This is a genomic window from Stenotrophomonas sp. SMYL20 (genome assembly GCF_036320045.1).
Taxonomy (GTDB): domain Bacteria; phylum Pseudomonadota; class Gammaproteobacteria; order Xanthomonadales; family Xanthomonadaceae; genus Stenotrophomonas; species Stenotrophomonas maltophilia_A.
In genome coordinates this window covers 138,949-196,388 of record NZ_JAWIRT010000002.1, presented here as the reverse complement: position 1 = coordinate 196,388, position 57,440 = coordinate 138,949, and the positions used below count along the sequence as shown (strand labels likewise).

The following is a 57,440-nucleotide window of genomic DNA, read 5'->3' as shown; positions in this document are numbered from 1 at the left end:
AGGAACAGGATGCGGCGCAGCAGCGCGTCGGCGTGCTGGGTTTCCTCTTCCATCTCGTGGTTCAGGCGTTCGTACAGCGCGAACAGGCCCTGGTCCTCGTAGCGGCGGGAATGGATGAAGTACTGGTCGCGGGCAGCGAGTTCGCCGCGCAGCAGTTCCTTCAGGCAGGCGATGACGTCCGGGTTGCCTTTCATGGGGGGCTCCTGTGAATCGATGTGGCATAGGGTGCCGCATTTCAAAATACGGTGATCTAATCGGAATCAGTCGCAGTTGCGCCTGCGGCTACAATCGGCCCACGAGTTCGGAAAGGACGTGCGATGCGACGTACATGGCGTTGGGTGCTGGGTGTGTTGGTCGCCATCGTGCTGGTCACCGCACTGGCCCTGTGGCTCCTGCTGCGCGGCAGCCTGGCCGACCTGGACGGCGAGCATGCGCTGCCGGGCCTGGCCAAGCCGGTCACCATCGAGCGCGATGCGCTGGGGGTGGTAACCATCACTGCCGGCAGCCAGGCCGACGCGATGCGCGCACTCGGCCATGTGCATGCGCAGGAACGCTATTTCGAGATGGACCTGATGCGCCGCAGTGCCGCCGGCGAGCTGTCGGCATTGTTCGGGCCGAAGGCCATTGAAGCTGACAAGCGCATGCGCGTGCACCGCCTGCGCGCCCGCACCGAGGCGCATCTGGATACCGCGCTGGGCGACAACGGCGCGGTCGTGCGCGCCTATGTGGATGGCGTCAACGAAGGCCTGACCGATCTCTCCGTGCGGCCGTGGGCCTACCTGCTGCTGCGGCAGTCACCGCAACCGTGGCAGGCCAGCGACAGCGTGCTGGCCGGGCTGGCCATGTACGCCGACCTGCAGGACCCGAACAACCAGACCGAGCTTGCCCTCAGCCGCATCCGTGCGGTGGTGCCGCCGGCGCTGTACGCGCTGATTGCCCACGACGGCACCGAATGGGATGCACCGCTGTTTGGCGAAGCCACCGGCAATGCGATTCTGCCCGATGCCAGCCAGCTCGATCTGCGCACATTGAAGGGAAAGCCGGGCACCGAGCAGGAGGAGGCGGACGTCATCGGCAGCAACAACTTCGCGGTGGCCGGCGCACTCACCGCGGACGGCCGCGCCATCGTCGCCGACGACATGCACCTGGGCCTGCGTGCGCCGGGGCTGTGGTTCCGGGTGCGCCTGCGCTATCCGGACCCGCAGGCCGCCGGCGGCCAGGTCGACGTCACTGGCTTCTCGCTCCCTGGCCTGCCGGCGGTGATCGTCGGCAGCAACGGCCACGTCGCCTGGGGCTTCACCAACAGCTACATCGACACGGCGGACTACCGCACGGAACCGGCCAACGCCACGGTGACCGTGCACGAAGAACGCATTGCGGTGGCCGGCCAGGCCGACGTGCTGTTCCCGGTACGCGAAACCGCCTGGGGGCCGATCCTGCACACCCATGCCGATGGCAGTGGCGATGCCCTGCGCTGGGTCGCACACCTGCCCGGCGCCGTACGCCTGGATTTCGCTGATCTGGCCCGCGCCGGTGACCTGGACGGTGCACTGCACTTCGCCGACCGCGCCGGCATTCCCGCGCAGAACCTGGTGGTCGGCGACCGCAGCGGCCGCATTGCCTGGCGGCTGATCGGCGCCCGCCCTGACCGCGGCCCCGACTGTGCGCCGGCCGGCTTCACGGCCGCCAGCAACCAGGACTGCGCACCGTGGCCGATCCGCAGCGATGCCTCGCCTGCATTGATCGATCCCCCCAACCATCGCCTGTGGACCGCCAACGGACGCGTCCTCGACGGCGAGGCACTGGCCAGCGTCGGCAACGGTGGCTATGACCTCGGCGCGCGTGCGCAGCAGATCCGCGACCTGCTCGCCATCCAGGACCGCTTCGACGAACACGACCTGCTGGCGATCCAGCTCGATGATCGCGCCGTGTTTCTGCAGCGCTGGTGGGCGTTGCTGCATGACGTCATCGAACCCAGTGACGACCCTGCACTGAAGCGCTTGAAGGCGGTCAGCCATCAATGGGGCGGCCGGGCCTCGGCCGGCTCGGTCAGCTACCGGGTGGTGCGCGCGTTCCGCACGCAGGTGATGGATACCCTGTCCGAAGCACTGCTGGCACCGGCCAACGCACAGCTGGGCGATGACTATCTGGACCCGCGCCTGGCACAACTGGAAGGCGTGGCCTGGCCGATGCTGCAGCAGCGCCCCGCCAACCTGCTGCCACCGGCCTACGACAGCTGGGACGCGCTGCTGCTTGATGCCGCACGCCGCACCGAGAGCGAGCTGGCCAAGCAGGGCCCACTGGCCCAGCGCACCTGGGGAGAGCGCAACACCGCGGCGCTCTGCCATCCCATCGCGCGTGCATTGCCGGATATCGCCAAGCGCTGGCTGTGCATGCCCGCCGATCCCCTGCCCGGTGACCGTGACATGCCGCGTGTGCAGACGCCGAACTTCGGCGCCTCCGAACGCATGGTGGTTTCGCCCGGCCACGAGGCCGACGGCATCGTGCACATGCCCGGCGGCCAGAGCGGGCACCCGCTGTCGCCGTACTGGGGCGCCGGCCACGAAGACTGGGTGCATGGGCGGCCGACACCGTTCCTGCCCGGCAAAGCGCAGCACACGATGACGCTGGTACCGGCGCGGTAGCGGTCGTGCCGGCCGCTGGCCGGCACGACCGTCCAGCGCTCAGCCCCGGCGCCGCTCGATCAGGTTCAGTAGCGGCCCGGTCATCGCCGTGGTCACCAACGCCATGATCACCAGCACCGCGAACAGCCGATCGCCGAGCAGGCCCAGCTCGTAGCCCAGGTTGAGCACGATCAGCTCCATCAGGCCACGGGTGTTCATCAGCGCCCCCAACCGCCACGCTTCGCGCGTGGGCATGCCCGCACTGCGCGCGGCACTGAAGGTACCCAGCAGCTTGCCCGTCGTGGCCACAGCGATCACCACCACGCACAACACGATATCGCTGGCCTGCAGCGCATCGGCGCGCATGCGCAGGCCGGTCATGGCGAAGAACAACGGCAGCAGCAGGGTCACCGCGAACGGTTCGACGCGGGCCATCAACAGGTCGCGCAGCTGCGCGTTGGACGATACCGCGACGCCCGCAGCGAATGCACCGAACAACGCGTGGATGCCCAGCATCTCGGTGACCAGCGCACTCGCCAGTGACAGCAGCAGGATACCCAGCAACCAACGTCCCTCACGGCCCGGCGCGATCTGCTGGCGGGCAAACCACGGCTTCACCAGCCCCAGCATCAGCGCCACGAACACGACCACGCACAGCAGGTTGAGGCTGGCCGGCAACCAGCCGCTGGCCTGGGCGGCGGCGACGATCAAGGCCAGCAGGCACCAGGCGGTGGCATCGCCCAATGCCGCGCAGGCGATCGCGGTCTGGCCCAATGGCGTCTGTGTGATCCCACGATCGGCAAGGATGCGCAGCAACACGGGGAACGCGGTGATGCTCATGGAGATGCCGACGAACAATGCGAATGCAGTAAAGCCCACACCCTGCGGACCGTGCTGCGGATACAGCCAGATCGCCAGCGCCACGCCGAGCACGAACGGCACTGCAATACCGGCATGGCTGACCGTGAAGGCGAAGCGCCGGCGACCACGCAGCGCCGCCAGGTCCAGCTCGGCACCGGCTACCAGCAGGAACATCAGCACGCCCAGCTGGCTGAGCATGCCCAGCGGACCCAGCGAGCTGGCCGGGAACAACGCACCATGCAGCTGCGGCAGCAGGCTGCCGAGCACCAGCGGCCCCATCATCAGGCCAGCGGCCATCTCACCGATCACCGCCGGTTGTCCAAAGCGCTTGAGCAGCGCACCCGCGCCCTTGGCCACCAGCAGCAGCACCAGCAGCTGCAGCAGGAACAAGCCCAGCGGTGAGGCAAGGTGCTGCGCCCAGCTGCCTTCGGCGGCGGTGGCGCGGGCAACCGCCTCGGGCGCCGCCGGCCCGGCATACCGCGCCAGCAGTACGCCAGCCAGCAACGGCACCCCGGCCCAGGCCAGATAACGCCATCCCCATTTCCTGGGCGGCACGTCGCCGCCTGCCTGTACGTCCATGAACATTCCCCAATGCGCAGGGGGCGATCATACAAAAAGGGGACGGAGGGGATTAAGTCGTTAGTGGCACAAACGACTTAATCCCCTCCGTCCCCTTTTTGAGGGCTTAGGCCAGTGCCTGTTCGTGCACCCCGGCGATCGCGCGGCCCGAGGGGTCCGCCGCCGCGGCGAAGCTGGCATCCCAGGCAATGGCGGCCGGCGACGAACAGGCGATCGACTTGCCGCCCGGCACGGTCTCGGCCGCCGCACGGCTGGGGAAGAACTGCTCGAACAGGTGGCGGTAGTAGTACGCCTCCTTGGTCTGTGGCGGGTTGTGCGGGAAGCGCTTGTCGGCCGCCGCCAGTACACGGTCGCTCACCTGTGCTTCGGCATGCGCCTTCAGCCCGTCGATCCAGCCGTAGCCAACGCCATCGCTGAACTGTTCCTTCTGCCGCCACAGGATGCTGTCCGGCAGGTAGCCGTCGAACGCCTCGCGCAGCACCGCCTTTTCGATGCGACGCCCGCCAAAGCCGGCGCCGACCATCTTGTGCGCGGCATCGAAGCGCATCGCCACATCAAGGAACTCACGATCGAGGAACGGCACGCGCGGCTCCACGCCCCAGGCCATCATCGACTTGTTGGCGCGCAGGCAGTCGTAGTTGTGCAGCGCGTCCAGCTTGCGCACCAGCTCGTCGTGGAATTCACGTGCATCCGGCGCCTTGTGGAAGTACAGGTAGCCACCAAAAATCTCATCGCTTCCCTCGCCGGACAGCACCATTTTCACGCCCATCGCCTTGATCCGCCGTGCCAGCAGGAACATCGGCGTCGAGGCGCGGATGGTGGTGACGTCGTAGGTTTCGATGTGGCGGATCACTTCCGGCAGTGCGTCGAGGCCTTCCTCGAAGGTGTATTCGAAGCCGTGATGCACGGTGCCGAGTGCCTCGGCAGCGATCGCCGCGGCCGCCAGATCGGGCGAGCCCTTCAAGCCGATCGCGAACGAATGCAGGCGCGGCCACCAGGCTTCGGTCTGCCCGCCATCCTCGATGCGGCGGCGCGCATAGCGCGCGGCCACCGCCGCCACCAGCGACGAGTCCAGGCCACCGGACAGCAGCACCCCATACGGCACGTCGCTCATCAGCTGGCGCTCCACCGCATGCTCGAAGGCCTGGCGCAGTTCGGCCAGGTCGGCCTGGCGGCCCTGCACGTCGGCGTAGTCGCGCCACGGCTGCTGGTAATAGCGCACCAGCTCACCGCTGGCACTGTCGAAGTAGTGACCCGGCGGGAACTGTGCGACGTCGGCACAGGTATCGACCAGCGCCTTCATTTCCGAGGCCACCCGCAGGCGCCCCTGGGCATCGTGGCCCCAGTACAGCGGCACCACGCCCACCGGGTCACGCGCCACCAGCACGCGCCCGCTGTCGCGGTCCCACAGCGCGAAGGCGAAGATGCCGTTGAGCTGTTCCAGCCACTGCGCCGGCGAACTGCCCTGGCGATACAGCGCGTTGATCACCTCGCAGTCCGAGCCGGTCTGGAAGTCGTAGGCGGTGGTCAGCGCCGCCTTCAATGCCTGGTGGTTGTAGATCTCGCCGTTCACCGCGAGCGCCAGCTGGCCATCGGCCGACAGCAGCGGCTGCGAACCACCGGCCGGGTCGACGATGGCCAGCCGCTCATGGACCAGCAGCGCACCTTCGTCGAGGTACACGCCGCTCCAGTCCGGGCCACGGTGGCGCTGGCGCTGCGACAGTTCCAGCGCATGGCGGCGCAGGGCGGGAAGATCGTCACCGGCCTGCAGGCCGAAGATTCCGAAGATCGAACACATGGGAGAGCTCCTGTTGGGGGATTTCACGGGTGGGAGGGTGTTCGACCGGCCATCCAGGCCCGGGTGGGGCTGCGCCCGGGCACAAAAAAACCCGCATCGGCTGATGCGGGTTTTCTGGTGTCCGGGCGTGTGTTGCTGTCTATCTACCCAGGGCGCAGTCCCGCATCGGCCGCGCACGATTATTCGCGCGCAGATTATTGCGGTTGTTGTTATTGACGGCGGTGGCCAGGCGGATCGACATGGCATCGACCCTACCCCGGTTTCCGGCACGGCGCAACCGTTGCGTTGGCAACCACTCCCCGGCGCGCATAATGGCCCGCCGTGAAACGTGTAATGGAAATGCAACACCGCACTGGACGCAACGCGGCGCTGGCCGCCCTGCTCTGCCTGGGCCTGGCCGCCTGCCAGACCCTGCCTCCGCCCTCCACGCTGCCGCTGGCGCAGCAGCAGGCACTGGAGCAACGCGGCACCGACGGCAGCTTCGACGGAGCCTGGGACACCGCGCAGACCTTCGAACGTTTCAACGATCCGCGCGCCGTTACCTACTACGAGCGTGCTGCCGCGATCACGCCCTGGACCTTCCACAACACCAAAGCGGAAGAAGCACTGGGCCGGATCTGGATCTCCGGCAGGCTGCAGCATGCCGACAGCCCCCACATCAACCCTGCACCTGTCCTGCGCGCGTCCTGGCGACGTGGCGAACGCGCCTATCTGGCGGCTGCCAACCACGGCAATCCCTATGCGTTCTACGGGCTCGCCAAGGCCTACCGCCAGCGAGGCGACGCGCAGCAGGCGCTGCGCTGGGACCTGCGCGGAATGATCTACGAGCGCTACCCGAGTTCGTCGTCGCGACTGCCGGATGCGGTGGCCGCACAGGGTGACACCGTGCATCCGCTGGTGGCGCAGATCCAGCGTCGTGCCGAGCACGGCGACGCCGAAGCGCAGGTCGACCTGGGCGCGCTGCTGGAGAAAGGCATGGGACTGCCGCGCGATCCGGCGCGTGCGCTGCAGCTGTACCAGCGCGCCGGTGAGAAGGGCAATGTGTTCGGCCAGTACTTCGCCGGTCTGCTGCTGGGCCGCAGTGCGCCGGGTGTGGAGAAAGACACCGACGCGGCGGCGCGCTGGTTCGCCAGAGCCGAGGCGCATCACTTCTACATGGCCGCGCCAAGTTACTGGAAGAAAGCGGTCGAGCCGCCGTTCTTCATCTTTTCCGAGTAGAGAAGCGGCCCCGGCGGGAGGCGTGCCGACCAACGGTCGGCACCCACCCTCGCGGGATTCATTCCGTCATGGGGTTCCCACCAGCAGCCGTTCCACCAGGCGCTGGTACAGCCCCGGCAACGCTTCCAGATCGTCCACGCGTACGTTCTCATCCACCTGGTGGATGCTGGCGTTGACCGGCCCCACTTCGATGCACTGCGCACCCAGTGGCGCGATGAAGCGTGCATCTGACGTGCCGCCGCCGGTGCTTTCTTCCGGCGCACGGCCGATGTGCTCGGCCAGCACCGCACGCGCGGTGGCGCGCAGCGTGCCTTCCGGGGTGTAGAACGGCTCGCCGCTGCGGTGCCACTTCAGCGTGTACTGCAGGCCATGGCGGTCCAGCAATGCGGTGATCTCCGCCTCCAGCTTCGGTGCATCCCAGTGCGGGTTGTAGCGGATGTTGAAATCCACCTCCAGCTCGCCGGGAATCACGTTGTTGGCACCGGTGCCGGCATGGATGTTGGAGACCTGCAGGCTGGTCGGCGGGAAACTCTCGTAGCCGTCATCCCAGCGCCGCGCGCTCAGTTCGGCCAGGGCCGGAGCAGCCTGGTGAATCGGGTTGCGCGCCTTATCCGGGTACGCCACGTGGCCCTGTACGCCCTGCACGCGCAGCTTGGCCGACAGGCTGCCACGACGCCCCACGCGCAGCAGGTCACCCAGGATCGCGGTCGACGACGGTTCACCGGTAATGCACCAGTCGATGCGTTGGCCGCGCTCGGCGAACAGCCGTGCAACGTGACGCACACCATCGATGGCATCGCCTTCCTCGTCGCTGGTCAGCAGTACCGCCAGCGTGCCAGGGTGATCGGGATGTGCGGCGACGAACTGCTCGGCGGCGACCACGAACGCCGCCACGCTGCCCTTCATGTCGGCGGCGCCACGGCCGTACAGCACGCCGTCACGGATCTGCGGCGTGAACGGGTCGCTGGCCCAGGCCTCGCGCGGGCCCGTCGGCACCACGTCGGTATGGCCCAGCAGCACCAGCACCGGCGCGCCCTGGCCATGGGTCGCCCACAGGTTGTCGACCTCGCCCAGGCGCAGGTGATCGCACTGGAACCCGGCCTGCTTCAGGCGTGCCGCCAGCAGTGTCTGGCAGCCAGCATCATCCGGCGTCACCGAGGGTCGTGCGATCAGTTCGCAGGTCAGGTCGAGGACCGCACTCATGCGTCACCCACGCCGAAGCGGGCCTTGAAACCGTTGTCGCTGAAGCCCTGGCTGACCGTGCCATCGGCCGTGACCACCAGCGGACGCTTGATCAGCTGCGGGTATTCACGCAGCAGCAGCTTCCATTCGGCCTCGGAGTCGGCGGCCTTGCGGTTGTCCGGCAACTGCCGCCAGGTGGTTGACGACTTGTTCACCATCGCGGCCAGGCCCCCCAGCTGCCCAGCCCACGCCAGCAGTGTTTCCGGGCTCGGCTTGTTCTCGCGGTAATCGACGAAGGTGTAAGGCACGCCGAAGCGGTCCAGCCACTTGGTCGCCTTCTTGCAGGTATCGCAGTTCTTCAAACCGTAGACAGTGGTGCTCATGGCCATCTGTGATGCTGGAAAACAGAGGGCCAGAATCTCACAACAGGCGCTCGGACACGACCCGGAACGGCACCCGTGGCAGCCGGAAGGCCAGCCCTTCCTGCAGCGCCAAGTCCATCGCCTGCAGCCGCGGACACTGCTGCTCACCGATCAGGCGCAGGGGCTGCAGGCTGTCGATCTCCACCGGCAGCGCGATGCGGGTGCTGGCCCAGCGGCCGTCGCAGGTACGGGCGATGGCCTCGTCCTGGCAGGTGAGGAAACGCAGCAGGGCCTGGTGGCCGTCCAAGGCCGCCGACCACGCCGCCGCATCCTCCCAGCCTGCAGCGGCCTGCCACTGCAGGTGCAACCTCGGCGCACTGCCCTGCCCGCCTTCGATCAGGGTGTGCCCATCGCCATCGGTGCGCACCACATGCTCGAAGCGTGTGGACAGATGCGGCTGCATGGCATCGCTGAAAACGCGCGCGCCGGCGACGAAGGCCAGCTGGTCCATCACGTTGCGATCAAACAGCACCACCGGCGTCCCGTCCGGATCGTCGTCACGACGCAGGTACCAGCGCCAGTTGCTCTGCCGTGGCGACGGCATCAGGGAACGCAGCGTCCCGATCAACGCCGGCCCGAAGTGGCCGTGACGGTAGCTGAGGATGGTGTAAGGCGTACGTCCGGCATGGACCACGTAATGATGGCCCGGTGGCGGCGTTGGTGCGTGGCACACGTCGACCCACCAGCTCACGTAGACCACGTCGCGCACGTCACTGACCAGCGCCGGCATCGGCCAGCGCCGCGACAGTGCGCGGCGCAGCCCGGTCCAGCGCGGGGCGTGCAGCAGGCGCGGCAGCATCCGCCCGACCAGGGTGTCGGACGGATGCCGGTAGATCGCGGACTGCGCCAGATCCTCCGGCGCAGTCACCTTCAGTCGGCCAGGCCGCGCAGCAGGTCGTTGACGCTGGTCTTGCTGCGGGTCTTGGCATCAACCTGCTTGACGATCACCGCGCAGTACAGCGAATGGGTACCGTCCTTGCTCGGCAGCGAGCCGGACACCACCACGCTGTACGGCGGGATGTAACCGTAGGTGATTTCGCCGGTGGCACGGTTGTAGATGCGGGTGCTCTGGCTGAGGAACACGCCCATGCCGATCACGCTGTGGTGGCCGACCACCACGCCTTCCACCACTTCCGAGCGCGCACCGATGAAGCAGTGGTCCTCGATGATGGTCGGGCTGGCCTGCAGCGGTTCCAGCACGCCACCGATACCGGCGCCGCCGGACAGATGGCAGTGCTGGCCGATCTGCGCGCAGGAGCCGACGGTGGCCCAGGTATCGACCATGGTGCCTTCGCCGACGTAGGCGCCGATGTTGGTGAAGCTCGGCATCAGCACCACGTCCTTGCCGAAGTAGGTGCCGCGGCGGGCGATCGCGCCCGGCACCACGCGCACGCCACCACGGCGGAACTTCGCCTCGTCATAGCCGGCGAAGCGCGATTCGACCTTGTCCCAGAACGGCGCCGGACGGGCGTCGACCACGGCCATGTCATTGACACGGAAGTACAACAGCACGGCCTTCTTCAGCCACTCGTTGACCTTCCAGCCACCCTGACCGTCCGGCTCGGCAACACGGAACTCACCGCTCTCCAGGCCGTCAATCACGCGGTTGACCAGCGGCTTGGTCGAGCCTTCCAGCTCGTGCAGGGTCAAGGTAGCGCGGCGCTCGAAGGCACTCTCGATGCCGAACTTCAGCTCTTCCACGCCCGGGGCCGACGGCTTGCGCAGCGACTTGCGGGCAATGGTTTCGGCGCGAACCGCTTCGGCACTCTTGGCCGGCGCCGGCTTCTTCACAGCACGCTTCACCGCAGCCGCTTTCTTCGCCGGGGCCGTCACCGCAGCGGCCTTCTTCGGCGCTGGGGTCTTCTTCGCGGCCGGTGCGGCAGCAGCAGGTTTCCGGGCCGCTGCGCTCTTGGGGGTCGCGGCGGTCTTCTTGGCGGGCTTGGTGGCCATCAGGCGGGGTCTCCGGCGTTTCGATCAGGGTCCAGGCAGGCCAGCATCGCGTCATGCAGCTGCTGCCGGGCAGGTTCAGTCAGGGGGAGGTCGTGCTCGTCACTGATCACGAAGGTGTCTTCGGCGCGTTCGCCGAACGTGGCAATGCGCGCATCATGCACGCGCAGGCCCTGATTGCGCAGCACGAACGCCACATCGGCCAGCAGGCCGGGGCGGTCGGGGGCGACCAGGGCGAAACGGGTTGCGCCCGGCTCATCGCGGAATTCGATGCGCGGGGCGAAGCGGAAGTGCCGCAGCTGCCGTGGCACCACCCGGCGTGACGGCCGCAGGCGCGACAGGTCACCACTGAGTGCGTCGCGCAGCGCCGCTTCCAGGTTGGCACTGCTGCCATCGGCGAAGGTATCGGCCGGGTTCACTTCGAAGGTATCGAAGATGGTATCGGCCGGACCGTCCAGCACGCGTGCGCGGTGGATGCCGTAGCCCTTGCGGTCCAGCGTCATCACGATCGCGGCGAACAGGCCGTCGCGGTCCGGCGAATGCACGAAGACTTCCAGCGCGGGATCGTCGACACTGATCCGGCGTACCTTCACCAGCGCCTGGCCCTGCTTCACCGGCACCAGCGCGGCAGCCTGCCAGGCCAGCTGCTCCGGGCGCAGGCGGATGAAGCCTTCGTCGGGCATCACCGCGAACTGGCGATCGATGGTGGCATCGTCGTAACCCCGCTCGCGCACCAGCGCGCGCACGCTGTCACGCGCTTCGGCCACGCGCTCGGCCGCCGGCACCGGGTGTTCCAGCCCCTCGCGCAGCGCGCGCCGGGTGGCGAAGTACAGGTCGGCCAGCAGGCGGTCCTTCCAGGCGTTCCACAGCTTCGGGCTGGTGCCGGCGATATCGGCGCAGGTCAGCAGGTACAGGTAGTCCAGGCGGTCGCGGCTGCCGACCAGGGTGGCAAAGCGATGGATCACCTCCGGGTCGGCGATGTCCTGCTTCTGCGCGGTCACCGACATGCGCAGGTGCTGTTCGACCAGCCACGCCACCAGTTCGGTGTCGGACGTGCTCAGCGCATGCGCCTGGCAGAACGCGCGCGCGTCCACCGCGCCCAGTTCCGAATGGTCGCCGCCACGGCCCTTGGCGATGTCATGGAACAGGCCGGCCAGCAGCAGCAGCTCGGGCTTGCGCAGGCGCGGCCACACTTCGTGCGCGATCGAGAAGCGCTCGTCGGCACGGCTGCTGGCAAACAGGCCGATGTTGCGCAGGACCATCAGCGTGTGCTGGTCGACGGTGTAGACATGGAACAGGTCGAACTGCATGCGCCCGCTGACCTGGGCGAACGCGGGAATCCACTGGCCAAGCACGCCCAGCCGCGCCATGCGCGAGAGCGTATCGACCGGGCGCTGGCCGCGCAGCAGCGCCAGGAACTGCTCGCGTGCATCGGCATCAGCCTGGTCGTAGGCCGGCAGCAGTGGCAGCGCTTCGGCCAGCGCACGCGCGGTCAGCGAATGCAGGCCGCGCACCTGCGGATTGTTGGCCCAGCTGGCGAACAGCGCGAACACCTGGCCGATGTCGCCGCGCGGCCAGTCGGCTTCGTTGGCCGCCAGGTAACCACGGCGCAGGGAAAAACCCACGGTCAACGGCTCCGGCTGCGCCTCGCCGTCGAACTGCTCCTCGAAGCGCTGCAGCAGGCGGTCGCTGATCCGGCGCACCACCAGTGCAGCACGGTAGAACCCCTGCATCATCTTCTCGACACCGAGATTCTCGGCATCGTCTTCAAAGCCCAGGCGTGCCGCCAGGGTCTTCTGGTAATCAAAACGCAGGCGCTCTTCCGGGCGACGCGCGACCAGATGCAGGCCAAAGCGCAGCCGCGCCAGCACCGCACGTTCGCGCTTCAGCGCTGCGGCTTCGTCAGCGCCCAGATGGCCGAGCCCGACCAGCGCCTCCAGGTCACGCACACCGAACGCACGCAGTGCCATCCAGCCCAGCGTGTTGAGATCGCGCAGCCCACCGGGGCCATCCTTCAGATCCGGCTCCAGGTTGTCGGCGGTGTCGCCGAAGCGCTGGTGTCGGTTGCGCAGCTCTTCCAGCTTGGCCAGGAAGAAGGTGCGCGCCGGCCACAGTTCACGATCGTCGACGGCCTCGCGCAGCGCGCGGCGCGCCACATCATCGGCCAGGATCGGGCGCGCCTCGATCAGCGCGGTCAGCACGGTCTGGTCCGCTGCCGCCTCGCGGCACTGCGATGAAGAACGCACCGCATGGCTGACGGCCAATCCGCAGTCCCACAGCAGCGCGAACAGGCGCGCCAGTGCCGCCTCATGGGCCAGCTGTGCCGGCGGATCGCCGAACACCAGCAGGTCGATGTCCGAACGCGGGAACAGTTCACCGCGTCCGTACCCACCCACCGCGAACAGTGAAAGGCCACTGTCGGCCGGCAGGCAGCGCTGCCAGGCCAGGCGGATCAGATGGTCGGCAGCGCGCGCCCGCAGCGCCAGCAGGCGCTCGATGTTGTCGCCCTGGTCGAAGCGGCGGTACAGGCGCGCGTCGGCCTGCTGCAGCGCTTGGCGCGCGGCAGCAGCCCAGTCCGGGTCGTTGAGCGACGCGGCCGGCGTGTCCAGCAGCGAACTCGCCGGCAGCATCCTCAGGAGACCTGCGACTCGCCCGGCGACAGGGTCAGCACGTCCACGCCGGTCTCGGTGACCGCGATCATGTGCTCCCACTGTGCCGACAGCTTGCGGTCCTTGGTCACCACGGTCCAGCCATCCGGCAGCACCTTGTTGTAGCGGGTGCCCTCGTTGATCATCGGCTCGATGGTGAAGGTCATGCCAGGCTGCAGCACCAGGCCCTGGCCCGGGCGGCCGTAATGCACCACCTGCGGTTCATCGTGGTAGACCTTGCCGATGCCGTGGCCGCAGTACTCGCGCACCACGCTGAAACGCTCGCCTTCGGCATAGCTCTGGATGGCATGGCCAATGTCGCCCAGGGTCGCGCCCGGACGCACCGCGCGGATGCCGCGCCACATGGCTTCGTAGGTGGTTTCCACCAGGCGGCGGGCCATCACCGACGGGGTGCCGACGAAGTACATGCGGCTGGTGTCGCCGTGCCAGCCATCCTTGATGACGGTGACGTCGATGTTGATGATGTCGCCATCCTTGAGCACCTTCCCTTCGCTGGGGATGCCATGGCAGATGACGTTGTTGACCGAGGTGCACACGGTCTTCGGGAAGCCGCGGTAGCCGACGTTGGCCGGAACGGCGCCCTGCACGTTCACGATGTGGTCGTGGCAGATGCGGTCCAGTTCCTCGGTGGTGACACCGGGCTTGACGTGGGGGGTGACGATGTCGAGCACTTCGCTGGCCATGCGGCCGGCGATTCGCATCATCTCGATTTCCTGCGGGGTTTTCAGATTCACGCTCATGGCCCCCATTATCGCCGATCCGGCCGCAATCTGAACGAACGCCACCCAACTGGCGATCCGGGCCATGCACGGTTCCGGCAAGGAAAGTGAAAGCGTGATCGTCGCCACCCTTTCGCCTCACTGTTTATCACGGAATACAGACACTTACGCCACCTAAGCTGGGGTCACCGTCGCCGAAGCGGTGCCGAACGTGCCGCCTTCGCCTTGTTCAACGGACCTTCGGGTCAGGGAGGTTGTCCATGCGATCCGCGCTTCGTTCCCCGCTTGCCTGGGCCCTGGCCGGGGTCCTGCTGTCCGGCCCGGCCCTGGCCGCAGACACCACCACCTTCAATGTCACCCTGGTGGTGACCAAGGCCTGCACGATCACGGCTGCTGCCGCCACCAACGTTGACTTCGGCACGGCGGCCTCGACCACCGCGACCCCCACCCTGGGTCAGGGCACGGTGACCGCCCAGTGCTCGGCACTGACCCCGTACACGATTTCACTGAATGCGGGTGCCAATGCCAGCACCGCCAATGACGTCACCACTCGCCGGATGAAGAACACCAACGCCGCGGTGACCGCCAACAACTACGTCGGCTACCAGCTCTACCAGGACGCCGCGCACACCCTGGTCTGGGGTGCCACCTCCGGCACCAACACCCAGGCTGGCATCGGCACCGGCCTGGCCGTGCCCTACATCGTCTACGGCCAGATCCTGAACCTGAGCACCAACAACCCGGCGACCGGCAACTACCTGGATACGGTTACCGCCACGATCACCTATTGATGGAGCACGCCCGCATGGCCGGACCCCGCCCGTGGCGCGCCACCGGCGTGGCGCTGCTCGTCCTGAGCCTGGTATTCGCCGCCCCGGTCGAAGCCACCAGCCTGCAGGTCGCCCCGACCAGCCTGCAGCTGGAAGCGCGCCAGCGTGCCGGCGAGCTTTGGCTGACCAACAGTGGCACCTCGCCGGTGAAGCTGCAGGTTCGGGTGTTCCGCTGGGTGCAGCAGGACGGCCAGGAGCAACTGCTGCCCACCGATGAACTGGTGGTCACCCCGCCGATGCAGGAACTGGCTGCCGGGCAGCAGCAGCTGGTCCGGGTGATGCGTCCGGACAGGACGCCACCGCCGGCACAGCAGTACTACAGGCTGATTGTCGACGAGGTGCCCGACCTGGCCACCCGCGCCGACGGCATGCAGTTCGTGCTGCGCTATTCGATACCGGTGTTCGTGCAGCCCGCCGCCGGCAAGCTTGCGCCGCAGCTGCAGGCCCGCCTGGTGCAGTTGCCCGATGGCCGCAACGGCGTCGAGGTGGCCAACGCAGGCAACAGCTATGCGCAGATCGCCGATCTTGCGCTGGGCAGCCCCACGCGCCCACGCATCGTGCATCCCGGACTGCTGGGTTACGTGCTGCCCGGGCAGGTGATGCGCTGGCCGATCGAGCGCACGGCGATCGACCGCGACAACGACCAGATCACGGCCAAGCTCAATGGCGAGTCGGAACAGACGCCGCTGTCGCCCCCATCGGCTCGCTGAGGCGTTGATGGGCGCGCTGCTTGCTGCCCTGGCTCCTGCGGCGACCCAAGCCGCCGATGTGTCCGGTGCAGCGGCTACCGCCACCGCCGATGTATCAGGCATCTCCGCCGATGCGATGCTGCCACCGCCCACACCGTTGACCGCCAACCAGACGCTGTACCTGGACGTTTCGCTCAACAGCACCCCACGCGGACTGCTGCCTTTCATCGAGAACCGTGGCCGCCTGCAGGCCAGCCCCGACGTACTGCGCCAGCTCGGCTTCAACGCCCACGGCGATGCACCGGTGTACCTGGACCAGATCAGCGGCGCGGTGGTGCGCTATGACGCACGCCTGCAGACCCTGGCGCTGGACGTGCCACTGGACCAGCTGACCCTGCCAACCACCGTGCTCAGCCGCCCGCAGACACGCGCGCCCGCAGGCAGTGCCTCACCCGGACTGCTGCTCAACTACGACGTGTATGGCAGCCGGGTGGATACGCTGGGCAACCTCAGCCTGAGCTCCGAACTGCGCCTGTTCGGCGTCGGCAACGGCACCTTCGAAAACACCGCGGTCAGCAGGCGCTACCAGCAGCCTGGCGACCGTCGCTGGCGAGGGGAGAGCGTGCGCCTGGATACGCGCTGGAGCCTGGATTTCCCCGACCAGGCGATGACGCTGGAGGTCGGCGATTTCTACAGCGGCTTCGTCGACTGGACCCGTCCGGTGCGCCTGGGTGGCCTGCAGATCGGTCGCAACTACGGCCTGCAGCCCTATCGCGTGCTGACCCCCACGCCCAGTTTCCTCGGCCAGGCGGTGGTGCCGTCCACGGTCGAGCTGTACGTCGATGGCCTGCGCCAGTACAGCGGCCAGGTCCCGGTCGGCCCGTTCCAGCTGGCCGCACAGCCGGGGATCAGCGGCACCGGCAGCGCACAGGTGGTGGTGACCGATGCGTTCGGCCGCATGCAGACCCTGGATTTCAGCTTCTATGGCACCCAGCAACTGCTGGCCAAGGGCCTGTCGGACTGGTCGGTCGGTGTTGGCCAACTGCGCGAGGACTTCGGCCAACGCTCCTTCGCCTACGACGACCGCACCGTGGCCAGTGCCAGCTGGCGCGGTGGCATCAGTGACACGTTCACCGGCGAAGCGCATGCCGAAGGTGGTGGTGGCCTGGCCCAGGCCGGCATCGGCGGCTGGTGGCTGCTGGGTGGCGCGGGCGTGTTCAACGCCGCCTATGCGCACAGTGACTATCACGGCCTGCAGGGCGGGCAATGGGCACTGGGCTACAGCTGGAACAACCGCCGACTCAACGTCAATCTGCGCACCGTGCGCAGCCATGGTGATTACCGCGACCTGGGCGCACTGCAGGGCAACCTGCCACCCAGCATCAGCGAACAGGCCACGGTCGGCGCCGACCTGCTGCGGCTGGGCACGCTCAGCGCCAGCTACCTGCGCCTGCGCTACCCCGATGGCGAAGACAACCGCTACGCCAGCCTGTTCTGGTCGCGTACCTGGAGCCAGCGCTGGTCAGCCTACCTCTCGGTGAACCAGAACCTGGACCAGAGTGATGACCGCAGCATCTATCTGTCGGTGACGGCCAGCCTGGGCAACAACCGCCAGGCCAGCCTGTCCAGCCAGCGCAATGGCGACAGCCAGACGTGGGTGGCCGACGTCACCCAGCCGGTGCCCGGTGATGGCAGTGCAGGCGGCATCGGTTGGCGCGCGCAGGTGCGCCACGGCGAGGACGGCAGTGGCGGCCTGGCCGAAGTCGGCATCCTCAATGACGTCGGCCGCTACTCCTTCGGCGCCTCGCGCCAGGGCGGGCTCAACTATGCCTACGGCAGCGCCAGTGGCAGCCTGGTCTGGATGGGCGGGCACGCGTTCGCCACCCGCGAGGTCTCCGATGCATTCGCGGTGATCAGCACCAATGGTGTCGGTGGCGTGCCGGTGCGGCTGGAGAACCGCCTGATCGGCGTCACCGATGATCGTGGCCTGTTGCTGGTCAGCCCGCTGCTGTCCTGGCAGCGCAACCGGGTCTCGATCGACACCCTGGACCTGCCCGAGGACATGCGTGCCGACCGCATCGAGGACTGGGTGACGCCGCGCCAGCGCGCTGGGACCCACGTGACATTCCAGTTGCGCTCGCGGCCCTCTCTGAGCCTGACGCTGCAGAGCATGGACGGGCAGCCGCTGGAAGTGGGCAGCGAAGTGCAGTTGCCCGGCGGACGCCAGGCCACGGTGGGCTATGACGGCCTGCTGTATCTGGAAGACGTCGCTGCCGGCAGCGTGCTGTACATCACCACCAGCCGCGGCCAGTGCCGGGTGAAGGTACCCGAGCAGCCCAAGGTAGTGGCGTCCGGCGCCCGGCCGAAGCCGGCACCGCTGCCGTGCATCCCGGAGGTGGCGCCATGAGAGTGCTGCTGCTCGGCATGCTGCTGTTCGCCGGCCTGCTCGCGGCACTACCGGCCCAGGCGACAGCGGTCTGCACGGCAACCGCGAACCCGACCCTGCCGTTCGGCAACATCAACAGCAACGCTCCCGGCCCTACGGCGGCGACGCTGAACATCACGGTGACCTGCACCACCGCCGCACTGAGCCTGCTGGCCACCACCGGCGTCCGCGTCTGCGTGGGGATCGGCGCAGGCAGTGGCGGCGGCAGCAGCTCCACCTTCCGCACGATGTCCACTTCCACCAGCGACACCATGAATTTCCAGCTCTACAACAACGCCAGCTACGGCCAGGTCACCGGCCTGGTGCCACGCGGCACGCCGCCGGCGCAGGAACTGACCATGAGCTACAACGTGCCGCTGCTGACCGGCGGCAGCGGTGCGCAGTCCGTGCAGCTGTTCGCGCAGATCCCCGCCAACCAGATCCTCGCTTCGGGTGCTTACAGCAGCACCTTCAGTGGCGCCAACGTGGTGCTCACCTGGGCCTGGAATGAAGTCCTGCTCGGCAACGCCACCGTGCCGGCCGCCTGCAACGGCGGCGCAACCGGCACCAACAGCGCCAGTGCGGCCTTCAGCTTCACTGCCACTGCCAACGTGCTGCCGCAATGCGGCAGCTACGTCACCACCAACATGGACTTCGGCAACGTCACCGGCAGCATTCCCGCCAACATCGACCGGACCGCCACGCTCACGCTGACCTGCCTGAAGAACACCGCCTACCAGATCAGCCTCAACAACGGCCAGAACAACCCCGCCGCCTCCACCACCCGGCGCATGGCCACCACCATTGGCAGCGGCACCTACTACCTCCCCTATGAGCTGTACCGCGACGCCGCGCGCAGCCTGCGCTGGGGCAATACCCTCAATGTCGATACCGTTGGCGGCACCGGAAGTGGCAGCGCGCAGCAGCTGACCATCCATGGCCGGGTGCCGCCGGTCACCGGCCAACCCCCGGCCGGTACCTACAACGATCTGGTGCAGGTGACGATCACTTACTGACCTGTGTGCCGACCAACGGTCGGCATCCACCGGGATGGATTGGAATCGTCGGCACCCACCGGGGTGGGTTTGGAATCGTCGGCACCCACCGGGGTGGGTTTGGAATCGTCGGCACCCACCGGGGTGGGTTCCGGTAGATCCACGCCGTGCGTGGATGCGCGCATCCCTCCTGCGCCAGGACCAGTCGACTGGCAGTCGAGCCTACAGATTCGGCCGATCCGGCCGATACCGCGCAACGGGTCCTACAGTACGGTGGATGGCAGGTGGTTCGCGCACTTCTGATCGGGGCGATGCTGGTCGCCAGTACGCCCGCGTGGGCCGATCCCGGCAGCACCTCCCTGCAGATCCGGCTGACCGTGGTCGAGGGCTGCAGCGGTGATGCCGGCAACACCCGATGCGCGGCACCGCACCGGCGCAGCGACGCGCCCGAGCTTCCGCAACAGATCCGCGACCTCGCGCCGCCGGCCGACAGCGACGACGCGGCGCCTGCCGTGACCCTCATCTACTGATGCGCATCCTGCTGAGCCTGCTGGCACTGCTGCTGGCACTGCCCGCTGCGGCGCTGGACCTGGTGCCCACCACCCTGCAGCTGCCCGCCGAAGGGGGGCACGGCGAGCTGTGGCTGTACAACCCCGGGCCCGGCCGCTGGCAGGGCGAGGTTCGGATCCTGGCCTGGGAACAGCAGGTCGATGCGGAAAAGCTGCGGCCCAGCGACCAGATCCTGGCCAGCCCCGCCCGGCTCGACCTCCCTCCCGGCACCCGTCAACGCATCTGGCTGCTGCCTCGGGAGACGTCGCCCGTTGCCGTCGAGCAGGCCTACCGGGTGATCCTGAGCCCCAGCGGACCGGGCCTGCCACGCTACTCGCTGCCCTTGTTCCGGGGGCATGCGGCGCCCCTGGCGCGGCCGGACCTGCATGCCGGGATCGAGCCCGGCACGTCGCAGCCTCTTCTGCGACTGCGCAACGCAGGTACCGTACACGCGCGCCTGCACGATCTTGCGTTCGTCGCCGGCGATGGACGCCGCACCCTGCTGCTGCCGGGACTTGCCGGCTACCTGCTGGCGGGCCGGGAACGCCGCTGGGCCCTCCCCGTCCATGCCGACGGCTATGCCGGTGGCCATTTCCAGGCCCGGCTGCAGGACGGCCGCGTGGTCGCTCTGACCGCGCCGGACCCGGCAATTGCAGCGAGCGCTCCCAGCGGGCTATAATCGACCGGATTCCTGCCGCCTGCGTGCGCGGGAGACCGTCCACACCGGACGTCACCGGTGAATCCACACCTGCTGCCCCCATCCGTGCCGGGGTGCTCCGCAAGGAGTTCGGCCACGGAGGCAACAGGGAAGCCCAACCCCGGAACCATCCGCGCTTCCACGCGTCCCGCATACCTATCCCGCGGGCGGAATCGCCGGTTCCATATCAGGAGTATTGCAATGCCCCAGGTCACCATGCGTCAGATGCTGGAAGCCGGCGTCCACTTCGGCCACCAGACCCGCTACTGGAACCCGAAGATGGCTCCGTACATCTTCGGCGCCCGCGGCAAGATCCACATCATCAACCTGGAAAAGACCGTCCCGCTGTTCAACGATGCGATGAACTTCATCTCGTCGGTTGCCCAGAAGCGCGGCACCGTCCTGTTCCTGGGCACCAAGCGCAGCGCCCGCGAAACCATCAAGGAAGAAGCCGAGCGTTGTGGCATGCCGTTCATGAACCAGCGTTGGCTGGGCGGCACCCTGACCAACTTCCGTACCGTCAAGCAGTCGGTTGCCCGCCTGAAGGAACTGGAAGCCGGTGAAACCGACGGCACCTTCGAGAAGCTGGTCAAGCACGAAGTGCTGGGCCTGCGTCGCGAGCGCGACAAGCTGGAAGCCTCGCTGGGCGGCATCAAGGACATGAACCGTCTGCCGGACGCCATCTTCGTGATCGACATCGGCCACGAAGACATCGCGATCAAGGAAGCCAAGAAGCTGGGCATCCCGGTCATCGCCGTGGTCGACACCAACTACAACCCGGAACTGGTGGACTACGCCATCCCGGGCAACGACGACGCCATCCGCGCTGTGCAGCTGTACGCCCGCGCCGCTGCCGACGCCGTGCTGGAAGGCAAGGCTGCTGCGCCGCACGCTGCTTCGGTGCGTGAGGAAGAGTTCGCCGAAGCCGCTGCTGAAGGCGAAGAGAAGCCGGCCCGCCGCGCTCCGGCCAAGAAGGCTGCCAAGAAGGGCGACGACGCCCAGGCCTGATCCAGGCCCCGGGGTGGACGCCCGGCGTCCACCCTCCCTGCGCGCAGCCTTTGGCGCGTGACAGGACCGTGTCACACGGGCCGGCCACCATGCCGGCCCAACCCCTTTCTTTCGTGAGGTAATCCCGTGGAAATCACTGCTTCCCTGGTCAAGGAACTGCGCGAGCGCACCGGCGCCGGCATGATGGAATGCAAGAAGGCTCTCACCGAAGCCAACGGCGACATCAACGCTGCTGCTGAAGCCATGCGCAAGTCCGGCGCTGCCAAGGCCGACAAGAAGGCTGACCGCGTGGCCGCCGAAGGCCGTCTGGGCCTGGCCCAGGATGGCGGCAAGGCCGTGCTGGTCGAAGTCAACTCGGAAACCGACTTCGTCGCCAACGATGACAACTTCAAGTCCTTCGTCAATGCCGTCGCCGCTGCCGCCCTGGCATCGGGCGCCAACGATGTCGAAGCCGTGAAGGCTGCCAAGCTGGCCGATGGCCGCACCGTTGAAGAAGCCCGCGCCACCGCCGTGCAGACCCTGGGTGAAAACATCCAGATCCGTCGCATGGTGAAGGTTGATGGCAACAACACCATCGGCGCCTACGTCCACACCAACGGCAAGGTTGGCGTGCTGGTCGACCTGGTCGGCGGCGACGTCGAGCTGGCCCGTGGCCTGGCCATGCACGTGGCAGCCCTGAAGCCGCCGCACAACAAGGCTGCGGACGTCCCGGCCGAGTTCGTCGAGAAGGAAAAGGAAATCGAGCTGGCCAAGATGTCCGAAAAGGACAAGGCCAAGCCGGCCGAGATCCTGGAAAAGATCATCAGCGGCAAGATCAACAAGATCGTCAGCGACGTGACCCTGTACGGCCAGACCTACGTGCTGGGCGACACCACCGTCGAGCAGGTGGTCAAGGCCGCTGGCGCCGACGTGGCGGGCTTCAAGCTGCTGATCGTCGGCGAAGGCATCGAGAAGGTGGTGGAAGACTACGCCGCTGAAGTTGCCAAGGCGATGCAGGTCTGATTCCAGCCTTCCGGCTGTGAAGCGATCAGAAGGAGCCGCGGGAAACCGCGGCTCTTTTTTTATGTATGGGCCAAGGGATGAACCCATGCCCCATCGGCGGGTGCGCACCGTTGGTGCGCACAACCGGCACCTTTGCGTTGCGCGCGAATCAAGCCGATACTCGGCGCAGGGAATCCACAGTCACATAGCAGGAACGAAAATCGCGGACTGTGATGCATTCCTAGGTATTCTTGTCCCAATGGAATTGAACGACCCGACATGCCTCCCGAGCTGACAGCTGCCCTGGCGCTCTGCCGCAACCTGCCCTCGCCACCCGGTATTGCCCTGCGCATCATCGAGCTGGCCCAGGACCCGGAAGCGGACATCGCCACCGCCGCCGACATCATCGCCATCGACATGGCGCTGAGCGCTCGCATGCTGCGCATCGCCAATTCACCGCTGTACGCCAGCCGCCGCCGCATCGAGAACCTCGGCCAGGCGCTGACCATGCTCGGCCTGAATGCCACGATCAGCCTCGCCCTCGGCTTCACCGTCACCCAGGGCCTGACCGGTGGCGGCGGTGCCGACCACGACCTGCGCCAGCGCGCGTGGAAGCGCAGCATTCTCAGCGCCCTGGCCGCCAGCCAGCTGGGCCAGGCACGCGGCCTGCGCCGGCTGGAGGAACTGATGCTGGCCGGGCTGCTGCAGGACCTGGGCGTGCTGTGCCTGGCCCAGGCCGAATCGGAGCGCTACCTGCCACTGCTGCGCGAAGCCCGTGACAATACCGATCTGGTCGCACGCGAGCGCGAGGAACTGGGCTGCAGCCACGCCGATGTCGGCGCCTGGGTGGCCGAACAGTGGGGCCTGCCGCGCTACCTGGTGGAAAGCATCAGCCACAGCGAGGACGACGACGCTGCCGATTCGCCGTTCCAGGCCTGCGTGCAGCTGTCCGGCGCTGTTGCCGACATCTGGCTGGACGAAGACGCCGATGCCGCCCGCGAACGCGCTCTGCACCAGGTGCATGACCGGCTGGAGCTCGACAGCGCCCGTTTCGATCAGGTGCTGACCCGCATCAGCGATGCCCTTCCGGATATCGCCAGCCTGTTCGAGGCCGGCCTGAACTCGCCCTCGCGGGTCCGTGAGCTGATCGACCACGCGCAGGAACTGGCCACCCTGCGCAACCTGCGCGAGCTGCAGGATGCCGATCAGGCACGCCGCCGCGCCGACGAATTCGAGGCGCGGGCCAAGCGCTTGGCCGACCAGGCCCACCGCGACGCCCTGACCGGCGTGCTCAACCGCCGCCAGCTGGAGGCGGTGCTGGAACAGGAGTTCCTGCGCGCCGGGCGCCAGGGCTGGCCGCTGTCGGTGGCCTTCATCGACCTGGACGACTTCAAGAAAATCAATGATGCCCACGGCCACCTGACCGGCGACGAGGTGCTGCGCGCCTTTGCCGGCAAGCTGCAGGGCCAGCTGCGCAACAGCGACACCGTGGCCCGCTTCGGTGGCGAGGAATTCGTCGCGCTGCTGCCCAACACCAGTGAATCGGTGGCGCTGGACGTGATCCGGCGTGTGCTGGCCAACATCGTCGCCACGCCGATGGCCGAGCTGGAGGAAGGCCCGCTGTTCGTCACCTTCTCCGCCGGCGTGGCCACCCAGGGCGGCTACGAACGCTTTGCCGACGTGCAGGACCTGCTGCGCGCAGCCGACGATGTGCTGTACCGCTCGAAGAACCTGGGCCGCAACCGGGTGATCGCCCGCTCCCCCGGCGCCCTCGGCCACGACGAGCTTTCAGCCACCGCCGGCGCCGAGCTGGGCTGAACGGGACGCCCCGCGTGAGCGGGGCGGACGGCAGGATTTCGCGCCGCAGTGCACAAAACACTTTGGCCCAACGCCGCATGCGCGTAGAATCGCCCGCGATTTCCACGCACCCGAGGTCCCTATGTCCAAGCTCGCCTATCGCCGCATCCTTCTGAAACTGTCCGGGGAGGCGCTGATGGGAGATGAGGACTACGGCATCGACCCGAAGATCATCAATCGCCTGGCCCGTGAGGTCATCGAAGCCCAGCAGGCCGGTGCCGAAGTGGCGCTGGTGATCGGCGGCGGCAACATCTTCCGCGGCGCCGGCCTGGCCGCTGGCGGCATGGACCGGGTCACCGGCGACCAGATGGGCATGCTGGCCACGGTCATCAATGCCCTGGCCATGCAGGACGCTCTGGAAAAGCTGGGCGCCAAGGCCCGCGTGATGAGCGCGATCAAGATCAACGACGTGTGCGAGGACTACATCCGCCGCCGCGCCATCCGCCACCTGGAAAAGGGCCGCCTGGTGATTTTCGCCGCCGGCGTCGGCAGCCCGTTCTTCACCACCGACTCCGGCGCCGCGCTGCGTGCGATCGAGATCGGTGCCGACCTGCTGCTGAAGGCCACCAAGGTCGATGGCGTGTACGACAAGGACCCGAACAAGCACAGCGACGCGGTCCGCTTCGACAGCCTGAGCTACGACGAAGTGATCCGTCGCGGCCTGGAAGTGATGGATACCGCCGCCTTCGCACTGGCCCGCGACAGCGACCTGCCGATGCGCGTGTTCGACATGGGCCAGCCGGGCGAGCTGCTGAAGATCCTCAACGGCGCGAACATCGGCACCCTGGTCCAGGGCCGCGACCCGGCCTGAGCCTGAGTCCCAGGCGACAACCGGGCCGATTCAGGCCCGGCAGCGTCCCGTATTCGCCTATAATCGCCCGATTCCAGTTACACCCAGGACCGGGCGATGCTCAACGACATCAAGAACAACGCGCAGACGCGCATGGCCAAGAGCATCGACGCTCTGAAGCACACCCTCACCTCGATCCGCACCGGCCGCGCCACCCCGGCCCTGCTGGACCGCGTCACGGTCAGCGCCTATGGCAACGCCAGCACCCCGCTGAACCAGGTCGCGTCGATCTCCAACGCCGACGCCCACTCGCTGCTGGTCACGCCGTTCGACAAGAGCATGATCAAGGAGATCGAAAAGGGTCTCTACAACGCCGAGTTCACCCCGAATACCCTGGGCACCGCGATCCGCATCAACATGCCGCCGCCGACCGAAGAGCGCCGCAAGGAGCTGGCCAAGCAGGTGCAGAAGGAAGGCGAAGGCGCCAAGATCGCGATCCGCAACATCCGTCAGGACGCGAACAAGGAAATCGCCAAGCTGGTCAAGGACAAGGCGATCAGCGAAGACGAGAAGAAGCGTGGCGAAGACGACATCCAGAAGCTGACCGACGCCAACATCAAGGACGTCGACAAGGTCGTCGCCGACAAGGAAAAAGAACTGCTGTCGGTCTGAAGTCGATGCCTTCAGTCCCGCCTCCATTGCCGGCCGCCCTGCCCCGCCACATTGCCATCATCATGGATGGCAATGGACGCTGGGCACAGCAGCGCCGTCGTCCGCGCGTGATCGGCCACCGGGCCGGCGCGCGTGCGGTCAACCGCACCATCGAGCGCTGCCTTGAGCTGGGCATTCCGGCGCTGACCCTGTTCGCGTTTTCCAGCGAGAACTGGGGCCGGCCGCAGGAAGAAGTCGATGCGTTGATGAAGCTGTTCCTCGGCGCGCTCGACCGCGAAGTGGACGAGCTGCATCGGCGTGGCGTGCGCGTGCGCTTCATCGGCGAGCGCGAACGCTTCGGTGCCGGGCTGGTCAGCCGCATGCAGCTGGCCGAGCAGCGCACCGCAGACAACACCACCCTGACCCTGTCGATCGCCGCCAGCTACGGTGGCCGCCAGGACATCGCCCGTGCCGCGCGCGCGCTGGCCGCTGAAGTCGCCGCCGGCCGCCTGCTGCCCGAACAGATCGACGAATCGCTGCTGGGCAGCCAGGTCGCCCTGGCCGACCTGCCGCCACCGGACCTGTTCATCCGCACCGGTGGCGACACCCGCATCAGCAACTTCCTGCTGTGGCAGCTGGCGTACACCGAGCTGTGGTTCACCGAGGCACTGTGGCCAGACTTCGATCCCGCCCTGCTGCAGCAGGCGCTGGACGCCTACGGCAGCCGTGAGCGTCGTTTCGGCCTGACCAGCGCCCAGATCGCCGCACTGGCCACCGAGACTTCCAGCCCATGACCAAGACCCGAGTCCTTGCCGCGCTGATCATGGCGCCGGTCGCCATTGCCGCGATCCTGCTGCTGCCGACCCAATGGCTGGCAGCGGCGGCCGCTGCGGTGCTGCTGATCGGCCTGTGGGAGTGGCTGAAGCTGGCCGGCATCGAAGACACCCTGGCGCGCACCGTGCTGCTGGTACTGAACCTGCTGCTGATGGTGCTGCTGGTGTGGGCCGATGGCAGCACGCTGGTGCTGTTCCAGATCACCACATTGGCCGGTGTTGCCTGGTGGTTGGCGGCGCTGGTCTGGCTGCGCTTCTTCAATTTCGGCGCGCAGCCGTCGGCACCCTCGCGCATCGTGAAGATGCTGGCCGGTACGCTGGCCATCGTTCCGGCCTGGGCCGCGCTGGTGCTGATCCATGCCGGCGGCGATCCGCCGGGCAAGCAGGGCCACCTGTGGCTGCTGGCTGCGCTGGCACTGGTCTGGGCGGCCGATTCGGGCGCCTATTTCGCCGGCCGTCACTTCGGCAAGCACAAGCTGGCCCCGCGCATCAGCCCCAACAAGACCTGGGAAGGCCTGTTCGGCGGCCTGCTGGCCGGTGTCGCCGTGGCGGTCGGCCTGGGCTGGCTGGCCGGCATCGATACCGCACACCTGCCGGGCCTGCTGATCACTTCGGTGGTGGCGGTGTTCGCCTCGGTGCTGGGTGATCTGTTCGAAAGCCTGATCAAGCGCCACGCGGGCGCCAAGGACTCGGGCCACCTGATTCCGGGCCATGGTGGCGTACTCGACCGTGTCGACGGCGTCCTGGCTGCAGTGCCGGTGTTCGCACTCGGCAAGGAAATCTTCGGGTTCTGACCATGAATGCTGTCGCAGACCTGCGCCGGGTCGCCGTATTCGGCGCCACCGGCTCGATCGGTGCCTCCACGCTGGACGTGATCGCCCGCCACCCGCAGCGCTACCAGGCCACCGTGCTGGCCGCCGGTCGTCAGGTGCAGGCGTTGCTGGCACTGTGCCGCCAGCACCGGCCCGCGCACGCGGTGATCGCCGACGAATCGCTGTTCGCTGAGCTGCGCGATGGCCTGCGCGATGCCGGACTGGCCACCGAGGCGCATGCCGGCCATGCCGCGCTGGACCAGCTGGCCGCCAGCGATGCCTGCGACACCGTGGTCGCCGCCATCGTCGGTGCGGCCGGGCTGTCTTCCACCCTGGCCGCCGCCGCCGCGGGCAAGCGCATCCTGCTGGCCAACAAGGAATCGCTGGTGCTGGCCGGTGAGCTGCTGACCCGCACCGCTGAACGCGCCGGCGCCGAGATCATCCCGATCGACAGCGAACACAGCGCGATCTTCCAGTGCCTGCGCTCGCGCGATGCCAGCGTGGATGGCGCCGGCGTGCGCCGGATCCTGCTGACCGCCTCCGGCGGCCCGTTCCGTGGCCGCAGCCGCGCCGAACTGGCCCAGGTCACCCCGGCCCAGGCCGTTGCCCACCCGAAGTGGTCGATGGGGCCGAAGATCTCGGTCGATTCGGCGACGTTGATGAACAAGGGCCTGGAAGTGATCGAGGCCCACCACCTGTTCGGCATCCCCGGTGAGCGCATCGAAGTGCTGGTGCACCCGCAAAGCCTGGTCCACTCGCTGGTCGAGTTCGTGGACGGCTCAACCCTGGCGCAGATGGGCCTGCCGGACATGCGCACCACACTGGCCGTTGGCCTGGGCTGGCCACAACGCATTGAATCGGGCGTATCCGGGCTGGATCTGCTGGCCCAGGGCCGGCTCGATTTCGAGGCCCCGGACACCGACGCCTTCCCCTGCCTGGCCCTGGCCTGGCAGGCGATGCAGGCCGGCGGCACCGCCCCGGCGGTGCTGAACGCTGCCAATGAAGAGGCGGTTTCAGCGTTTCTTCAGGGCCGGATCGGTTTCCTGACCATCCCGGAGCTGGTTGCTAACGCTCTTTCAACACTGCCGACCCAGCCAGCCGATACACTGGAGGTCCTGTTGTCCGCCGACCAGCGGGCACGCCAGCTGACCCTGAACGCCATCGACGCCGCCTGAACGACCGCCTCGCCCAGCATGACGACGCCGCCCCTGCCCGCCACTGTGAGCCTGCATGACTGACTTCATCGGATCGGTCTGGTGGATGATTGTCAGCCTCGGGCTGCTGGTCACGTTCCACGAGTTCGGGCATTACTGGGTCGGGCGCCTGTGCGGGGTCAAGATCCTGCGCTTCTCGGTCGGCTTCGGCCGGCCGCTGTGGTCGCGCCGGGACAGGCACGGCACCGAGTTCGCCATCGCCGCCATCCCGCTGGGCGGTTATGTGAAGTTCCTGGACGAGCGCGAGGTCGAAGTGCACCCGCACGAGCGCGGCCAGGCCTTCAACCACAAGACCGTCTGGCAGCGCATCGCCATCGTCGCCGCCGGACCGATCGCCAACCTGCTGCTGTGCATCCTGCTGCTGTGGGCGATGTTCGTGATCGGCAAGCAGGATTATTCGCCGACCATCGGCCGTGTCAGCGGCATCGCCGCCAGCGCCGGCCTGACCAGCGGCGACCGCGTGCTGCGCGTGGACGAGCGCCCGGTGGTCACCCTCGGCGAGGCCAGCATGGCGCTGACCGCCGCCGCGATGGACCGCCGCGACGTGAAGCTGGAAGTGCTGGACCCGGCCGACCAGGTGCGCGTGCGCAGCCTGCCGCTGTCGCAGCTGCCCCCCGGCTTCGATGAACGGCGCGTGCCGATCCTGGCTGGCCTGTACTGGCAGTCGTGGCTGCAACCGGCGCTGGTCGAGTCACTCACCGCAGACTCCGTGGTGGCAGGGCAGCTGCAGCCGGGCGATCTGATCGTAGCGATCGACGGCCAGCGCATCGACGGCGCCGACCAGGTCATCGGCGAGATCCAGACGCTGGGCCGCGCCGGCGGCCCGGGCATGATCGAGGTCCTGCGGGGCGGCGAGCGCCTGGCGCTGGAAGTCACCCCGCGCCAGGGCAAGGATTCAAAGGGCGAGCCGATCTGGCAGATCGGCGTGCAGTTCCCGACCTCGTTCAGCCCTCCCTACGACACCCTGCTGCGCTATGGCCCGCTCGACGCGGTCACCGTGGCCGTGCGCGAAACCGGCCGCCTGGCGGCCGATTCGCTGGGCATGATGGGCCGCATCGTCACCGGCAAAGCCTCGCTGCAGAACGTTTCCGGACCCGTCACCATCGCCCGGGTAGCCAACATCTCGGCCAAACGCGGCCTGGACTGGTTCCTGCAGTTCCTTGCCCTGCTGTCACTCAGCCTGTGCATCATCAACCTGTTGCCGATCCCGATCTTGGACGGCGGCCACCTGCTGTATTACCTTATCGAGTTGGTCAAGGGCAGCCCGCTGAGCGAGCGTGCCATCGCCGCCGGCCAGTACATCGGCCTGGCGTTGCTGGCCGGGCTGATGGGGTTGGCGTTCTACAACGACATCCTCGGCCTGGTCCCGCGATGAACTTTTCCACGTTGTTGCCGTCTACAGCGTCGGCATCCCGCACCAATGAAATCGACCTTCCTACCGGACGTGACATGACGCGACTCCCCAATCGCCGCCTGCTGGCCCTCGCCCTCGCCGCCGTCACCGGCGCTCCCGCCCTGGCCCAGGCAGCCGAGCCCTTCACTGTCAGCGACATCCGCGTGGATGGCCTGCAGCGCATCAGCTCGGGCACGGTATTCACCTACCTGCCGGTGGAGCGTGGCGAGACGGTCACCGACAACAAGGTCGGCGAGACCATCCGCGCCCTGTACAAGACCGGCTTCTTCGAAGACGTGCAGCTGGACCGCCAGGGCAGCATCCTGGTGGTGACCGTCAAGGAACGCCCGGCGATCAACAAGCTGACCGTGACCGGCAACAAGGACATCAAGTCCGAGCAGCTGCTCAAGGGCCTGTCCGACATCGGCCTGACCGAGGGCGGCACCTTCGATCGCCTGAGCCTGGACCGCGTGACCCAGGAACTGCGCCGCCAGTACAACGACCGCGGCAAGTACAACGTCGAGATCACCCCGACGGTGAGCCCGCTGGACCGCAACCGCGTGGACATCGCGATCGCCATCAAGGAAGGCAAGGCGGCCAAGATCCGTCACGTCAACCTGGTCGGCACCGAGAAGTTCGAGAGCAAGGACATCCTGGAGACCTGGGAGTCCAAGGAGCACAACTGGGCATCGTGGTACCGCCGTGACGACCAGTACTCCAAGGAAAAGCTGTCCGGCGACCTGGAAAAGCTCAATTCCTGGTACCTCGACCGCGGCTATGTCGACTTCAGCATTGATTCGACCCAGGTGTCGATCAGCCCCGACAAGCGCGACATGTTCCTCACCGCCGGCGTGACCGAAGGTGCGCAGTACAAGATCTCCGAGATCAAGGTCAGCGGCGACACGATCCTTCCGCAGGAGGACGTCGAGCGCATGGTGATCCAGAAGTCCGGCGACACGTTCTCGCGTGCGCTGCTGGAATTCAGCTCGGACACCATCACCAACTCGCTGTCCAACATCGGCTACGCGTTCGCCAAGGTGAACCCGATCCCGACCACCAACCGCCCCGAGCAGACCGTGGCGATCAACATGCAGGTCGTGCCCGGCCCGCGCGTATCGGTGCGTCGCATCCTGTTCCGTGGCAACACGCGTACGTCCGACGAAGTGATGCGTCGCGAAATGCGCCAGTTCGAGAACAGCTGGTACTCGCAGGCCGCGATCGACCGCTCCAAGATCCGCCTGCAGCGCCTGGGCTACTTCGAGTCGGTGGACGTTGAAACCCCGGCCGTGAGCGGCAGCAACGACCAGGTCGACGTCGTCTACAACGTCAAGGAAACCACGTCCGGCAGCTTCGTGTTCGGCCTGGGCTACTCGCAGTCCTACGGCATGACCACCTCGGTGCAGCTGTCGCAGAACAACTTCCTCGGCGGCGGCAACCGCGTGTCGGTCGAAGCCTCGCGCAGCAGCTACCTGCAGCGCTACGGCTTCAGCTACACCAACCCGTACTTCACCGATGACGGCGTGTCGCTGGGCTACAACCTGTCCTGGCGCGAATTGGACTACTCCGACTTCAACACCGCGCAGTACAACAGCACCAATGGTTCGGCGCAGGTGGTGTTCGGCGTGCCGATCACCGAGACCGATACCGTCTCGCTGATGTTCGGCATCGACAGCAACCAGATCACCACCTACCAGGGCTCGACCCCGCAGTCGATCATCGACTACATCAACGCCGTCGGTAAGCGCACGTTCCATGCATGGCGCACCGAGCTGGGCTGGGCGCGCGACTCGCGCAACGACTACTTCATGCCGACCCGCGGTACCTACCAGCGCATCGGCCTGGAAACCACGCTGCCGGGTTCGACCATCGAGTACTACAAGCTGAACTACCAGATCAGCAAGTACTGGCCGATCATGCCGTCGCTGGTGATCAACACCCGTGCCGAAGTGGGCTACGGCGATGCCTATGGCAACGACTACACCCGCACGCTGACCAACCCGGACGGCACCACCCGTACGGTGACCGCCAGCGGCCTGCCGTTCTTCGAGAACTTCTACGCCGGCGGTACCAACTCGGTGCGCGGCTTCGAAGACAACACCCTCGGCCCGCGCGAAGTCACCAACGGCTACCCGGAAGGCCAGCCGCTGGGTGGTTCGCTGAAGACCGTCGGTTCGGTCGAAGCCTACTTCCCGCGCCTGTTCGACAGCCCGTCGGCACGCGTGTCCGCCTTCGTCGACTTCGGTAACGTCTACAACGGCACCAAGAACTTCAAGGCCAACGAACTGCGCGTGTCCACCGGTGTGGCCCTGCTGTGGCGCGCCCCGGTCGGCCCGATCTCGATCAGCTACGCCTTCCCGCTGAAGAAGGAAGACGATGACAAGATCGAACGTCTGCAATTCACGTTCGGTGGCCAGTTCTGAGGAACGTCGTTCCTCAGAACTGATCCACCTCCGGTGAATTGCCCGCGCATTTCACCTATCCCCCGCGCCGCTGGCGCGCCCCCCCTTAACAAAGGGGGGCTCTCCACCAGACGGGATGCGAAGCGCCGGGCTCTGCCCGGCGTTTTCGTTTTACTTGCTCGCCGCCCGCCGTTACTTCCCGCGCTCGCGTGAAATCATCTGGTGATGGCGCAGGGGGCTGACCAGGACCGTTGGCGCCATGGATGGCGAGGGCGCTGGGGGGTCACCAGCACGTTGGGCCCCGTGTTTGGGCCCATCGAGCCCCCAGGGATGGGTTTACGGCGAGTCCTGGGCAGCCCCCTGCGCCATCACCCCGGGACATCAGGCAGGCGCCGCTTTTGACCCCGCATGACCGCAATGCCGTCACACGTTAAACTCCCGCCGTGAATACTCCCACCTACACCGCCCAGCAACTCGCCGAGCAGTTCGGCCTGCAGGTCCATGGCGACCCCGCCACCGCCATCCATGGCGTGGCCACCCTCGCCCATGCCGGTCCTGGCCAGCTGACCTTCCTCGCCAACCCGCGCTACCGCGCCCAGCTGGCCGACAGCCAGGCCTCGCTGGTAGTCCTGCGTGCCGACGACGCCGAGGCCGCCCCCGGCGCCGCGCTTGTGGCCAAGGACCCGTACACCACCTTCGCCAAGATCGCCGCGCTGTTCGACATCGCGCCGACGCGCCCGCCGGGCATCCACCCCAGCGCCGTCATCGATCCCAGCGCGCAGGTCGCCGCCAGCGCGCATATCGGCCCGTTCGTCTCCGTCGGCGCACGCAGCGTGGTCGGCGAAAACTGCATCATCGGCACCGGCAGCGTGATCGGCGAAGACTGCAGCCTGGACAACGGCTGCGAGTTGATCGCGCGGGTCACCCTGGTCACCCGGGTCAAGCTCGGCAAGCGGGTTCGTGTGCATCCCGGTGCCGTGCTCGGCGCCGATGGCTTCGGCCTGGCCATGGACGCCGGCAAGTGGATCAAGGTGCCGCAGCTCGGCGGTGTGCGCATCGGCGATGACTGCGAGATCGGCGCCAACACCTGCGTCGACCGCGGTGCGCTGGAAGACACCGTGCTGGACGAAGACGTGCGCCTGGACAACCTGGTGCAGATCGCGCACAACGTGCAGATCGGCGCGCACTCGGCCATCGCCGGCTGCACCGGCATCGCCGGCAGCGCCAAGATCGGCCGCTACTGCCTGCTCGGCGGCCACGTCGGCGTGGTCGGCCACCTCGAGATCTGCGACAAGGTCGTGATCACCGGCAAGTCGGTGGTCCGCAATTCCATCCATGAGCCGGGCGAGTACTCGTCCGGCACCCCGTTGACCGACAACCGCACGTGGCGCAAGAACGCCGCGCGCTTCAAGCAGCTGGACGCATTGGCTCGCCGCGTCCTGGCTGCTGGCAAGGAGAAAGAATGAACGACACGCTGCAGCTTCCGATCGACGTCTGCCAGATCCAGGAACTGCTCCCGCACCGCTACCCGTTCCTGCTGGTGGACCGGGTGCTTGAGCTCGACATCGACGCCAAGCGCATCCTTGCGCAGAAGAACGTCAGCATCAACGAGCCGTTCTTCCAGGGCCACTTCCCGGGCCGCCCGATCATGCCCGGCGTGCTGATCATCGAAGCGCTGGCGCAGGCCGGTGGCGTGATGACCCAGCTCACGCTCGGCCGTGACTCGCAGTCCAAGCTGTTCTACATGGTCAAGGTGGAAAACGCCCGCTTCAACAAGCAGGTCGTTCCCGGCGACGTGCTGATGCTGGATGTGCAGATGAAGCGCCTGATCCGCAACATGGGCTGGTACTACGGCGAAGCCAAGGTCAACGGTGAAGTCGTTGCCTCGGCCGAAGTCATGTGCGCCGGCGCCAAGGGCTGATCCACTGGAGGCAGGAATGACTGACAACGCACCGCGGATCCACCCGACCGCCGTCATCGACCCGGCCGCGCGCCTGGCCGATGACGTCCAGGTGGGCGCGTTCACCCTGATCGGGGCCGATGTGGAAATCGGTGCCGGCACGGTGATCGGCCCCCACTGCAGCATCCACGGCCCGACGAAGATCGGCCGCGACAACCGCTTCATCGGCCACGCAGCCGTCGGTGGCGAACCGCAGGACAAGAAGTATGCAGGGGAGCGCACCGAGCTGGTGATCGGCGACCGCAATGTGTTCCGCGAGTTCGTCACGCTGAACCGTGGCACCGGCGGCGGCGGCGGCATCACCACCATCGGCGACGACAACTGGATGCTGGCCTACACGCACGTGGCGCATGACTGCCATGTCGGCAACTTCTGCGTGTTCTCCAACAACACCACCCTGGCCGGCCACGTGACCGTGGGTGACTACGTGATCATCAGCGGCTTCGCCGGGGCCCACCAGTTCTGCCGGATCGGCGCGCATGCCTTCCTCGGCATGGGCGCGCTGACCAATGGCGATGTTCCGCCGTTCACCATGGTCGGCACCGATTCGTTGGGCCGCCCGCGCGGCATCAACAGCGAAGGCCTGAAACGCCGCGGCTTCGACGCCGAGCGCATTTCCGCCATCAAGCGTGCCTACCGCACGCTGTACGTGGCGGGCCTGCCACTGGCCGAAGCCAAGGTGCAGCTGACCGAACAGGCGCGCGACAGCGATGACGTGAAGGCCATGCTGGACTTCATCGAGCACGCCGAGAGGCCCTTGCTGCGATGAGCAGCACGACCGGCCAGGCGCCGGCCGGCGCCGCCGTGATTCCGCTGGCCTCGATGGCCGGCAGCGTCCCCGCGCAGCGGGTGCTCAGCGAGCGCCCCTTGCGGATCGCGCTGGTGGCCGGTGAGGCCTCCGGTGATCTGCTGGGTGCGGGACTGGTGCGCGAACTGAAGGCACGCTTTCCGAATGCCGAGTTCGCCGGCATCGGTGGCGATGCCATGCGCAGCGCCGGCTGCCTGACCTGGCACGATGCCAGCGAGCTGGCGGTGATGGGCCTGACCGAAGTACTGCGCCACCTGCCACGCCTGCTCAAACTGCGTTCCGCGTTTCGCCAGCGTGCGCTGGAATGGCAGCCGGACGTGTTCATCGGCATCGACGCGCCCGACTTCAACCTGGGCATCGAACGCTGGCTGAAGCAGCGCGGCGTGCGCACCGTGCATTACGTGAGCCCCTCGGTCTGGGCCTGGCGCGAGAAGCGCGCCGAGAAGATCGGCAGCAGCGCCGACCTGGTGCTGTGCCTGTTCCCGATGGAACCGCCCATCTATGCCAAGCACGGCATCGACGCGCGTTTCGTTGGCCATCCGATGGCCGATGACATCCCCCTGCAGGGCAACCGCGAGGAAGCGCGCGCCGCGCTTGGCCTGCCGACGTCAGCCAAGGTGCTGGCGGTGTTGCCAGGCAGCCGCCTGGGCGAAATCTCGCGCCTCGGTGAACCCTTCTTCGAAGCCGCCTGGCAGGTCTCCGAGCGCATCCCCGGCCTGCACGTGGTGGTGCCTGCCGCCAACGCCGCATGCAAGCGGCTGATCGAAGAGCAGCTGTCGCGCTCGGCGCTGCCGGTCGCGTACTCGCATGTGCTCGACGGCCAGGCGCGCAACGCCATGATCGCGGCCGACGTGGTGGTGCTGGCGTCCGGTACCGCGACCCTGGAGGCGATGCTGGTGAAGCGGCCTATGGTGGTCGGCTACCGTGTCAACGAGCTGACCTACCGTCTGGTCAAGGCATTCGGCCTGATCAAGGTCGACCGCTTCGCCCTGCCCAACATCCTGGCCGGCCAGGACCTGGCACCGGAGCTGATGCAGCATGACTGCACGCCGGACAAGCTGGCTGCGGCCATCCAGCAATGGTTCGACCACCCGCAGCGGGTGACCGACCTGCAGGACACCTATGCCCGCCTGCATGAGCGCCTGCGCCGCAATGCGTCTGCACGTGCCGCCGACGCCGTCGGCGAGCTGCTGATGCGCGACCAGGCCCAGGCATGAGCCGCCGCCACGCCGCAGCGGCCAGCCTGACCCTGTTCGATGGCGCGGCGGTGGTCGAGCCGGAGCGCCTGGTCGCCGGCGTCGACGAAGCCGGTCGTGGCCCGCTGGCCGGGCCGGTCGCGGTGGCGGCCGTGGTGTTCGACCCGGCACGGCCGCGCATCAACGGCCTGGACGATTCCAAGCAGCTGACCGCGGCGCGCCGCGAGCAGCTGCATGACCGCATCATCGAGCGCGCCCTGGCCTGGCATGTGGTGCTGGTGGACGTGGACACCATCGACCGTCTGAACATCTACCAGGCCACCCTGCAGGGCATGCGCGACGTGGTCGCAGCGGTCGCCCACGTGGCCGGCTTCGCGCGCATCGATGGCAACGTGGTGCCCAAGGGTCTGGTACTGCCGGCGCAGGCGCTGGTCGGCGGCGATGGCATCGACCGCGCGATCATGGCCGCCTCGATCCTGGCCAAGGTCTCGCGCGACCGCTACATGCAGGAGGTGCATGCCCGCCATCCGCAGTACGGCTTCGAGCAGCACAAGGGCTACGGCACCCCGGCCCACCTGGCCGCCCTGCGCGAGCACGGCCCCTGCGTGGAGCACCGGCGCAGCTTCGCCCCGGTGCGCGAGTGCCTGGAAACAGCGCCAGCCCCCGCGATCACAGCCATCGCTTGAACAACGGCTGCCGGGTATCGTCCGGCGCTTTCACGGCAATGTGAACGCCTCCGCTGGCGCCGGGCCATGCCCGGCGACATTCGCGCAATCGGCGCACCGTCAAGTCCTTGTCGCTTCCCCCTGCCCTCGCTACCCTGACCGGGCACTCCAGCGCATCCCGACCCCGGCGACGATCTTCCGTCAGCACCCGGGGCCCGCGCGCTCCAACCTGGTCCGGCATGTCCAACTCCCGCTTCGTACATCTCCACGTCCACACCGAGTTCTCGCTGGCGGACTCGACCATCCGCGTGCCGGCCAAGCCCGACCAGGCGGACCCGAAGAAGGCCAAGCAGGCCAACCTGCTGTCGCGCTCGGTCGAGCTCGGCCTGCCCGCGCTGGCGGTGACCGACCTCAACAACCTGTTCGCCCTGGTCAAGTTCTACAAGGCCGCCGAAGGCGTGGGCATCAAGCCGATCGCGGGCGCCGACGTACTGATCGCCGAGGAAGGCCAGGACCCGTGGCGGATGACCCTGCTGTGCCGCGATCGCGAAGGCTACCTGAGCCTGTCGCGGCTGCTGACCCGCGCCTGGATGGAAGGTCATCGTCCGGAAGGCGGCGTGGCCGTGCACCCGGACTGGTTGAAGGCAGGCAATGCCAACCTGTTCGCGCTGGCCGGCCGACAGAGCCTGGCCGGGCGCCTGGCGTTGGACGGCAAGCATGAACTGGCCGAGCAGCAGCTGGCCGACTGGCAGCGCGTGTTCGGCGATGGCCTGCACCTGGAGCTGACCCGCACCGGCCGCGAGGGCGAGGAAACCTTCAACCAGTTCGCGCTGATGGCGGCCGGCCAGCGTGGCCTGCCGGTGGTGGCCAGCAACGACGTGCGCTTCCTGTCGCCGACGGATTTCAGCGCGCACGAAGCGCGCGTGTGCATTTCCACCGGCCGCGTGCTGGACGACCCCAAGCGCCCGCGCGAATACAGCGACCAGCAGTACCTGAAGTCGGCCGAGGAGATGTGCGCGCTGTTCGCCGACATCCCCGATGCGATCGACAACACGCTGGCGCTGGCCGAACGCTGCAACATCGAGATGCGGCTGGGCACCTACTTCCTGCCCAACTACCCGGTGCCCGACGACGAGACCCTGGACACCTGGATCCAGAAGATGTCGCGCGATGGCCTGGAAGAGCGCCTGGAGAAGAATCCACTGGCGCCGGGCAAGACCCGCGAAGAGTATTTCGAGCGCCTGGAGTTCGAGCTCAACACCATCATCAAGATGGGCTTCCCGGGCTACTTCCTGATCGTGGCCGACTTCATCCAGTGGGGCAAGAACCAGGGCATTCCGATCGGCCCCGGCCGTGGTTCGGGTGCCGGTTCGCTGGTGGCCTGGGCGCTGAAGATCACCGATCTGGACCCGCTGCCGTACAACCTGCTGTTCGAGCGCTTCCTCAATCCGGAACGCGTGTCGATGCCCGACTTCGACATCGACTTCTGCATGGACCGCCGCGACGAGGTGATCGACTACGTTGCGCGCAAGTACGGGCGCGAGCGCGTCAGCCAGATCATCACCTACGGCACCATGGCCGCCAAGGCGGTGGTGCGCGACTCCGGCCGCGTGCTCGGTTTCCCGTACGGCCTGGTCGACGGCGTTTCCAAGCTGATCCCGAACATCCTCGGCATCCACCTGAAGGATGCGCTGGGCAAGGGCAAGGAAGGCCCGAGCTCGGAAATGGCCTCGGCCGAACTGATCCAGCGCTACGAGACCGAGGACGATGTCCGCGACCTGATCGATCTGGCGCTGCAGCTGGAAGACCTGACCCGCAACGCCGGCAAGCACGCCGGTGGCGTGGTGATCGGGCCCGAGCCGCTGAGCGAGTTCTGCCCGCTGTACGCCGAACACGACGAGAATGGCCTCGGCAAGAACCCGGTCACCCAGTTCGACAAGAACGACGTGGAAGAAGTGGGCCTGGTGAAGTTCGACTTCCTCGGCCTGCGCACGCTGACCATCATCGACTGGGCGGTGAAGGCGATCAACAAGCGCCATGAGCGCGCCGGCATTCCGCCGGTGGACATCGCCGCGATCCCGCTGGACGACACGCCCACCTACAAGGACATCTTTGCCAACGGCAATACCGGCGCGGTGTTCCAGTTCGAATCCTCGGGCATGCGCCGCCTGCTGAAGGACGCGCGCCCCGACCGTTTCGAAGACCTGATCGCGCTGGTGTCGCTGTACCGCCCCGGCCCGATGGACCTGATTCCGTCCTTCAACGCGCGTAAGCACGGCCAGGAAGAAATCATCTATCCCGATCCGCGCACCGAAGCGATCCTGAAGGACACCTACGGCATCATGGTGTACCAGGAGCAGGTGATGCAGATGGCGCAGATCGTCGGCGGCTACTCGCTGGGCGGCGCCGACCTGCTGCGCCGCGCGATGGGCAAGAAGGTGCCGGCCGAAATGGCCAAGCACCGCGAGATCTTCCGCGAAGGCGCGGCCAAGGACGGCGTGGACGAGGCCAAGGCCGACGCGATCTTCGACCTGATGGAGAAGTTCGCCGGCTACGGCTTCAACAAGTCGCACGCCGCTGCCTACGCGCTGGTCAGCTACCAGACCGCATGGCTGAAGCGCCATTACCCGGCCGAGTTCATGGCGGCCACGCTGTCCTCGGACCTGGACAACACCGAGAAGGTGGTCGGCTTCCTCGACGAGGTGCGCAACCTCGGCCTGACCGTGCTGCCGCCGAAGGTGAACCACTCCGCCTTCATGTTCGAAGCCGTGACCCCGGACACCATCCAGTACGGGCTTGGCGCGATCAAGGGCGTCGGCCAGGGTGCCTGCGAGGCCGTCGTGGACGAACGCCTGAAGGGTGGCGACTACAAGGACCTGCTCGACTTCTGCACCCGCGTCGGCTCGGCCAAGCTCAACCGGCGCACGCTGGAAGCGATGATCAACTGCGGCGCACTGGATGAGCTCGGGCATAACCGCGCCTCGCTGATGCTGCAGCTGCCGGAAGTGATCAAGGCCACCGACCAGATGGCGCGCGAACGTGCGTCCGGGCAGAACTCGCTGTTCGGCGGCCCCGACCCGAGCGCGACCACGATCCAGCTGGACCTGCCCGAAGCCGAGGAATGGCCGCTGCTGCAGCGCCTGAACGGCGAGCGCGACACGCTGGGCTTCTACCTCAGCGGCCACCCGTTCGATCCCTGGCGCGACGATGTGCGCGACCTGGTCGGCAACGACCTGGGCTCGGTGGAGAAGATCTGGAGCGCCAACAGCGGTGGCGGTGGCGGCGGCGAAAAGCGCTGGCGCCCGGAAGTGCAAACCGTGCTGGCCGGCCAGGTGGTCGGCGTGCGCCGCAAGGGTGAGAGCCAGATCTTCATCCAGCTCGAGGACGGCCGTGGCCGCGTCGAGTGCAGCGCGTTCTCCGACGCGATGGCCGAGTTCGGCCACCTGATGACCAAGGACCGCATCCTGGTGGTCAAGGGTGGCCTGCGCGAGGACGAATTCAACGGTGGCTTCGCGCTGCGCATCCGCCAGTGCTGGGACTTCGACGAAGTCTGCGCCAACTACGCCACCCGGCTCTCGCTGCGCCTGGACCTGCGCCAGCAGCGCCCGGTCTGGGAGCGCATCGACGCCCTGCTCGACCGCCATCGCCCCGGCCGCACGCCGCTGCGCCTGGACCTGCTGCTGAAGGGTCCGCAGGGCGGTGTCGCCGGCATGCTCGATGTGTCCGGGCAGAGCGCGGTACGCATCGATTCCAAGCTGATGGAGGCGCTGCGCGCCGACCCCGCCGTGCGCACCCTGAAGGTGCGCTACAGCCCGCCGTGGGCCAGCTGAAGCTGGCTCCCTGGTTTTGCTGAAACCCCTGCTTTGCCGTTCCATGTATCAAGGACGATTGCCGATGAAGACCCTGCTGTTCCCGTTCGCCGCCGCGCTGGCCCTGGCCGCCTGTTCGCCCTCGAAGGTCGAGTTCCAGATCGACAACCCGACCGACACGCCGCTGGCACTGAGCATCGATGGCAAGGACCTGCCGGTGGCCGCACAGGGCTCGCGCCCGATTTCGCTGGCCGTCGGCGAGCATCGCCTGCATACCGACAAGCTCGGTGATGTGCGCTTCATCGTCTACGTCGACGGTCGTGGTGGCCTGATCAACCCGACCCTGAGCGAGTACGTGATCGCCCGCGAGATCTACGTCACCGACGAGAGCAAGCTGAAGAACTTCGGCACCGGCAAGGCCGGCATCGAGCTGGGCGGCGTCGACTTCGAAGGCCCGTTCGAGAAGCGCCACGACCTGTTCATCGACAAGACCTGGACCTACGGCGTGCGCGAGCCCTTCCCGAAGGAAAAGGTGGTGGCCCACGTCGACGCCAGTGGTGGCCAGATCGTGGCCAAGGTGTTCACCGCGCCGGACTTCATCGCTTACGTGGAAGAAGGCATGGGCGAGCCCGGTGCGTTCAAGCGCGAGCAGCCGGCCGGCTACGTGGCCCCGGCGTTCAGCCTGGAACCGGCCCCGGCCAGCCTGCCGGCGCTGGTGCCGGCCTTCGAGGCGCATGCCGCGCCGCTGCGTGAGGTCTATGCGCGCTGGCTGAAGGCCACCACCGCCGATGAACAGAAGGCCCTGCGCAAGCAGGACTTCGCCGCGCAGATGGCCTTCACCTCGGCCACCGCCACCCTGGGCAGCGGGCTGGGCCGGGAGGCCAACGAGGCCTACAACGACTTCGTTTCCCGGCGCAGCCAGCTGATGGGCCGCAGCGCCCTGGTGGTGCCCTGAGCTGACTGGCGCCCCCTGCCCGGCTGCGCTACCGTCGCCTTCCAGACGAAGGCGTACGGGTGGTTTGCACGCATTCGGCTAGAATTCCCCTCTTCTTTACACGACGGCTTCCGATGAATCCGAACTACCTCGACTTCGAGCAACCCATCGCCGACCTGGAAGCCAAGATCCAGGAACTGCGCAACGCCAGTGCCGGGCCGGCGGTCAATGTCGAGGCGGAAGTGCACGCGCTGCAGGACAAGCTGCGCATGCGCACCGCGCAGATCTTCCGCAACCTGACCTCGTGGCAGGTGCTGCAGCTGGCCCGTCATCCGTCGCGCCCGTACACCGCAGACTACCTCCGCGTCATGTTCGATGAGTTCCAGGAGCTGGCCGGCGACCGTGCCTTCGCCGACGACAAGGCGATCATGGGTGGTCTGGCCCGCATCAACGGCCGTGCGGTGATGGTGATCGGCCACCAGAAGGGCCGTGACACCAAGGAAAAGATCAAGCGCAACTTCGGCATGCCCAAGCCGGAGGGCTACCGCAAGGCCCTGCGCCTGATGAAGATGGCCGAGCGCTTCGGCCTGCCGGTGCTGACCCTGATCGACACCGCCGGCGCCTGGCCGGGCATCGATGCCGAATCGCGTGGCCAGTCCGAAGCGATCGCGCGCAACCTGATCGAGATGGCCGAACTGAAGGTGCCGATCATCTGCACCGTGATCGGTGAAGGCGGCTCCGGCGGCGCGCTGGCGCTGGGCGTGGGCGACCGTACGGTGATGCTGGAGTACTCGGTGTACTCGACCATCACCCCGGAAGGCTGCGCCTCGATCCTGTGGAAGGATGCCGGCAAGGCCAAGGATGCCGCCGAACAGCTGGGCCTGACCGCCCCGCGCCTGAAGAGCCTGGGCCTGGTCGACAAGGTCGTGCGCGAGCCGACCGGTGGCGCCCATCGCAACCCGACGCAGATGGCCAAGCGCCTGAAGGCGGTGCTGCTGAACGAACTGGACGCGCTGGACAAGCTGTCCACCGAGCAGCTGCTGGAACAGCGCTACGCCCGCCTGCGCAGCTACGGCACGTACGAAGCGGCCTGATTCATCGGCTTGTTACTTTCTTGCTCGTGCAAGAAAGTAACCAAAGAACACGCCGCCGAACGCGAGCCGGTGCCTTGCACCGGTTCCCTGCGCTTCTCGGTGAATCAGGGGACGGCGCCGAACTCGCTGCGCTCAAACATCGGCGCCTCTTCGCCCCTGTTTCACCTGCGATGCTCGGCTCGCTCATGGCGGACCTGAACATCAAAAGCCACAGCTGCACCCAGTAGATCCACGCCACGCGTGGATGCCTCTGCTTTGGCGAAGAATCACGCGAACCCGTAGAGCCAAGCATGGCTCTACGGATAGCGGGATCTCAGAATGGCTTGGCCAGCACCAGCCACACGATCGGGATGAAGGCCAGCAGCGGGATCTCGTTGATCCAGCGCAGCGCGCGCGACGACGGCAGCGCCCTGCCCTTGGCCACGCCCTTGAGCAGGCGCCCGATCCAGCTGAAGTACACCAGCAGCAGCACCACCAGCCCCAGCTTGGCATGCAGCCAACCGGCGCCGCCCGAGGCAACCATCGTCGGGAAATCCGGAATGACCTTGTAGCCCAGCCACAGCACCAGGCCCAGCAGGAATGCCAACCCGAACATCGAGTGGCCGAAACGGTACAGGCGCAGGCCCATCAGCTGCAGGCGCTCGGTCACCGCCGGCTGGCCTGCGGTCTCGGCCAGATTCACCAGGATGCGCGGCAGGTAGAACACCGTGGCCATCCACGCCACCACGAACACGATGTGGAAGGTCTTGACCCAGTAATAGCTCTGCATGCGCTCGCTCCGGCGGCTGGCGTAGGTTGGCGGCCATTCTCGCATGCCGTGGCAAAGCCACTGCAGGCACGCATGCCGCGACACATCGACGCATGGCACGCCGCAACGCCGTACGATAGACGCCGTTTTCCCCGATCGTGCACCACCCCATGGACAAGACCTACGACGCCGCCTACTTCCAACGCTGGTACCGCCGTGCCGACATCGGTGGCAGCGCCCGCCTGGCACGCAAGGTGGCATTGGCTGTGGCCAGCGCCGAGTACTACCTGGAGCGACCGATCCGCAGCGTGCTGGATATCGGCTGCGGCGAAGGCGCCTGGCGCGCGCCGCTGCTGAAGCTGCGTCCGAAGGTCGAATACCTCGGCTTCGACAGCAGCGAGTACGCTGTGCGCCGCTACGGCCGCACCCGCAACCTGCACCTGGCCCGCTTCGGTGATTTCGCCTGGCTGCGGCCCTGCGCCCCGGTCGACCTGCTGATCTGCTCGGACGTGATGCACTACGTGCCCGACCGTGAGCTGCGTGCCGGACTGGCCGGCGTGGCGGAGCTGACCGGCGGCGTGGCCTTCCTGGAGACCTTCGCCGCCGAGGACGCGTTCGAGGGCGACCATGACGGCTTCCAGGCCCGCCCGGCGCGCTGGTACCGCCGCACGCTGGCCCGGCATGGCCTGCAGCCGGTAGGGTCGCACTGCTGGCTCGGCCCCGCCCTGGCAGGCGATGCGGCCGCGCTGGAACGGATGTGAATCCGGATTCATTATTTTCAGCCAACTTAACCTGCGGGACACCCGGATGGGATATGCTGCGCGGCAACATATGACCATACATATTCGGTCGTCATGCTCTATCAACTGCACGAACTGACCCGCAACCTGCTCGCCCCCTGGGTGCACCAGGCCCAGGCCAACGCCAGGTTCTTCGCCAACCAGAGCCACTGGTGGTCGCAGATGCCCGGTGCTGATCGCCTGGCGGCGGTCAATGAACTCTTCCATCGCATCGGCAAGGATTACGAGAAGCCCGAGTGGGGCATCAACGAAATCGACGTCGATGGCGAGCGCGTGCCGATCGTCGTGCACGAGGAAGTGAGCAAGCCGTTCTGCAAGCTGCTGCGCTTCAAGCGCCACAGCAATGAAGCCGACCAGCTGCACACCATGCTCAACCAGCCGTTCGTGCTGGTGGTGGCGCCGCTGTCCGGCCACCACGCCACGCTGCTGCGCGACACCGTGCGCACGCTGCTGCGCGACCACCGCGTGTATGTGACCGACTGGGTCGACGCGCGCATGGTGCCGGCCAGCGAAGGCGAGTTCGGCCTGGACGACTACATCGCCTACATCCAGGAGTTCATCCGCCACCTCGGCGTGGAGCGCCTGCACGTGGTGAGTGTGTGCCAGCCGACCGTACCGGTGCTGGCGGCAGTTTCGCTGATGGCCAGCCGTGGCGAGCCGACGCCGCGCACGCTGGTGATGATGGGTGGCCCGATCGATGCACGCTGCAGCCCGACCGCAGTGAACAACCTGGCCACGCAGAACCCGCTGTCGTGGTTCGAGAACAACGTCATCCACACCGTGCCGGCCAGCTATCCCGGCGTCGGCCGCCGCGTGTACCCGGGCTTCCTGCAGCACGCCGGGTTCCTGTCGATGAACCCGAGCCGCCACTTCAGCTCGCACTGGGATTTCTACACCGACCTGGTCAAGGGCGACCTGGAAGACGCCGACGCGCACCGTCGTTTCTACGACGAGTACAACGCGGTGCTGGACATGCCGGCCAAGTACTACCTGGATACCATTTCCGTGGTGTTCCAGGACTTCCTGCTGCCGCGTGGCGAGTGGGTGGTCAACGGTGAGAAGGTCGATCCGTCGGCGATCCGCGACACCGCGCTGCTGAGCATCGAAGGCGAGCTGGACGACATCGCCGGCCTCGGCCAGACCGAAGCGGCGCAGGCGCTGTGCACCGGCATCGACGCTGACCGCCGTGAGCATTTCATTGTCGAAGGTGCCGGCCACTACGGCATCTTCAGCGGCCGTCGCTGGCGCGAAGTGGTGTACCCGAAGGTGCGCGACTTCTTCGCCGCGCATGCCGAAGCACCGGCGGCGAAGGTCACGAAGAAGAAGAGCAACGTCACCCCGTTGCGGCGAAAGGCGGGGTAACTCGCCCAGGGTGGGTGCCGACCTTGGTCGGTACGCCCTGGTAGATGCCAACCTTGGTTGGCGCTCTACCCTGAATCCCGGTATCTGAAGGATTGTGCCAACCAAGGTTGGCACCTACCGGAGCGTCCGCACCCGCTTACAGCCGCACGAGCAGGTTCTTGGCGATCAGCCCATGCAGCTTGCCGATGCCGCGTGCCAAATGCATCGTCAGCAGCAGCAGCAGCGCCCCCGCCGCGGCAACCGCGATTGCCACCAGCGGCGAGGCCGCCATCGGCAGCACGTTCACGTCGTTGACGTACACGCCGGGGATGTCGCCACTGAAGATCGCCGCGACCGGCGCCCAGATCAGGCTCAGCGACAGCGACAGCAACGTCACCGCGATGGTGAAGTAGATGACGCCCAGCGGCAGCATCAGCACGAAGTACAGCAGGGTCAGCCAGGTGCGGCCGTCGGTGAACATGTCGCCGATGCGCTGCAGCCAGGTGCGGCTGCGGTCGGTGTAGCGCGGACGACGCGGCATGCGCTCGCCCAGCAGCGCTTCCACCAGGCGCCCTTCCAGCAACGCCAGCCCGCGCACCGAGCCGAAGAACAGCACGGTCAGCGGGATGCCGATGATCAGGATCAGCAGGCCCAGCGACAGCGACAGGCCAGTCACCACCCAGGTGAAGAAGAAGGTGCCGGTGGCCAGCGACAGCAGCATGTAGAACAGCGCGCCGTAGGTATGTGGATCGGTCACCACACCGAAGAAGCGCGTCAGCAGCGAGCGCTGCACCGGCACCGGCGGGGGTGCGGCCGGCTCGACGCCACTGGCTTCCGCCGCAGCACGCAGCACCGGCGCGGTATCCGCACGTGGTGTGCGCAACGCGCGATTCACCGTCACTTCGGTCTCGCGGTAGATCTCGGCCACTTCGTCCGGCGCGCCATAGCTGCCGGCGACGTCAGCGATCACCTCGGCCTCGCTGCGGCCGGGCTGCGCGGCCAACTCCGAACGCAGGTACTCCTCGGCGTCGTACAGCGCGTCCTGCACCATCGCCGGGTCGGCGCCTTCCAGCGCCGCGCGCAGCTGCGCCAGGTACTGCGGGATGGTCGTGGGCAGGGCTCGGCCTGCCAGGCTCGGGTCGTTCATTGTGGTATCCCCTCCAACACGGAATCGACGGAATCGCGTGTGGCCTGCCAGGCCTGGCGCCATTGCGCCAACACCTCGCGGCCACGTTCATTGATGCGGTAGTAGCGCCGCGGCGGCCCGCTGCTGGACGGCTCCACATGGCTTTCCAGCAGGCCGGCGCCCTCCAGATTGCGCAGCACCGGGTACAGCGCGCTCTGCTTGCCGCTCAGCACGCCCTCGCCCACCCGCTCCAGCTCCTTGGCGATCAGGTAGCCGTACAGCGGTTCGCCGGCCCGGGCCAGCACCGCCAACAGGGCCAGCGACACGGTTCCGGCGCTGAGCTCCTTCTGGAACTTCTTCAGCTGGACATCGTCCTCGGACATGACCGGCCCTCCACTACGTTGAAGTCCACAGTAGTGCGAAGTTCGGTATAGCGAATGTGTCGTTAGTCACTCTGCCGGTTGGCGTGGCCGGGCCGCTCGCGCAGAATCGAAGCCTCGTTCATGTTCCGGGGTTCCCATGCCGCACCGCCGTCGCCTTGCCCTGACCGCCCTCGCCCTGTCCTGCCTGCTGCCCGCCCTGGCCAGTTCGGCCACGCCCTACCGCAGCCCGCAGCAGATTCTTGATGCTTCGGCGGCCAGCGACTGGCGCACGCCCGACCCGGCCAACCTGCTGTACATGGACCTGCCGACCGGTCGGGTGATCATCGAGCTGGCGCCGCAGTTCGCCCCACGCCATGTGGCCAACATCCAGATTTTCGCCCACGAGCACTTCTGGAACGGCACCAGCATCTACCGTTCGCAGGACAACTTCGTGGTGCAGTTCGGCGATGCCGACGCCGATGACGCGGCCAAGGCAAAGCCGTTCGGCAGTGCCGCGCGCAAGCTGCCGGCCGAGTTCGAACGTGCCAGTGCCGGCCTGAAGGTCAGCGTGCTGCCGGACCGCGATGGCTGGGCCGCGCAGACCGGTTTCGTCGACGGCTTCCCGGTCGGCCAGGACCCGCAGGCCGGCAAGGCCTGGCTGGCGCATTGCTACGGCATGCTCGGCGCTGGCCGCAGCAACGAGGAAGACAGCAGCATCGGTGCCGAACTGTACGTGGTGACCGGCCAGTCGCCGCGCCAGCTGGACCGCAACATCACCCTGGTCGGCCGCGTGCTGAAGGGCATGGAGCTGCTCAGCGCGACCCCGCGCGGCCCGGCGCCGATGGGCTTCTACACCGACCCGAAGCTGCGCACGCCGATCCTGTCGATCCGCCGCGCCAGCGACGTGCCGGCGGGCGAGCGCACGCCGATCCAGGTGCTGCGCACCGATTCGAAGACGTTTGCCGATACTGTCGAAGCGCGTCGCAATCGCGTGGATGATTTCTACAAGCGCCCGGCGGGGCATATTGACCTTTGCAATATTCCGGTGCCGGTGCGGTGATGGTTTCCGCACGTTAGGCGTGCTGAAGGCGCTTCATCGTTCATGGGCGTTACTTTTCTTTGTACGCAAAGAAAAGTAACCAAAAGAAACGTTCCGCCGGCCGCGAGCCGGTGCTACGCACCGGTGCCCTGCGCTCCTCGGCCCGTCGAGGGACGGCGCGGGAACTCGCTGCGCTCAGACACCCGCGCCTCTTCGCCCTCGCCGGACCTGCGGTGCTCGGCTCGCTCAAGGCGGACTGGAAGGTCAAGATCAACGGCAAAGGCATCCACGCATGGCGTGGATCTACTGGGTGCAGCTGCGGTCTTTGATCTGGGTCCGCCTTGAGTGAGCCGAGCATCGCAGGGGAATCAGGGGCGAAGAGGTGCCGATGTCTGAGCGCAGCGAGTTCGGCACCGTCCCCTGATTCACCGAGAAGCGCAGGGGACCGACGTGCGAAGCACGGCGGCTCGCGACCTGGCGGCGCGTTTCTTTTGGTTACTTTTCTTTTCGCGCGAAAAGAAAAGTGACGCCCAGGAACAATGAAGCGCCTTCAGCACGCGCCACGTGCAAAACACCTCAACCCTTCTGACTCACCGCCACGCTACCCAGAATCAACGCACCGGCAATCAGCATCTGCAGCGTCACCGGCTCACCCAGGAACAACCACGCGAACGCAGCGCCGAACAGCGGAATCAGATAGGTCACGGTCGACGCACGCGACGGGCCGATACGGCCGATCAAACGATAGAACATCAGGAACGCCAGCCCGGTGCAGGCCACGCCAAGCGCGATCGCTGCGCCCCAGGCCTTGGCCGGAATCGCCGCCTGCGGCCAATGGCTGACCGCCATCGGCAGCATCCACAGCGAGGCACACGACAGCGTTGCCGCCGCCGCGGCCGCCGACGGCAGGCCGGTCATGTGCCGCTTCACCAGGTTCACGCCCAGGCCGTACAGCAACGAAGCCGCCGCACCGGCCAGCACCGCGGTGCCGATGCTCAGGCCGGAGACCTTGGCCGTGGCCAGCACCACCACGCCGGCGAAGCCGACCAGCAGCGCGCCCGCACGGCGCATGCCGATCTTCTCGCCGAAGAACAGGAAGGCGATCAGCGCGGCGAACAGCACGGTCATCGCATTGCAGATCGCACCGATCGCGGCCGGTGCCTGTTCGGCGGCATAGGCGAACAGCACGAACGGCAGCGCCGAGTTGATCAGGCCGATCGGTGCCAGCCACAGCCAGCGCCGCGGCGGGAACTGCGGGCGGGCGCGCCACAGGAACGGCAGCAGCACCAGCGCGCCCAGCACCAGCCGCACCTCGACCAGCGCGAACGGGCCGAACGACGGCACCGCCACCCGCATGAACAGGAACGAGCAGCCCCAGATGGCGCCCAGCAGGGTCAATTCCAGCGGCGTGCGCCAGTCGCGCTCGGCCGCCTGTGGGACCGCATTCATGCCCTGCCTCCGTCCATCGTCTGTTCCTCGCCAAGGCAGACAGGATCGGCCGCAGACGCCCGCCGCACAAGCGCGTAGTATCGCTGCCAGCCACAAATATGGTTTGAGGCTGGACATGCAGCTACGCCCTTCCCTGCTCCCCGCACTGGCCGTGTTCGCGGTTGCAGCGCGCCACCAGAACTTCGCCCAGGCCGCCCAGGAGCTGCACCTGACCGCCAGCGCGGTCAGCCACCACGTGCGCCGGCTGGAGGAGGTGCTGGAAACCCGGCTGTTCCTGCGCCACGCCCGCGGCGTGCGCCTGACTGCCGAGGGCCGGCAGCTGGCCGACGCCGCCAGCGCCGCCTTCTCCGATGTCGCGGCCGTCGCCCATCACCTGCAGCCGGATGCCGACAGCGTGCCGCTGCGGATCACCACGCTGCGCTCGCTGTCCTACTGCTGGCTGCTGCCACGGCTGCCACGCTTCACCCAGGCCTATCCGCACATCCGCATCGAACTGCACACGGGCAGCGGGCTGGATCGCTACGACGACAACGGCCCGGAAGTCGGCATCCGCTATGGCCTGGGCCAGTGGCCGGGCCTGCGTGCACAGCACCTGATGGATGACTACCTGTTCCCGGTGGCCTCGCCGGCGCTGGCCGGGGTTGAAACGCTGGTCGAACCGGCGCGCATCGCCGACCTGCCGCTGCTGACCGATCTGTCGCCGCAGGGCTGGCGTGACTGGTTCCGCCATGCCGGCGTGCGCCCACCCTCGCCACTGCCGCCGATGCACACCTTCGCCGACAGTACCGATGCGATGCGTGCCGCGGTGTACGGCATGGGCGCGGTGCTGGCACGTACCCACATCGCGCAGCCCTACCTGCAGCGCTACGAAGTGGTACGCCTGCCTGGCCCGGCGCTGAAGGCGCGCTACGCGTATCACGTGGTGCATGCCGAAGGGCAACCGCCGAGCCACGCCGCGCGCCTGTTCATCGACTGGTTGCTGGAGCAGGCGCAGGACGAACGCACGCCGATTCCCGCGTTGCCGGAAAGCCTGCTCGGGCGCCCGGGCACGCACGGCTGACTGCGCCCTCACCCGTTCTTTGCTTCACGCTGGCTAGGCTGCAGGCAACCCCACACCGTATCGACGCCATGGCCATGCTGCGACTGCGCATCACCGGAACCGAAGACGACGCCCGTGCCATCAGCGACCTGCTGCTCGGCCTGGACGGCATCGAACATGTCGAGGAGACCGACGACCTGATGCCGCACATGGACGACGACGATTCCAGTTCGGCCGGGCTGTCCGATGACATCGGCCCGGGCATCCACGAACTGGAAGTGGAAGTCGGCAATGAAAGCACCGCGCAGAAGGTGCGCGATGCCGTGCAGGAACTGGCACTGGAGCTGGACGTGTTCGTCGAGTACGAGACCGACGAGGGCTGATGCCGGCGGGTTGCCGGCATCAACCTTCACCTCAGAGGCTGGGCGGCAGCCTGCGGCGGCGGCGACGCCACCACGCCCGCACACCCCAGGCCGCGATCAGGGCCAGCACCGCCACCGGCAGCAGCGCGGCCGCGGCGCGGATCAGGAACGCAATACTGGTGCTGAGGATGCTGCCCGATTCGCTCAGCGCCTCACCGATCTCGCTGCGGCTGCGCTGGCCCGAGGTGGTGTCGAAGTGCATCGTCACCAGCTGGGTATCGATGCGCCGGCGCTGCTGCGCAGAATCCTTGTTGGCCTGCTCGACGCCCGCTTCGATCTCCGACAGGCGCGTGGTGATCGCCATCAGGTCTTCGATCTTCAGGTCCTTGCGGTCCTGGTAGGACAGCAGCCGCGCATGTTCCTTCTCCAGCCGCGCCTTGGTCAGTGCGGTGTCTGCTACCTCCTGCGCCAGGTCCTCGGCGCGCGTATTGCGCGACTGCAGCGTGCCCCCCTCACCGGCCAGAGCGATCAACGGCTCGGTGCCCTTCGGCGCAATGCGCACCTTGACCTCGCCGCTGGGCTGCTCGCCACTGCGCTGGTCGACCTGCAGCACCGCGCAATCACCGAACTTCGCACTCTGGCAGGCCTGCGCCACCTGCTGGATGCGCGGTGCAATCTGCGCCGCTTCCAGCTGGATCTGCACGTCATGCTCGTAGGCCAGGAACGCACCTTCCGGCGAAGCGACAGCAGCATCGGCAGCGGCGGCACCCGCCTCCTGCGCCCTCTCGCCGTTCTTGGCACAGGCCGCCAGTGCCAGCAGCAGCACCGGCATCGCCACCACGCGCGTCCACGCGCGCACCGGCGTCACAGTGCCGCTCCGTCGTAGGACATCACCGCCAACGTGGCCAGGTCCACCTGCGGTACGCAGCGCACGTTCACCGCCACCATCGGCGTGCCGGTGCGCGGGTCCACCGCTTCGCTGTAGGGGGCAACGCCGCACTCGCGGCAGTGGTGATGATCGATGTGGGCTTTGTTGAAGTGGTAGGTGGCCACGTCCGCGGGATTGGTGCTCAGCTGGAACGCCGCACGCGGGGCGAACCACAGCAGGCTGCCGCGACGGCGGCACATCGAGCAGTTGCAGTCGATGACGTCGCTGATCGGCGCCTCGGCCTGTACGGTGAATGCGATCCTGCCGCAATGGCAGCTTCCCTGGTATTCCATGTCCTGTGCTCCGCTGGAGGGTCCTTGTCAGTGCCCATGGTAATCCTATGGCACGGGGACAAAGCAGCCCCGGGGCCCTATGCTCGGGGTTTGACCCTGTACAGGAACGCCGATGCGCCCGCATCTTCTTGCCCTCGCCCTGGTCGCCGCCCTGGCCGGTTGCCAGCCGGCCGACGCCCCGACCAACGCTTCCACCCCGGCCGCCAGCCAGCAGGCCGGCGACGCGGCGGTCGATGCCGCCTTCGCCGATCTTTCCAAGCGCGCCCTGGACACCTGGATGCAGCTGTCGCCGGTCAGCGCCACCCAGATCGGTGACCACCGCTACGACAGCGAACTGGATGACCTCAGTGCCGCCGGCCAGCAGAAGACCCTGGCCGCCTACAAGGCGCTTCTGGGCGAGCTGGACAAGATCGAGGTGGCCAAGCTGGGCCGCGAGAACCAGGTGGACGCGGCGATCCTGCGCAACCAGCTGCAGTCGGAAATCTGGAACGCCGAAGTGCTGCAGTCCGGCAAGTGGGACCCGCAGCTGTACAACGGCATTGCCGGCAGCGCGATCTACGGCCTGATGGCCCGCGAGTTCGCGCCGCTGCCGGAGCGCCTGAAGTCGGCCACCGCGCGTATGGAAAAGCTGCCGGCGATCTTCGCCCAGGCACGCGAGAACCTGGATCCGGCCCGCGTGCCGAAGATCCACGCCGAGACGGTGGCCAAGCAGAACAAGGGCATCCTCAGCATCGTCGATACCTTCATCACCCCGCACATCGGTGAACTGCCGCAGGCCGACCAGCAGCGCCTGCAGGCCGCCATCGATGGCCTGAAGAAGGCCGTGGACGAACAGCAGACCTGGCTGGACAAGACCCTGGTGCCGAACGCCAAGGGCGACTTCCGCATCGGTGCGGAAAAGTACGACCAGAAGCTGAAGTTCGCGCTGAACTCGTCGCTGTCGCGCCAGGAGATCGGTGAGCGAGCACGCGCCGAACTCAAGCGCGTGCGCGAAGACATGTACGGCATCGCGCAGACCGTGCTGAAGGACAAGCCGGGCGCACCGGAGATGCCGGCACAGCCGACCGACGAGCAGCAGCAGAAGGCGATCGAGGCCGCGCTGGAGCTGGCCTACGCCGACAAGCCGGCACGCGACAAGGTCGTCGACGATGCCAAGGCCGCACTGGAGCAGTCCACCGCATTCGTGCGCGAGCACGATCTGATGACCCTGCCCGACGCGCCGGTGGACATCATCCTGATGCCGGAATTCCAGCGTGGCGTGGCCGTGGCCTACTGCGATTCGCCGGGCCCGCTGGACAAGAACCTGAAGACCTTCTACGCCGTGTCGCCGATTCCGGACGACTGGAACGACAAGCAGGTCGACTCGTTCCTGCGTGAGTACAACTCGCGCATGATCCACCTGCTGAGCATCCACGAAGGTACTCCGGGCCATTACCTGGAAGGCTGGCACTCGGCCAAGTTCCCCTCCACCCTGCGTGCGGTGCTGCGTTCGGGCCTGTTCGCCGAAGGCTGGGCGGTCTACACCGAGCGGATGATGCAGGAGCAGGGTTACCTCAACAACGACCCGCTGTTCCACCTGGTGCAGCTGAAGTTCTACCTGCGCACGATCTCCAACGCGATCCTCGACCAGGGCGTGCACGTGGACAACTGGGATCGCGAAAAGGCGATGCACCTGATGACCCATGATGCCTTCCAGCAGGAGAGCGAAGCCGCCGGCAAGTGGGTGCGCGCGCAGCTGACCTCGGCACAGCTGCCGACCTACTTCGTCGGTGCGCAGGAACACTTCGACACCCGCAAGGCGATGCAGGACAAGCTGGGCGACAAGTTCAACCTCAAGGCCTATCACGACCAGATGCTGTCCTACGGCGCGCCGCCGGTGCGTTTCGCACGCCAGCTGATGCTGGACCAGCCGATCGAGTGATCGCGCAGGTGTGAGTTGGAAACGGAACGGCCCGGGGAAACCCGGGCCGTTTTCTGTTCGGCGTCCCGGGATGGACCCATCCACGCATGGCGTGGATCTACTACCCGCCTGCCAGTAGATCCACGCCATGCGTGGATGGCATTCAATTCACCGCGCGATGCAGCACGCGCTCGAACTGCACGTCACTGCATCCATTCTGCCCACACCCGGGAAGCGCGAGCTCCACCCGAACGGGTGGCTGTACATCGCTCAACGGCAGCGCATCTCGCAGTTGCGCGGTGGTCGGGTAGACGTAGGCCAAGCGGAAACGCTCGCCACCGCTTTGGCGGTCGCGCCAGCGCTCGAACTGCAGCAGGCCGCCGATCGGCGTCTTCTCGTACTGGCCCCGCAACGTGTAGTCCGTGATTCCCAGCGCCGCCAGCACGGAACCGATGTTGGAATCGTGGCCGACCAGCAGGCTCACCTTCGGTGACGCCGGATCTTCGAACAGCCCGTTTATTCTTGCCAAAAGCGGCGCGGCCACGTCCCGCGCCACCTCGGGTGTTCCGAACAGGATGTCCTGGTAGCGGTTGCGGATCTGCGCCAGCGCCTGCCATTTGGCCTCCGTGTTCAATCGGCCCCACCCTTCGCGGGGGATGCCACTTCCCTGGTAGTGCTCCATCAACAAGGCATCGACCAACCCGCTGGCCAGGGCCAGCGAACCGGAAGTACGCGGTTCTTTGCCCGGCTCTGCGCTGAAAATGGAATCGGCCGGCGTCAGGTGGCATTCGCTGCGGCCTGCGCACGCAGCCGACTGCGGGTAGCGGGTGATCGCCTCCACCGCCGCCAACGCCGGTGCCAGATCCGATGCGGCCTGCGCCTGTTGCATCGCCGACAACGCGCGTTCGCGGAAGGCCGCATCACCGTTGTGGATCACCGGATTGAACAACGGATCCATCGTGCCCAGCGGCATGCGCTGTTCCACCGTCACGTGGCAGCCCGGGAACGCACCGGCAACGAAAAACTGCGCGGTGGCCTGGGTGCGCTGCAGGCTGTTGGCGTGCGCGTGGAAGTCGCTCGGCTGCGGGCAGCCCGTTGCCGGCAGCAACTTTGCCTGCCGCAGCCACTGGCCGATGTAACGGCCCATGTAGACCTCCAGCACGCCGCCCTTGGTGGTCAGCTCGCCGGCGCCTACGTCCCAGCTCGGCCAGCGCTCCGGAGTCGCATTGGCCAACGCGCCCGATGCCACCACCGGTGCGCGCAGGTTGTGGCGGCTGAGAAGGATGACCTGCTCGAGGGCTTCGCCTTGCACTGATGGCGATGCAGCGGCTGCGGCAGTGGCGACCAGTGCCAGCACCAGCGCCAGCAGCAGGGGGCGTAGAGAACGAATCATGCGGGCCTCCGACCCCAAGGAATGCATCCACGCATGGCGTGGGTCTACTGGTCTACTGGTCTGCAGCCACAAAACCACCGGTCTGCCGCGCCCACAAGCGCGCGTACAGGCCACCGGCCGCAATGAGCTCGGCATGGGTGCCGGTCTCGACAATGCGGCCCTGGTCCATCACCACCAGCCGGTCCATGCGTGCGATGGTCGACAGCCGGTGCGCGATCGCGATCACCGTCTTGCCGCCCATCAGCTGGTCCAGGCTGTCCTGGATCGCCGCTTCCACTTCCGAGTCCAGTGCCGAGGTCGCCTCATCCAGCACCAGGATCGGTGCGTCCTTCAGCAGCACGCGGGCGATGGCGATGCGCTGGCGCTGACCACCGGACAGCTTCACGCCGCGCTCGCCCACGTGCGCGTCGTAGCCACGCCGGCCCTGCCCGTCCACCAGCGTATCGATGAAGGCTGCGGCGCGCGCCTTGGCCACGGCGGCATGCAGCTGCTCGTCAGTGGCATCGGGGCGGCCATACAGCAGATTGTCGCGGATCGAGCGATGCAGCAGCGAGGTGTCCTGGGTGACCACGCCGATCTGCTGGCGCAGGCTCTCCTGGGTGACATGGGCGATGTCCTGATCGTCGATCAGGATGCGGCCGCTTTCCAGGTCGTAGAGCCGCAGCAGCACGTTGACCAGGGTCGACTTGCCGGCACCGGAAGGACCGACCAGGCCGATCTTCTCGCCCGGCTTCACCACCAGGTCCAGTCCGGCGATCACGCCGCCCTTCTTGCCGTAGTGGAAGTGGATGTCCTGGAAGTGCACGCCACCACGGGTCACCTGCAACGGCACCGCATCCTCCCGGTCCTGCACGGTCAGCGGCTGGGCGATGGTGGTGATGCCGTCCTGCACCGTGCCGATGTCCTCGAAGATGCCGTTGATGGTCCACATGATCCAGCCGGACATGTTGTGGATGCGGATCACCAGGCCGGTCGCCAGCGTGATCGCGCCAACAGTGATGTGGCCACCGTTCCACAGCCACAGCGCGAGCCCACAGGTACCGGCAATCAGGAAACCGTTGACGATGGCGATGGTCAGGTCCATGCCGGTGGTGATGCGGGTCTGCGCACGGTGCTTGACCGCCAGTTCCTGGATCGACTCGGCCACATAGGCCTGCTCGCGTCCGCCATGGGCGAACAGCTTCAACGTGGGAATGTTGGTGTAGCCATCAACGATGCGGCCCATCGCCTTGGAACGCGCTTCGGAGGCGATCCATGCGCGTTCCTTCGCGCGCGGAACGAAGTAGGCTAGGATCACTGCATAGGCCAGCAACCACAGGATCAACGGCACCATCAGCCGCCAGTCGGCCTGCGCGAACAGGTACAGCGCGGTGCCGGTGTAGACCACGATGTACCAGAGCGAGTCGACCATCTGCACCGCCGATTCGCGCAGCGAGGTACCGGTCTGCATCACCCGGTTGGCCACGCTGCCGGCGAAGTCGTTCTGGAAGAAGTTCAGGCTCTGCCGCACCACGTAGTTGTGCATCAGCCAGCGCGAGCGGTTGCTCAGGCCAGGCACAATGGCCTGGTTGACCAGCAGGTTGTGCAGGCCGACCAGGATCGGCCGCGCGATGACCGTGATGAACAGCATCCAGCCCAGCTCATTGGCATGGCGCTTGAAGAAATCGCCCCCCGGCTGCTCGGCGACCATGTCGACGATGCGGCCCAGGTAATCGAACATTGCCACTTCCACCAGCGCCAGCAGCAGGCCGGCGATCAGGGTGGCCAGCAGCACCGGCCACACCGGGCGCAGGTAGTGCAGGTAGAACGGCAGCACCTTGCGCGGCGGCATGCGCCCGTCCACGGGCGGGAACACCGGAATCAGGGATTCAAACCAACGGAACATCGCATTCCCTCGCCATCAATAGCCGGCGGAGTATCCCACGCCGGGTGTGTACGCCAGCCGATGATCGCCGCGGTTCCGGTAGTGGGGGGGGGGGGGGGGGCCCCCCCCCCCCCGGCGGGGGGGGGGGGGGGGGGGGGGGCCCCCGCCGCCCCCACCACAGGGGGGGG

At 67.1% G+C, this 57,440-nt stretch carries 48 protein-coding genes and 1 pseudogene (1 of these 49 running past the window's edge); 32 read left to right on the top strand and 17 right to left on the bottom strand.

The window, feature by feature from the left end; genetic code table 11:
* Positions 1–194, bottom strand: partial view of a bacterioferritin gene (gene bfr / locus V3B48_RS02450; RefSeq protein WP_004151115.1) — the start only. 295 nt of this gene lie to the left of the window's left edge; the window shows 194 of its 489 coding nt (coding positions 1–194); its start codon is at positions 192–194; its stop codon lies off the left edge, out of view.
* Between the two features lie 123 nt (positions 195–317).
* Here bfr and V3B48_RS02445 point away from each other — a divergent pair, with 123 nt between their 5' ends.
* Positions 318–2,645: a penicillin acylase family protein gene (locus V3B48_RS02445; RefSeq protein WP_329893090.1), complete on the top strand. Its 2,328-nt coding sequence runs from the start codon at positions 318–320 to the stop codon at positions 2,643–2,645.
* A gap of 39 nt (positions 2,646–2,684) precedes the next feature.
* Here the strand turns inward: V3B48_RS02445 and V3B48_RS02440 are convergent, their stop codons facing one another.
* Together V3B48_RS02440 and asnB are read right to left on the bottom strand one after the other, a co-directional pair.
* Positions 2,685–4,070 carry a cation:proton antiporter gene (locus V3B48_RS02440; protein WP_329893089.1) on the bottom strand — a complete coding sequence of 462 codons (1,386 nt, stop codon included), beginning with the start codon at positions 4,068–4,070 and terminating at the stop codon, positions 2,685–2,687.
* Between the two features lie 100 nt (positions 4,071–4,170).
* A complete protein-coding gene (asnB, locus tag V3B48_RS02435; RefSeq protein WP_049399515.1) occupies positions 4,171–5,862 on the bottom strand; it encodes an asparagine synthase B in 1,692 nt (563 codons plus the stop codon).
* 339 nt (positions 5,863–6,201) lie between these two features.
* On the opposite strand from asnB, the gene V3B48_RS02430 reads away from it, so the two are divergent.
* Positions 6,202–7,080 carry a tetratricopeptide repeat protein gene (locus V3B48_RS02430; RefSeq protein ID WP_329893088.1) on the top strand — a complete coding sequence of 293 codons (879 nt, stop codon included), beginning with the start codon at positions 6,202–6,204 and terminating at the stop codon, positions 7,078–7,080.
* Positions 7,081–7,146: 66 nt separating this feature from the next.
* Here V3B48_RS02430 and dapE read toward each other — a convergent pair whose 3' ends face one another.
* The 6 genes from dapE to map are packed head-to-tail and all read right to left on the bottom strand — an operon-like array spanning position 7,147 to position 14,106.
* Entirely contained in the window at positions 7,147–8,283 is a 1,137-nt protein-coding gene (gene dapE / locus V3B48_RS02425) for a succinyl-diaminopimelate desuccinylase (protein ID WP_121503840.1), read from the bottom strand.
* Positions 8,280–8,651, bottom strand: a complete 372-nt coding sequence (locus tag V3B48_RS02420; RefSeq protein WP_180838119.1) for an arsenate reductase — start codon at positions 8,649–8,651, stop codon at positions 8,280–8,282. Before V3B48_RS02420 ends, dapE begins: the two co-directional genes overlap by 4 nt.
* Positions 8,652–8,682: 31 nt before the next feature.
* Positions 8,683–9,552, bottom strand: a complete 870-nt coding sequence (locus V3B48_RS02415) for a hypothetical protein (RefSeq protein ID WP_329893087.1) — start codon at positions 9,550–9,552, stop codon at positions 8,683–8,685.
* 2 nt (positions 9,553–9,554) lie between these two features.
* On the bottom strand, positions 9,555–10,634 hold the full coding sequence (gene dapD, locus V3B48_RS02410; protein WP_032127931.1) for a 2,3,4,5-tetrahydropyridine-2,6-dicarboxylate N-succinyltransferase: 1,080 nt from the start codon (positions 10,632–10,634) through the stop codon (positions 9,555–9,557).
* Positions 10,634–13,261: a [protein-PII] uridylyltransferase gene (locus tag V3B48_RS02405; RefSeq protein ID WP_032127932.1), complete on the bottom strand. Its 2,628-nt coding sequence runs from the start codon at positions 13,259–13,261 to the stop codon at positions 10,634–10,636. The genes dapD and V3B48_RS02405 overlap by 1 nt, the downstream gene beginning before the upstream one ends.
* Before the next feature lie 2 nt (positions 13,262–13,263).
* Complete coding sequence (gene map, locus V3B48_RS02400) at positions 13,264–14,106, bottom strand: type I methionyl aminopeptidase (RefSeq protein ID WP_080291753.1); 843 nt, start codon at positions 14,104–14,106, stop codon at positions 13,264–13,266.
* 173 nt (positions 14,107–14,279) lie between these two features.
* Between map and V3B48_RS02395 the strand changes: the two genes are divergently transcribed.
* The 24 genes and pseudogenes from V3B48_RS02395 to V3B48_RS02280 all read left to right on the top strand — a co-directional run bounded on the left by V3B48_RS02395 (position 14,280) and on the right by V3B48_RS02280 (position 42,608).
* Positions 14,280–14,810, top strand: coding sequence for a spore coat U domain-containing protein (locus V3B48_RS02395; RefSeq protein ID WP_032127934.1), 531 nt, complete (start codon positions 14,280–14,282; stop codon positions 14,808–14,810).
* Positions 14,810–15,559 carry a molecular chaperone gene (locus V3B48_RS02390; protein ID WP_049399527.1) on the top strand — a complete coding sequence of 250 codons (750 nt, stop codon included), beginning with the start codon at positions 14,810–14,812 and terminating at the stop codon, positions 15,557–15,559. The genes V3B48_RS02395 and V3B48_RS02390 overlap by 1 nt, the downstream gene beginning before the upstream one ends.
* A 7-nt stretch (positions 15,560–15,566) precedes the next feature.
* Positions 15,567–17,945 carry a fimbria/pilus outer membrane usher protein gene (locus V3B48_RS02385; protein ID WP_329893085.1) on the top strand — a complete coding sequence of 793 codons (2,379 nt, stop codon included), beginning with the start codon at positions 15,567–15,569 and terminating at the stop codon, positions 17,943–17,945.
* Complete coding sequence (locus V3B48_RS02380; RefSeq protein ID WP_329893084.1) at positions 17,942–18,979, top strand: spore coat U domain-containing protein; 1,038 nt, start codon at positions 17,942–17,944, stop codon at positions 18,977–18,979. The genes V3B48_RS02385 and V3B48_RS02380 overlap by 4 nt, the downstream gene beginning before the upstream one ends.
* Positions 18,980–19,269: 290 nt before the next feature.
* Positions 19,270–19,488 carry a hypothetical protein gene (locus V3B48_RS02375; protein ID WP_329893126.1) on the top strand — a complete coding sequence of 73 codons (219 nt, stop codon included), beginning with the start codon at positions 19,270–19,272 and terminating at the stop codon, positions 19,486–19,488.
* Complete coding sequence (locus tag V3B48_RS02370) at positions 19,488–20,186, top strand: molecular chaperone (protein ID WP_329893083.1); 699 nt, start codon at positions 19,488–19,490, stop codon at positions 20,184–20,186. Before V3B48_RS02375 ends, V3B48_RS02370 begins: the two co-directional genes overlap by 1 nt.
* 219 nt (positions 20,187–20,405) lie before the next feature.
* Positions 20,406–21,212: a 30S ribosomal protein S2 gene (gene rpsB, locus V3B48_RS02365; protein WP_005408748.1), complete on the top strand. Its 807-nt coding sequence runs from the start codon at positions 20,406–20,408 to the stop codon at positions 21,210–21,212.
* 126 nt (positions 21,213–21,338) lie between these two features.
* Positions 21,339–22,214: a translation elongation factor Ts gene (tsf, locus tag V3B48_RS02360; RefSeq protein WP_032127939.1), complete on the top strand. Its 876-nt coding sequence runs from the start codon at positions 21,339–21,341 to the stop codon at positions 22,212–22,214.
* Positions 22,215–22,472: 258 nt separating this feature from the next.
* A complete protein-coding gene (locus V3B48_RS02355) occupies positions 22,473–24,011 on the top strand; it encodes a GGDEF domain-containing protein (RefSeq protein ID WP_132809702.1) in 1,539 nt (512 codons plus the stop codon).
* 121 nt (positions 24,012–24,132) lie between these two features.
* A complete protein-coding gene (gene pyrH, locus V3B48_RS02350; RefSeq protein WP_005415854.1) occupies positions 24,133–24,861 on the top strand; it encodes a UMP kinase in 729 nt (242 codons plus the stop codon).
* A 96-nt stretch (positions 24,862–24,957) separates the two neighbouring features.
* Complete coding sequence (gene frr / locus V3B48_RS02345) at positions 24,958–25,512, top strand: ribosome recycling factor (RefSeq protein ID WP_014036506.1); 555 nt, start codon at positions 24,958–24,960, stop codon at positions 25,510–25,512.
* 5 nt (positions 25,513–25,517) lie between these two features.
* Positions 25,518–26,285: a polyprenyl diphosphate synthase gene (uppS, locus tag V3B48_RS02340; protein ID WP_032127943.1), complete on the top strand. Its 768-nt coding sequence runs from the start codon at positions 25,518–25,520 to the stop codon at positions 26,283–26,285.
* A complete protein-coding gene (locus tag V3B48_RS02335) occupies positions 26,282–27,118 on the top strand; it encodes a phosphatidate cytidylyltransferase (RefSeq protein ID WP_010486331.1) in 837 nt (278 codons plus the stop codon). Before uppS ends, V3B48_RS02335 begins: the two co-directional genes overlap by 4 nt.
* Positions 27,119–27,120: 2 nt before the next feature.
* The gene (locus V3B48_RS02330) at positions 27,121–28,311 is read left to right on the top strand and encodes a 1-deoxy-D-xylulose-5-phosphate reductoisomerase (protein WP_049399539.1); all 1,191 of its coding nucleotides are present in this window, start codon (positions 27,121–27,123) and stop codon (positions 28,309–28,311) included.
* Between the two features lie 55 nt (positions 28,312–28,366).
* The gene (gene rseP / locus V3B48_RS02325; protein ID WP_032127946.1) at positions 28,367–29,725 is read left to right on the top strand and encodes an RIP metalloprotease RseP; all 1,359 of its coding nucleotides are present in this window, start codon (positions 28,367–28,369) and stop codon (positions 29,723–29,725) included.
* 74 nt (positions 29,726–29,799) lie between these two features.
* Positions 29,800–32,163 (top strand): outer membrane protein assembly factor BamA, encoded by a 2,364-nt coding sequence (bamA, locus tag V3B48_RS02320; RefSeq protein WP_049436473.1) that lies wholly within the window; start codon positions 29,800–29,802, stop codon positions 32,161–32,163.
* Between the two features lie 422 nt (positions 32,164–32,585).
* Positions 32,586–33,608, top strand: coding sequence for a UDP-3-O-(3-hydroxymyristoyl)glucosamine N-acyltransferase (gene lpxD, locus V3B48_RS02315; RefSeq protein WP_010486339.1), 1,023 nt, complete (start codon positions 32,586–32,588; stop codon positions 33,606–33,608).
* A complete protein-coding gene (fabZ, locus tag V3B48_RS02310; protein ID WP_032128326.1) occupies positions 33,605–34,063 on the top strand; it encodes a 3-hydroxyacyl-ACP dehydratase FabZ in 459 nt (152 codons plus the stop codon). Before lpxD ends, fabZ begins: the two co-directional genes overlap by 4 nt.
* A 16-nt stretch (positions 34,064–34,079) precedes the next feature.
* Entirely contained in the window at positions 34,080–34,871 is a 792-nt protein-coding gene (lpxA, locus tag V3B48_RS02305; RefSeq protein ID WP_032128327.1) for an acyl-ACP--UDP-N-acetylglucosamine O-acyltransferase, read from the top strand.
* A 92-nt stretch (positions 34,872–34,963) separates the two neighbouring features.
* Positions 34,964–36,127 (top strand): annotated as a pseudogene (lpxB, locus tag V3B48_RS02300) (lipid-A-disaccharide synthase); the annotation flags it as partial.
* Positions 36,124–36,792, top strand: a complete 669-nt coding sequence (locus tag V3B48_RS02295) for a ribonuclease HII (protein WP_049461544.1) — start codon at positions 36,124–36,126, stop codon at positions 36,790–36,792. The pseudogene lpxB and the gene V3B48_RS02295, both read left to right, overlap by 4 nt.
* A gap of 218 nt (positions 36,793–37,010) precedes the next feature.
* On the top strand, positions 37,011–40,601 hold the full coding sequence (gene dnaE, locus V3B48_RS02290; protein WP_317216898.1) for a DNA polymerase III subunit alpha: 3,591 nt from the start codon (positions 37,011–37,013) through the stop codon (positions 40,599–40,601).
* A 64-nt stretch (positions 40,602–40,665) separates the two neighbouring features.
* Positions 40,666–41,535 carry a hypothetical protein gene (locus V3B48_RS02285; RefSeq protein ID WP_329893082.1) on the top strand — a complete coding sequence of 290 codons (870 nt, stop codon included), beginning with the start codon at positions 40,666–40,668 and terminating at the stop codon, positions 41,533–41,535.
* 113 nt (positions 41,536–41,648) lie between these two features.
* Positions 41,649–42,608: an acetyl-CoA carboxylase carboxyltransferase subunit alpha gene (locus V3B48_RS02280; protein ID WP_032128332.1), complete on the top strand. Its 960-nt coding sequence runs from the start codon at positions 41,649–41,651 to the stop codon at positions 42,606–42,608.
* Between the two features lie 313 nt (positions 42,609–42,921).
* Here V3B48_RS02280 and V3B48_RS02275 read toward each other — a convergent pair whose 3' ends face one another.
* Positions 42,922–43,377 carry a CopD family protein gene (locus tag V3B48_RS02275; protein WP_032128333.1) on the bottom strand — a complete coding sequence of 152 codons (456 nt, stop codon included), beginning with the start codon at positions 43,375–43,377 and terminating at the stop codon, positions 42,922–42,924.
* 149 nt (positions 43,378–43,526) lie between these two features.
* Here V3B48_RS02275 and V3B48_RS02270 point away from each other — a divergent pair, with 149 nt between their 5' ends.
* The gene (locus V3B48_RS02270; protein ID WP_019337630.1) at positions 43,527–44,117 is read left to right on the top strand and encodes a class I SAM-dependent methyltransferase; all 591 of its coding nucleotides are present in this window, start codon (positions 43,527–43,529) and stop codon (positions 44,115–44,117) included.
* Between the two features lie 93 nt (positions 44,118–44,210).
* Complete coding sequence (gene phaZ, locus V3B48_RS02265; protein ID WP_329893081.1) at positions 44,211–45,518, top strand: polyhydroxyalkanoate depolymerase; 1,308 nt, start codon at positions 44,211–44,213, stop codon at positions 45,516–45,518.
* A 136-nt stretch (positions 45,519–45,654) separates the two neighbouring features.
* On the opposite strand, the gene V3B48_RS02260 is transcribed toward phaZ, so the two are convergent.
* On the bottom strand, positions 45,655–46,644 hold the full coding sequence (locus V3B48_RS02260; RefSeq protein WP_097048363.1) for a sensor domain-containing protein: 990 nt from the start codon (positions 46,642–46,644) through the stop codon (positions 45,655–45,657).
* Positions 46,641–47,006: a PadR family transcriptional regulator gene (locus V3B48_RS02255; RefSeq protein ID WP_329893080.1), complete on the bottom strand. Its 366-nt coding sequence runs from the start codon at positions 47,004–47,006 to the stop codon at positions 46,641–46,643. Before V3B48_RS02255 ends, V3B48_RS02260 begins: the two co-directional genes overlap by 4 nt.
* A 136-nt stretch (positions 47,007–47,142) precedes the next feature.
* On the opposite strand from V3B48_RS02255, the gene V3B48_RS02250 reads away from it, so the two are divergent.
* Positions 47,143–48,045 carry a peptidylprolyl isomerase gene (locus V3B48_RS02250; RefSeq protein ID WP_329893079.1) on the top strand — a complete coding sequence of 301 codons (903 nt, stop codon included), beginning with the start codon at positions 47,143–47,145 and terminating at the stop codon, positions 48,043–48,045.
* Positions 48,046–48,600: 555 nt separating this feature from the next.
* On the opposite strand, the gene V3B48_RS02245 is transcribed toward V3B48_RS02250, so the two are convergent.
* Complete coding sequence (locus tag V3B48_RS02245) at positions 48,601–49,473, bottom strand: DMT family transporter (RefSeq protein WP_329893078.1); 873 nt, start codon at positions 49,471–49,473, stop codon at positions 48,601–48,603.
* 115 nt (positions 49,474–49,588) lie between these two features.
* Here V3B48_RS02245 and V3B48_RS02240 point away from each other — a divergent pair, with 115 nt between their 5' ends.
* Together V3B48_RS02240 and V3B48_RS02235 are read left to right on the top strand one after the other, a co-directional pair.
* Positions 49,589–50,533 (top strand): LysR substrate-binding domain-containing protein, encoded by a 945-nt coding sequence (locus V3B48_RS02240; RefSeq protein WP_329893077.1) that lies wholly within the window; start codon positions 49,589–49,591, stop codon positions 50,531–50,533.
* Between the two features lie 68 nt (positions 50,534–50,601).
* Positions 50,602–50,895, top strand: coding sequence for a hypothetical protein (locus V3B48_RS02235; protein ID WP_005415831.1), 294 nt, complete (start codon positions 50,602–50,604; stop codon positions 50,893–50,895).
* 31 nt (positions 50,896–50,926) lie between these two features.
* On the opposite strand, the gene V3B48_RS02230 is transcribed toward V3B48_RS02235, so the two are convergent.
* Both V3B48_RS02230 and V3B48_RS02225 read right to left on the bottom strand, forming a co-directional pair.
* Complete coding sequence (locus tag V3B48_RS02230) at positions 50,927–51,706, bottom strand: DUF4349 domain-containing protein (protein ID WP_180838124.1); 780 nt, start codon at positions 51,704–51,706, stop codon at positions 50,927–50,929.
* Between the two features lie 32 nt (positions 51,707–51,738).
* Positions 51,739–52,095: a GFA family protein gene (locus tag V3B48_RS02225; protein ID WP_182267495.1), complete on the bottom strand. Its 357-nt coding sequence runs from the start codon at positions 52,093–52,095 to the stop codon at positions 51,739–51,741.
* Positions 52,096–52,207: 112 nt separating this feature from the next.
* Between V3B48_RS02225 and V3B48_RS02220 the strand changes: the two genes are divergently transcribed.
* A complete protein-coding gene (locus V3B48_RS02220) occupies positions 52,208–54,016 on the top strand; it encodes a DUF885 domain-containing protein (RefSeq protein WP_329893076.1) in 1,809 nt (602 codons plus the stop codon).
* Between the two features lie 142 nt (positions 54,017–54,158).
* Here the strand turns inward: V3B48_RS02220 and agp are convergent, their stop codons facing one another.
* Both agp and smrA read right to left on the bottom strand, forming a co-directional pair.
* Positions 54,159–55,388, bottom strand: coding sequence for a bifunctional glucose-1-phosphatase/inositol phosphatase (agp, locus tag V3B48_RS02215; RefSeq protein WP_329893075.1), 1,230 nt, complete (start codon positions 55,386–55,388; stop codon positions 54,159–54,161).
* 52 nt (positions 55,389–55,440) lie between these two features.
* Positions 55,441–57,273, bottom strand: coding sequence for a multidrug efflux ABC transporter SmrA (gene smrA / locus V3B48_RS02210; RefSeq protein WP_329893074.1), 1,833 nt, complete (start codon positions 57,271–57,273; stop codon positions 55,441–55,443).
* Between the last annotated feature and the right edge of the window lie 167 nt (positions 57,274–57,440).

Excerpts from the sequence above, each read along its gene's own strand:
- V3B48_RS02270 (WP_019337630.1), top strand. The coding sequence starts at position 43,527 with ATGGACAAGACCTACGACGCCGCCTACTTCCAACGCTGGTACCGCCGT.
- V3B48_RS02245 (WP_329893078.1), bottom strand. The coding sequence starts at position 49,473 with ATGAATGCGGTCCCACAGGCGGCCGAGCGCGACTGGCGCACGCCGCTG.
- V3B48_RS02230 (WP_180838124.1), bottom strand. The coding sequence starts at position 51,706 with ATGCCGGTGCTGCTGCTGGCACTGGCGGCCTGTGCCAAGAACGGCGAG.
- V3B48_RS02420 (WP_180838119.1), bottom strand. The coding sequence starts at position 8,651 with ATGGCCATGAGCACCACTGTCTACGGTTTGAAGAACTGCGATACCTGC.
- V3B48_RS02390 (WP_049399527.1), top strand. The coding sequence starts at position 14,810 with ATGGAGCACGCCCGCATGGCCGGACCCCGCCCGTGGCGCGCCACCGGC.
- V3B48_RS02405 (WP_032127932.1), bottom strand. The coding sequence starts at position 13,261 with ATGCTGCCGGCGAGTTCGCTGCTGGACACGCCGGCCGCGTCGCTCAAC.
- V3B48_RS02235 (WP_005415831.1), top strand. The coding sequence starts at position 50,602 with ATGGCCATGCTGCGACTGCGCATCACCGGAACCGAAGACGACGCCCGT.
- dapE (WP_121503840.1), bottom strand. The coding sequence starts at position 8,283 with ATGAGTGCGGTCCTCGACCTGACCTGCGAACTGATCGCACGACCCTCG.
- agp (WP_329893075.1), bottom strand. The coding sequence starts at position 55,388 with ATGATTCGTTCTCTACGCCCCCTGCTGCTGGCGCTGGTGCTGGCACTG.
- V3B48_RS02355 (WP_132809702.1), top strand. The coding sequence starts at position 22,473 with ATGCCTCCCGAGCTGACAGCTGCCCTGGCGCTCTGCCGCAACCTGCCC.
- rseP (WP_032127946.1), top strand. The coding sequence starts at position 28,367 with ATGACTGACTTCATCGGATCGGTCTGGTGGATGATTGTCAGCCTCGGG.
- V3B48_RS02395 (WP_032127934.1), top strand. The coding sequence starts at position 14,280 with ATGCGATCCGCGCTTCGTTCCCCGCTTGCCTGGGCCCTGGCCGGGGTC.
- V3B48_RS02375 (WP_329893126.1), top strand. The coding sequence starts at position 19,270 with ATGCTGGTCGCCAGTACGCCCGCGTGGGCCGATCCCGGCAGCACCTCC.
- frr (WP_014036506.1), top strand. The coding sequence starts at position 24,958 with ATGCTCAACGACATCAAGAACAACGCGCAGACGCGCATGGCCAAGAGC.
- V3B48_RS02440 (WP_329893089.1), bottom strand. The coding sequence starts at position 4,070 with ATGTTCATGGACGTACAGGCAGGCGGCGACGTGCCGCCCAGGAAATGG.
- V3B48_RS02255 (WP_329893080.1), bottom strand. The coding sequence starts at position 47,006 with ATGTCCGAGGACGATGTCCAGCTGAAGAAGTTCCAGAAGGAGCTCAGC.
- phaZ (WP_329893081.1), top strand. The coding sequence starts at position 44,211 with ATGCTCTATCAACTGCACGAACTGACCCGCAACCTGCTCGCCCCCTGG.
- V3B48_RS02380 (WP_329893084.1), top strand. The coding sequence starts at position 17,942 with ATGAGAGTGCTGCTGCTCGGCATGCTGCTGTTCGCCGGCCTGCTCGCG.
- V3B48_RS02220 (WP_329893076.1), top strand. The coding sequence starts at position 52,208 with ATGCGCCCGCATCTTCTTGCCCTCGCCCTGGTCGCCGCCCTGGCCGGT.
- V3B48_RS02275 (WP_032128333.1), bottom strand. The coding sequence starts at position 43,377 with ATGCAGAGCTATTACTGGGTCAAGACCTTCCACATCGTGTTCGTGGTG.
- fabZ (WP_032128326.1), top strand. The coding sequence starts at position 33,605 with ATGAACGACACGCTGCAGCTTCCGATCGACGTCTGCCAGATCCAGGAA.
- dnaE (WP_317216898.1), top strand. The coding sequence starts at position 37,011 with ATGTCCAACTCCCGCTTCGTACATCTCCACGTCCACACCGAGTTCTCG.
- V3B48_RS02240 (WP_329893077.1), top strand. The coding sequence starts at position 49,589 with ATGCAGCTACGCCCTTCCCTGCTCCCCGCACTGGCCGTGTTCGCGGTT.
- V3B48_RS02260 (WP_097048363.1), bottom strand. The coding sequence starts at position 46,644 with ATGAACGACCCGAGCCTGGCAGGCCGAGCCCTGCCCACGACCATCCCG.
- V3B48_RS02280 (WP_032128332.1), top strand. The coding sequence starts at position 41,649 with ATGAATCCGAACTACCTCGACTTCGAGCAACCCATCGCCGACCTGGAA.
- map (WP_080291753.1), bottom strand. The coding sequence starts at position 14,106 with ATGGCCCGGATCGCCAGTTGGGTGGCGTTCGTTCAGATTGCGGCCGGA.
- bamA (WP_049436473.1), top strand. The coding sequence starts at position 29,800 with ATGACGCGACTCCCCAATCGCCGCCTGCTGGCCCTCGCCCTCGCCGCC.
- V3B48_RS02445 (WP_329893090.1), top strand. The coding sequence starts at position 318 with ATGCGACGTACATGGCGTTGGGTGCTGGGTGTGTTGGTCGCCATCGTG.
- rpsB (WP_005408748.1), top strand. The coding sequence starts at position 20,406 with ATGCCCCAGGTCACCATGCGTCAGATGCTGGAAGCCGGCGTCCACTTC.
- V3B48_RS02225 (WP_182267495.1), bottom strand. The coding sequence starts at position 52,095 with ATGGAATACCAGGGAAGCTGCCATTGCGGCAGGATCGCATTCACCGTA.
- pyrH (WP_005415854.1), top strand. The coding sequence starts at position 24,133 with ATGTCCAAGCTCGCCTATCGCCGCATCCTTCTGAAACTGTCCGGGGAG.
- V3B48_RS02430 (WP_329893088.1), top strand. The coding sequence starts at position 6,202 with ATGCAACACCGCACTGGACGCAACGCGGCGCTGGCCGCCCTGCTCTGC.
- V3B48_RS02370 (WP_329893083.1), top strand. The coding sequence starts at position 19,488 with ATGCGCATCCTGCTGAGCCTGCTGGCACTGCTGCTGGCACTGCCCGCT.
- dapD (WP_032127931.1), bottom strand. The coding sequence starts at position 10,634 with ATGGCCACCAAGCCCGCCAAGAAGACCGCCGCGACCCCCAAGAGCGCA.
- asnB (WP_049399515.1), bottom strand. The coding sequence starts at position 5,862 with ATGTGTTCGATCTTCGGAATCTTCGGCCTGCAGGCCGGTGACGATCTT.
- V3B48_RS02330 (WP_049399539.1), top strand. The coding sequence starts at position 27,121 with ATGAATGCTGTCGCAGACCTGCGCCGGGTCGCCGTATTCGGCGCCACC.
- smrA (WP_329893074.1), bottom strand. The coding sequence starts at position 57,273 with ATGTTCCGTTGGTTTGAATCCCTGATTCCGGTGTTCCCGCCCGTGGAC.
- V3B48_RS02250 (WP_329893079.1), top strand. The coding sequence starts at position 47,143 with ATGCCGCACCGCCGTCGCCTTGCCCTGACCGCCCTCGCCCTGTCCTGC.
- V3B48_RS02385 (WP_329893085.1), top strand. The coding sequence starts at position 15,567 with ATGGGCGCGCTGCTTGCTGCCCTGGCTCCTGCGGCGACCCAAGCCGCC.
- V3B48_RS02335 (WP_010486331.1), top strand. The coding sequence starts at position 26,282 with ATGACCAAGACCCGAGTCCTTGCCGCGCTGATCATGGCGCCGGTCGCC.
- V3B48_RS02295 (WP_049461544.1), top strand. The coding sequence starts at position 36,124 with ATGAGCCGCCGCCACGCCGCAGCGGCCAGCCTGACCCTGTTCGATGGC.
- lpxA (WP_032128327.1), top strand. The coding sequence starts at position 34,080 with ATGACTGACAACGCACCGCGGATCCACCCGACCGCCGTCATCGACCCG.
- uppS (WP_032127943.1), top strand. The coding sequence starts at position 25,518 with ATGCCTTCAGTCCCGCCTCCATTGCCGGCCGCCCTGCCCCGCCACATT.
- V3B48_RS02285 (WP_329893082.1), top strand. The coding sequence starts at position 40,666 with ATGAAGACCCTGCTGTTCCCGTTCGCCGCCGCGCTGGCCCTGGCCGCC.